Genomic DNA, 55,077 nt, shown 5'->3' on the forward strand with positions numbered 1-55,077 from the left:
CAGGTGGAAGGCGCCCGAGGCGATGAACAGGATGTGGTCGGTCTTGACCATGCCGTACTTGGTGGACACCGTGGTGCCCTCCACCAGCGGCAGCAGGTCGCGCTGCACGCCCTGGCGCGACACGTCGGAGCCGCTCGCCTCCTGGCGGGTGGCGACCTTGTCGATCTCGTCCAGGAAGACGATGCCGTTCTGCTCGGCGTTCTGCAGGGCGCGGGTCTTCACGTCCTCCTCGTTGACGAGCTTGGCGGCTTCCTCGTCGGTCAGCTGCTTGAGCGCCTCGCCGATCTTGAGCTTGCGCGTCTTGCGGCGCTCCTGGCCCATCTGGCTGAACATGCCGCGCAACTGCTCGGCCATCTCTTCCATGCCCTGCGGGCCCATGATCTCCAGCTGCGGGCGGGCGTCGGCCAGCTCGATCTCGATTTCCTTGTCGTTCAGCTGGCCTTCGCGCAGCTTCTTGCGGAAGACCTGGCGGGCGGTGTTGTCGGCCGGGGGCGCATCGCCCGTGCCGCGCGCAGCGGGCACCAGCACGTCGAGGATGCGGTCTTCGGCCGCGTCTTCGGCGCGGGCGCGCAGGCCCTTCATGTCGGCCTCGCGCGTCTGCTTGACGGCCATCTCGACCAGGTCGCGGATGATGGAATCGACGTCCTTGCCCACATAGCCCACCTCGGTGAACTTGGTGGCCTCGACCTTGATGAAGGGCGCATCGGCCAGCCGCGCGAGGCGCCGGGCGATCTCGGTCTTGCCCACGCCGGTCGGGCCGATCATGAGGATGTTCTTGGGCGTGATCTCCTGGCGCAGGCCGCCGTCCACCTGCTGGCGGCGCCAGCGGTTGCGCAGCGCGATGGCCACGGCGCGCTTGGCGCCGTGCTGGCCGACGATGTGGCGGTCGAGTTCGGAGACGATTTCCTGGGGGGTCATGGAGGACATGTGCGGTGCCTGCCTTTGCAGTTCAAAGCCAAAACGGCCGCCTGCGCACGATCTATCTGCGCAGGCAGCTACCAAATCAATAGCGAATCGAGAGGTGGGGCAGCCAGGGGGCTGCGCTCACAGCGTCTCGATGGTGTGGTTCATGTTGGTGTAGATGCAGAGCTCGCCGGCGATCTCCAGCGACTTCTTCACCACCTCCTGGGCCGACAGCTCGGTGTGGTTCAGCAGCGCCTTGGCGGCCGAATGCGCGTAGGCGCCGCCCGATCCGATGGCGACGATGCCCTGCTCGGGCTCCAGCACGTCGCCGTTGCCGGTGATGATGAGCGAGGCGCTCGCATCGGCCACGGCCAGCATGGCCTCCAGGCGGCGCAGCACGCGGTCGGTGCGCCAGTCCTTGGTCAGCTCGATGGCGGCGCGCGTCAGGTGGCCCTGGTGCTTTTCCAGCTTGGCCTCGAAGCGCTCGAAGAGGGTGAACGCATCCGCCGTGGCGCCGGCGAAGCCCGCCAGCACCTTGCCGTGATAGAGCTTGCGCACCTTGCGCGCCGTGCCCTTGACCACGATGTTGCCCAGGGTGACCTGGCCGTCGCCGCCGATGGCGACCTGAATGCCGTCCGCCGTCTGGCGGCGGACGCTGAGGATGGTGGTGCCGTGAAACTGTTCCATAGCGCCAGCAAGTGGGGGCCCGGGCGGATATTGCAAGCGTGCGAAGCCATCCACATGGGCGCCGCCGGCGGCGCCCGGTTCAGTGCATCAGTGCGCGCGCGGCACGACGCGTGCGTGCTCGTTGATGCCGATCACGTTGAAGAACACCGCCACCAGCCGCGAGAGATGCACGAACTGCACGGCATGCCCCTGCGACTGCAGGTCCGCCGCCCAGTTCAGCACCGAGCCCGCCGCGGCGAAATCGATCCGGATCAGCCGATCGCACGCCACCACCAGGGGCGCGCCGGGCGGGGCCTGCTCCTGCAGCGGCGCCAGCAGCGGCATGGCGTCGCCCTCCACCACGCCGGCCAGCGAGGACGGGGGTTCGTTCCCCAGCGGCATGCGGGACGAATCCTGGCTCACGCCGAAGCCGGACGGGTGCTCGCGCTCCAGTTCTTCGAGCGCGGCCCAGTCGGTGCTGCCGCCACCACCGCTGCACGCGCAGCGCGGCGGCACCCAGGACGGGGGCGAGACCTCATAGGTCACGCAGTAATCCATCGCAACCAGATCGAACTCTTCCAGCCGGCCCATCAGGCGCAGGGCCGCGAGGCGCAGGCGCCAGGCCTGCGGCGGCGCGCTGCCGTCGCCCGACGGCGTGGCGACCTGCAGCACTTCGAGCAGGGTGTCCACGCCGTGGAGCACCAGCCGCACGTCGCCCTGGTCCGCCCACTGGGTGAACAGGTCGGCCAGCCCAGGCACGGCCGCACCGTCGATGGCCTGCAGGCGCGACCAGGTGAGATCCCAGGGCGCCGCGGCGCGCTGCGTGGCGGCCTGCAGCGCCGCTACCGACTGCGGCCCGAGCTCCGAGGGCGCGACCCAGCGGAATTCCCTGGCGGGCACGGCGAGTGTCGGCTCGGCGGGCGCTTCCGCCGGCACGCCGGCCAGCTCGGGCAACGAGAACCAGAGCGGCGCGGAGCGGCCGAAGCGGGCGGCGAATTCGATCGCCAGCGCCTCGAAGGGCTCCTGCCGGCCGGTGGCACGGTAGAGGTCGAACAGCGCCATCCACAGCTCGAACTGCCGCTCGGGCGCGTCCTGGGCGCGCTGCGCCAGCAGTTCGCGCAGCGCGGCCTCGGCACCCGCGGTGTCGCCATGGGCGAAGCGGATGGCGGCCTCTTCCAGATCCGGATCGTGCCGGAACGCGGCCGGCGCAGCCGCCGGGGGCGCCGCAGGCGGGGCGGCATCGGCGCGGACCGCCGGGCGCACCGCCCAGGCCTGCGCGAACACGTCGCCCGGCTCTTCCTGGGCCAGCGAAGAGAGGCGGAACGGCACGGTGGGCGCGAACGCGCGGGCCTGGCGCGTGTCGGTCTCGGACGCCAGCAGCAGGGAAGAAGGAATGGTGGTGGCCGTGAGCGAGGCCGTGGACGTCGGGGGCGGCGCGGAGGGCGAAGCGCCGGCCAGCGGCGCATGGCGGCTGCGCCACCATTGCTGGGACATCTGCGCCTCGATCTCGTCGATCTTGCGGATCGTGCCGGCCCGGTCGTCGGAGGAAGAACCGCCCAGGCCGCTGTCCACCTCGAGGAACGAGGGGCGCTGGGCCGCGTCGTCGTCTTCGGTGCGCTGGCCCTGCATAGCGTCGCGCTGGCGCAGGCGGCGCAGCTGGTCGAACTCGCGGCGCCGCACGAAGTCGTTGCGGCGCTTGCGCTCGATCATCTCCTTGAGCATCTGCTTGCTGTACTGGCTGTCGCGGTCGTCCTGCGACGCTTCAGCCTCCGCCCAGGGTGCGGTCGGGTTGCGCACGAAGCGCACCACTCTCGACAGCAGTCCCCGGGAGGGTTCTTCCTTGCTCATGGGCGGGTGGCGCAGCAGCCGGGTTTGCGAAGGGCCTGGCAGCGGTGCGCGCTGGCGTGGGTCAGTCCCCGAACATCTTCTGCTTGAGCTCGCGGCGCTGTTGCGCTTCGAGCGACAGCGTGGCGGTGGGGCGCGCCAGCAGGCGGCCGACGCCGATGGGCTCGCCGGTTTCGTCGCAGTAGCCGTAGTCGCCGGCATCGATGCGGGCGATGGACTGCTCGATCTTCTTGAGCAGCTTGCGCTCGCGGTCACGGGTGCGCAGTTCGAGGGCGTGCTCTTCCTCGATGGTGGCGCGGTCGGCCGGGTCGGGCACGACGACGGTGTCTTCGCGCAGGTGCTCGGTGGTTTCGCCGGCGCTGTTGTGGATGTCCTGCTTGAGCTGAACCAGCTTGTGGCGGAAGAACGCCATCTGCTTTTCGTTCATGTACTCGCTCTCGGGCATGGACAGCACTTCGGAGTCGGTCAGCTCTTCGACCGCCTTGTTCTTCCAGTTGTTGGCCAGCTTGGGATCTTTCTTGGCGGCCGCCACGGGGGATTGGGCTTGCATGGTGGTAGGCATTGTGAGTTATGAGCTGGCTAAGGCGCCGTGAGGGGCCGCCGGGGGTTCCAAGGATGGTACGGTCAATCGCTGCAGACAGATAGCGGACGCCTGCCACATTCCAAAAACCGCCACGCAGCCTGATGGAACCAAGGCTGCGGTGCAGGGATCGGACGGACGCCTTGTCTGCCGCTTTCCTGTCTCTTCGCTCTGGGGCGCTGCCCGGATGGACCGCTCGGGCCTGAAGCCAGGCAGCGGGCCGTCCGGGGTTTTGCCGGGGCGCGATTGTATCGGCCTGTGCCCGAAGTGAAACCCCTTCGCGCAATGCGGCGGAAAAATGCGACCTTCTCCTACGGGACGAGGCCGCATCCAGCGGGCGCCTTCAGCGCCTTCGCCCTCCGGGAGATCGTCAGCGGCCGCTCAGACCAGGCACTGCTCCAGGCCCTGCATGAAGATGTCCTTGGGCAGGTCGATGCCGATGAACACCATCTTGCTCATGCGCTTCTCGCCCTCGGCCCATTGCGGCCCGAGGTCGCTGCCCATGAGCTGGTGCACGCCCTGGAAGATCACCTTGCGCTCGGTGCCCTTCATGTCCAGCACGCCCTTGTAGCGCAGCATGCGCGGGCCATAAATGTTCACGATGGCGCCCAGGAAGTCTTCCAGCTTGGCGGGGTCGAACGGCCGCTCGGCGCGATAGACGAAGCTCTTGACGTCGTCGTCATGGTGATGGTGGTGGCCGTGGCCGCCGTGCTGGTGCGAGGGGTGGTCGCAATGCTCGCCGTGCTCGTGGTCATGGTCGTGGTGCTCATGGCCGTGATCGTGATGGTCGTGGTCATGGTCGTGGCCGCCCTCTTCCTTGAGGAAGTCCGGGTCGATGTCGAGCTTGGCGTTCAGGTTGAAGCCGCGCAGGTCCAGCACCTCGGCGATGGACACCTCGCCGAAATGCACGGCCTTGATCGGGGCGCGCGGGTTCATGTGCTTGAGGCGGTGGATCAGCGCATCGGTCTCCGCGGCCGTGACCAGGTCGGTCTTGGACAGGAAGATCTGGTCGGCGAAGCCCACCTGGCGGCGCGCCTCCTGGCGGTCGTTGAGCTGCTGCGCGGCGTGCTTGGCATCCACCAGGGTGATGATGGAATCGATCAGGTAGGACTCGGCGATCTCCTCGTCCATGAAGAAGGTCTGCGCGACCGGTCCGGGGTCGGCCACGCCGGTGGTCTCGATGACGATGCGGTCGAAGGCCAGCTCGCCCTTGCGGCGCTTGGCGGCCAGGTCCTGCAGCGTCTCGCGCAGGTCTTCGCGGATGGTGCAGCAGATGCAGCCGTTGCTCATCTGGACGATCTGCTCCTTGGAGTCGGTCACGAGGATGTCGTTGTCGATGTTCTCCTCCCCGAATTCGTTCTCGATGACGGCGATCTTCTGGCCGTGGGCTTCGGTCAGCACGCGCTTGAGCAGCGTGGTCTTGCCCGAGCCGAGGAAGCCGGTGAGGATGGTGACGGGAATGAGGGACATGTCGGCAACGCTTTCGATGGGAGGAATTCGGAGGGTGCGCGCTCCCGCAGGAACACGCATTGCAAAAGTCTAGCGAAGCTGTCAAGCCCCAGGAGCGACATGGACGTGTGCTTTCAAACGCCTTCAGGTCCGTGCACTCCGTTACATAGTTGTGCGACATTGATGTCCAGCGACTGATTGATCCTCCTTACCCCACGCCCGGCCATGGATTTCCAATTGACTGCCGACCTGCTGGACTCCCTCGGCATAGCGCTGTGCATCTTCGATGCCCAGGAGTGCACGGTGCTCTGGAATGCCTCGTTCCTGCGCCTGTTTCCCGAACACGACGGCCACGTGTACGCGGGCGAGCCCTATGTCGAGAACCTGCGCCGCTTCTACACGGGCCGGCTGGCCCCGGAAGACCTGCCCTACATCGACCGCTTCATCGCCGACGGCCTGCAGCGCTTCCGATCGCACACCCAGCCCTTCGTCTTCCTGCACCAAGGCCGCTGGCTGCGCGTGGCCGCCGCGCCGCGCCAGGGCGGCGGGCAGGTGCGCATCTGGCTGCAGGTGGCGGCGGCCGATGCGAACGGGCAGCCAGGCCAGGGCGCCCAGGCGGCGGCCTCCACCTGCGACCCGAACGTGCTGCCGCCTTCGGACACCCAGCAGATGCTGGAAGACATGGGCGAAGCCGCCACCGTCATGGACGGCGAAGGCCATGTGCTCTTCGCCAACGACCGGTTCCTCGTGCTCTACGGCCTGTCGTCCAAGGCCGCGCTGCGGGGCTGCACCTATGCGCAGATCGTGCAGCGGCTCTGGGACGCGGCCCCCGACCCGCAGGAGCGCGCCCGGCACCACGAAGACCTGGCGGCGGCCCTGCGCGATGCCGCCCTCTTCGCCGGCGCCCCCTTCGAGCTGCCCCTGCCCGGGGGACGCTGGCTGCGCGTGGCCATGAACCGCAGCGCGGGCGGCCAGAGCTACGCGCTGCACACCGACATCACCGGCATCAAGCGCAACGAGAGCGAGCTGCGCGCCAGCGAGCAGCAGCTGCGCGTGCTGGCCGAGCAACTGCGCAGCGAGACCCAGCGCGACATGCTGACCGGCCTGCTCAACCGCCGCAGCCTGCAGGCGCTGCTGCATGAGCTGTGCCACCAGGCCGGCCCGCATGCCCTGCTGTTCATCGACCTGGACGGCTTCAAGGCCGTGAACGACCAGGCCGGCCATGCGGCGGGCGACCAGGTGCTGCGGCGCGTGGCCACGCGCCTCACGCAGTGCGTGCGGCAGGGCGACACCCTGGTGCGCCTGGGCGGCGACGAATTCGTGCTGGTGCTGCCCCACTGCGGCGAGACGCCCGCGCAGCAGGTGGGCCGGCACATCATCGGCACGCTGAGCGACAAGGACTTCGTGCTGGAAAGCGGCCAGCGCTTCCGCGTCGGCGCCAGCATCGGCGTGCGGCTCTTCGGCGGCATGGCCGAGGCGGCCGATACGCTGCTGGCCGACGCGGACGCGGCCTGCTATGCCGCCAAGCGCGCCGGCCGGGGCCGCGTCGAGATGGCCGGGGCGCCCGGCGCGGGCTTCAGCCCTTGCGCATCACGGCCAGCCCCTTGAGGTATTCGCCCTCGGGAAATTCCAGCGTCATCGGATGGTCGGGCGCGCCGGCCAGGCGCTCCAGGATGTAGCCGTCCACCCCGGCGTCGGCACCGGCCGAAGCCACGATCTTGTGGAACAGGTCGGCGCTGATGCCGCCCGAGCACGAGAAGGTGAACAGCATGCCGCCCGGCTCCAGCAGCTGCAGCGCCAGGCGGTTGATGTCCTTGTAGGCGCGCGCGGCCCGCTCGGCATGCACCGCCGTGGGCGCGAACTTCGGCGGGTCCAGCACGATGGCGTCGAAGGTGCGGCCGTCCTTCAGGAACTGGCGCAGCGAGGCGTTCACGTCGGCATCGAGGAAATCGGCGCGCGCCATGTCGAAGCCGTTGAGCGCCACGTGCGCCCGGGCGCGCTCCAGCGCCGGGCCCGACGAATCGATGGAGGTGACATGCCCCGCGCCGCCGGCCAGCGCCGCCACCGAGAAGCCGCCCGTGTAGCAAAAGCAGTTCAGCACGCGCTGCGAGCCCAGGCGCCGCACGGTCTCGAAGAACCGCTGGCGGCTGTCGCGCTGGTCCAGGTAGAAGCCGGTCTTGTGGCCTTCGGCGATGTTGAGCGTGAGCTGCCAGCCGTGTTCGCGCAGCGAGCGCTCCACCGGCACGGGCGAGCCGTCGTCCCGCTCGCCGCCGCGCAGCCAGCCGGTGGCGGGCTGCAGGCCCTCCAGCTGGCGCACGCTGGCGTCGGAGCGCTCGTAGAGGTGCCGCGCGCCCGTGGCCTGCAGCAGCGCGTCGGCGATCACGCTCTTCCAGCGCTCGGTGCCGGCGCTGGTGAACTGGGCCACCAGCACGGTGGCGTCGCCCTCGCCGTCACCATAGCGGTCCACGATCAGGCCGGGCAGGCCGTCGGATTCGCCATGCACCAGGCGCACGCCGTCGCTTTCTATGGCAAAACGGCTCCGCGCCTTGATGGATGCTTGGCATGTCGCTATGAAAAACGAAGCATCGATGCGCTGCTTCTCGTCGAAGCTCCAGACCCGGGCACGGATGCGCGAGGCCGGGCTGAACGCGGCCCAGGCCAGGAAGCGCCCCTCGGCGGACTCCACGCGCACCGTCTCGCCGCTGTCGCCGCCGCCCTTGGCGATGGCCGACTCGAAGATCCAGGGATGGCGGCGCAGGAGCGAACGTTCCTTGCCAGGTCGCAGGCGAATGGTTTTCATGGGGGCGTATTGTGATGCCGGGGCGCGGCCGCCGGCAGGCAGAGCGCATCAAAAACGATAGCTGGCTGCGCCCGCCGCATCTGCGCTCACCGCCCCTTCGGCATCGGACTTGCGCCCTGCTGGGGTTTACCACCCTGCCCGCGGCCCAGGCGCACGCTACGCTGGCAGGGCCATGCCGCACGCCACAGCCTCCCCTCCTTCAGCCGCATCCCTGCTGCCCGACGGCATCGCCGTGCTCGAACGCGGCTGGCTATCGGCCAACAACATCCTGCTGACCGACCCCGAGGGGCGCGCCGCCGCCGCGCTGGTGGACAGCGGCTACTGCACCCACGCGGCGCAGACCGTGGCGCTGGTGCAGGCGCGGCTGCCGCCGGGCGCCACGCTCGCCCTGCTGGTCAACACCCACCTGCACAGCGACCACTGCGGCGGCAACGCCGCGCTGCAGGCGCACTTCGCCGGCCTGCGCACGCTGATCCCGCCCGGCCAGGCCGAGCTGGTGCGCGACTGGAACCCCGAGGCGCTGAGCTACACCCCCACCGGCCAGGACTGCCCGCGCTTTCGCTTCGACGGCGTGCTGCAGCCCAGCCGCCCGCTGCGCCTGGGCGGGCGCGCCTGGCAGGTGCACGCGGCACCGGGGCACGACACGCATTCGGTCGTGCTGTTCGAGCCCGAATCGCGGGTGCTGATCTCGGCCGACGCGCTGTGGGAGAACGGCTTCGGCGTGGTCTTCCCCGAGCTGGAGGGCGAGCAGGCCTTCGCCGACGTGGCCGCCACGCTGGACCGCATCGAGGCGCTGGCCCCGCGCATCGTCATTCCCGGCCACGGCCCGGTCTTCACCGACGTGGCAGCCGCCCTGGCCACCGCCCGCCGCCGGCTTCAGGGCTTCGTGCAGAGCCCGGAGCGCCACGCCCTCTACGCCGCCAAGGTGCTGCTGAAATACAAGCTGCTGGAATGGCAGCAGGCGCCGGAGGCGCAGGTGCGCGCCTGGGCCGCCGCAACGCCCTATTTCGGGATGCTGCACGCGCGCCATTTCGGCGGCACGCCATTCACCGACTGGACGGGCGAACTGCTGTCGGCGCTGGAGGCCAGCGGCGCCGCCCGGCGGGCGGACGGCTGGCTGCACAACGCCTGACGCAGGCCACGCCCACAATTCATGGCAGATCCTTGGACGGGTCCGGCCGGCTCATGTCGCGCGGGCCCACCGTGCCCAGCCGGCCCTTGATGGACTGCGGCTGGCCGGTGAGCAGGGCTGCGTAGAAGGTGGTGTTGGAGAGCACCTTCTTCACGTAGTCGCGCGTTTCGGGGAAGGGCACGTTCTCTGCCCAGATCGCCGCGTCGAGCACCGGGCCGTTGCGCCAGTTGCGGGGGCGCCCCGGGCCGGCGTTGTAGGCGGCGGCGGCCAGCGCCATGGAGCCGTCGAAATCGTCCAGCGCCAGCTTGAGGTAGGCCGTGCCGATGGCGATGTTGGTGTCGCGGTCGGTGATCTGGTCGGGCGTGAAGCCGGCCATGCCGATCTTGCGCGCCGTCCAGCGGGCCGTGGCGGGCATGACCTGCATCAGGCCCGAGGCGCCGACGCCCGAGCGCGCATCCATGATGAAGCGGCTTTCCTGGCGGATCAGGCCATAGACGTAGGCCGGGTCCAGGCCGATGCCCTGGGCGCGCGCCACCACCGCATCGCGGAACGGCGTGGGAAAGCGCTGGCTGGCGTCGAACGAGGTCTTGGTGCGCTCGCTGGTGTTGATGCAGCGGTCCCAGACCTGCTGGGAGCAGGCGAAATCGGCCGCGGCCAGCAGTTCACGCTCGGCCAGGCCCCCCGGCGTGTGCAGGTTGGTGCCGTAGTTCCATTCGCGCACGCCTTCGCCGCGCAGGCCGAGCTGGATGGCGTAGAGCCCGCGCGCCAGGCTGGGGTTGGCGCGGGCGGCGGCCTTCTCCTCGGCGGTAAGCGGCGCGGGGGCGGGCGGCACCGTCACGCGCTGGCCCAGGTCTTCCAGCGCCAGCTGCTCGTAGAAGCCGCTGGGGCCGGCGATGCGTTCGAGCAGCTTCTTGATCTCGGCGCGGTCGTCGTCGCCCGGGCGCTGGGCCATGAGGGAGCGCGCCTTCCAGTAGATCCAGGTGCTGTCGTTGCGGGCCTCGGGGCTCATGGCGTCGATGGCGCGGCCGGCCACCTTCCACTGGCCGGCGCGCAGGGCGGCGCGCACCTTCCAGGCCAGCATGTCGTCGGTCAGGTCGGCATCGCGGGTGACGTTGCCGTAGTAGCCCAGCGCGTCGTCGGAGAGCGATGCCGCGGCCTGCCGGCCGAGGGCGCCCCAGGTCCAGTTGCGCTCCTCGGGCGACAGCTGCACGCCCCACTTGCTGTCGAGCAGGCGGGCGGCCTGCGCCACGTCGCTGCGCGCCAGCCGGATCAGGGCCAGCACGACCAGCTCGTGGCTGACCTGGGTGCTGGCGCTGGCGCGGCTGGTGAGGTATTTGATGGGGTTGTCCAGCACGTCGCGCAGCTGCGGCAGGGCCTCGGGCGCGACGATGCCGACGGCGTCGCGCACCACGCGCGAGCGGTTCGCGTCGGCGCCCAGGCGGGCCTTGCGCCAGATGTCGAGGGGCTTGAGCTTGCGGCTGGCGAACATCTCGGACGCGGCGTTGGTGCAGCCGTCGTCGCCGTCGCGCTGGGCGTACCAGAGGCGCAGCACCTCGTCGGCCGCGCTGGCCGGGGCCGTGCCCTTGATGTGGTCGATGGTGATGGCATAGCAGCGCACCTCGCGGTCGTCGCCCATGCGGTAGGCGGCGTGCAGGTCGGCGAACTGGCCCCAGTCGCGGCGCTGGCCCAGCAGCAGCAGCCAGTCGTTGCGCAGGCGGTCTTCCTGGTAGGTGCCGGCATAGCGCCGCAGGAAGTCGGCCACCTCGGCGGGCGAGGCGTCCTGCAGGCGGGCCTTCAGCTCCCAGTAGGCGGCCCAGGGTTCCAGCGGGTTGCCGCGGGCGTAGGGCAGCAGGCTGGTGAGCGCCTGGCGGTCGCCCTTGCGGTAGGCCTTCTGCATTTCCAGCACGGCCTCGTCGCCCCGGTTTTGCGCTGCGGCAAGCGGCGCGGTGGCGGCCAGCACGGCGGCGGCCAGAAGCGGTGTCAGAATCTTGTGGATCAGCATGAGGGAATTATGTGATGGACAAAGCAGCCCTGCGCCGCGCCCTGATTGAAGAACGCCTGAACCTGCCCGATCGCCTACAGCGCGCCGACCTGCTGCAGCGCGTGATGCGCATCTGGCTGGTGGACCGGCCCGACACCGTCATCGGTGCCTACTGGCCCATCAAGGGCGAGTTCGACCCGCTACCCGCGCTGCACCGCTGGAAGGAAGACGGCGAGCTGCTCGACGAGCCGCAGCGCCGCCGCATCGGCCTGCCGGTGGTCAACAAGGAAACCAAGACCCTCACCTTCCACGCCTGGCACCCGGGCTGCCCCATGGAAGAGGACGCCTACGGCATCCCCAAGCCCAAGGACACCGAGATCATCGTGCCCACCCTGCTCTTCGTGCCGTGCGTGGGCTACGGCATCGGCGGCTACCGGCTGGGCTATGGCGGCGGCTTCTACGACCGCACGCTGGCCACGCTGCAGCCCGCGCCCGTCACGGTGGGCCTGGGCTTCACGCACGGCTTCATCGAAGACTTCGAGCCCGAGGCGCACGACCGGCCGCTGGATGCCATCCTGAACGACAACGGCGTGGTCTGGCCGATCTAGCGCGGCTGGCTGGCACAAGCCTTCTGGCAGCGCCTGGCCGGGACCGCTTCGCTGGCTCGTGCCGGCCGCGCTGAGGCCTCGCTCTTAGCCGCCGATGCGCGGGCCGCATCAATCGAGCGGCCAAACGGCAACCATGCCGCGCGGCAGGCGCCGTAGAGTGGCCGTCCCACCACCCATCACGATCCCACGAGGCCCCGCCATGCAGCAGATGCAGCTCTATATCGGCAACAAGAACTACTCCTCCTGGTCCATGCGCCCCTGGGTGCTGATGCGCCAGGCCGGCATCGCCTTCGACGAGGTGCTGGTGCGCTTCGACAGCTTCGACGCCGGCTCCGAGTTCAAGCAGCGCCTGGCCGCCGTCTCGCCCACGGGCAAGGTGCCGGCCCTGGTGCACGGCGATCTGGTGGTGTGGGACACGCTGGCCATCGCCGAATACCTGGCCGAGCAGTTCCCCGGCCGCGCCCTCTGGCCCGCCGACGCAGGCGCCCGCGCCATGGCCCGCAGCGCCTGCGCCGAGATGCACAGCGGCTTCGGCGCCCTGCGCAGCGCCTGCCCGATGAACATCGAGGCGCGCCTGCCCGAGGTCGGCGCCCTCATCTGGCGCGACCAGCCCGGCGTGCGCGCCGACGTGGCCCGCCTCGTCGCCCTCTGGACGCAGTTGCTGGAAGCCCACGGCGGCCCGCTGCTCTTCGGCGGCTTCAGCATCGCCGACGCCTACTTCGCGCCCGTGTGCGCCCGCCTCGTCACCTACGGCCTGCCGGTGCCGCCGCACATCGCCGCCTATGTGGAGCAGGTGATGGCGCTGCCCGGCGTGCAGGCCTGGGTGCAGGGCGCGCTGGCCGAGAACGATTTCCGCGAATTCGAGGAGCCCTACCGGCTGCGGCCCGCGCAGGGCTGAGCGCAGCGCCACACGCCCTGCCTACCGGAACTGCTTGCGCAGGAAGGGCTTGTGGCGCGCGATGTGCGCCAGCTGCGCGGCGGCGACGGTGCCGCCCAGGTCCTCGTCCTCCACGTTCAGCACATTGCGCGCATGGGCCAGGGCGCGCTGCACCACGTCCTCCTCGCTCACGCCCAGCTGCGCGGCCAGGTCCATGGCCACGCGGCGCATGGCGCGCTGCGACAGCATCCACATCGCGCCGAAGGCATCCCAGGCCGCAGCGGCCTCCTGGGCGCGCTCGTGCTCGGCCAGGATGGCGCTGAGCGGCTTGTCCAGCACCTCCTGCAGCGAATCCGCGCGGTCCTGCAGCGCCTCGATGCGTTGCAGCATCTCGGCGGCATCGGGCGCCGCGGCTGCAGGGGCGGGGGCAGGCGCTGGAATCGGCAGGCTGCCGTCGGGGTTCATCTGGGCGATGGTGATGATGGGGGGCGTGGTCATGGCGGTGGAGATGATGGTGGAACAGCCGGCGAAGGCCAGGCGCCGACTATAGGCACGCCAGGCCGGCGCCCGGCAGGCACGCGAGCGCCATGGCTACACTGCCCGCATGCAGATCTATTTGGTGGGCGGCGCGGTGCGGGACCGGCTGCTGGGCCGCCCCGTTCATGACCGCGACTGGGTCGTCGTCGGCGCCACGCCGGCGGCGATGGAAGCCGAGGGCTTCCTCCCCGTGGGGCGCGACTTCCCCGTCTTCCTCCACCCCGAGACGCGCGAGGAATACGCCCTCGCCCGCACCGAGCGCAAGAGCGGCCACGGCTACCGGGGCTTTGCCGTGCATGCCGCGCCCGACGTGACGCTGGAAGAAGACCTCTCGCGCCGCGACATTACTATCAATTCCATAGCAGAAGGCCCTCACGGCGCAAGCGCTCCCGGGCTCTGCGACCCCTATGGCGGCGTGCGCGACATCGAGGCGCGCGTGCTGCGCCACGTCACCGACGCCTTCCGCGAAGACCCGGTGCGCATCCTGCGCGTGGCGCGCTTCGCGGCGCGCTTCACCGACTTCCACGTCGCGCCCGAAACCATGCAGCTCATGCGCGAGATGGTGGCGGCGGGCGAAGCCGACCACCTGGTGCCCGAACGCGTCTGGCAGGAACTGGCCCGCGGCCTGATGGAAGCGCGCCCCTCGCGCATGTTCGAGGTGCTGCGCGACTGCGGCGCGCTCGCCGTGCTGCTGCCCGAAGTGGCCCGCCTCTGGGGCGTGCCGCAGCGCGCCGAATACCACCCCGAAGTGGACACCGGCATCCACCTGATGATGGTGCTGGACATGGCCGCGCGCCTGCAGGCGCCGCTCGCCGTGCGCTTCGCCTGCCTCACGCACGACCTGGGCAAGGGCACCACGCCCGCCGACGTGCTGCCCCGCCACATCGGCCACGAAGCGCGCAGCGCCCGGCTGCTGCAGGCCGTGGCCGAGCGCCTGCGCGTGCCGGTGGACTGCCGCGAGACCGCCGACGTGGTGGCCCGCGAGCACGGCAACATCCACCGCAGCGGCGAGCTGAACGCCGCCGCCCTGCTGCGCCTGCTGGAGCGCTGCGACGCGCTGCGCAAGCCCGAGCGCTTCGCCGATGTGCTGCTGGCCTGCGAGTGCGATGCGCGCGGCCGGCTGAAGTTCGAGGAAGCGCCCTACCCCCAGCGCACGCGCCTGGCCGCAGCTCTTGCCGCCGCCCGGGCTGTGGCCACCGGCCCCATCGCCGCCGAAGCCGCCCGCGCCGGCCTGGGCGGCCCGCAGGTGGGCGAGGCCATCCGCCGCGCCCGCATCCAGGCCCTGGAGCAGCACCTGGAAGCCACAGCGCACTGACCCGTCCGCCGACGAATAGCCCATGGCCTACAGCCCGCTGGACCGCCATTTGCTAAGGTACCGGCAATGCAAAAGCTACCGTTGCTGACAGCGCGCCACGCGCTTTTCCTCGACTTCGACGGCACGCTGGCCGACATCGCGCCGCATCCCGATGCGACGCAGGTCCACCCCGGCATCGTTCCCGCGCTGGAGCACCTGCACAAGCAGTTGAACGGCGCGCTGGCCATCGTCACCGGCCGCCGTCAGGCCGACATCGACCACTTCCTCACCCCCCTGAAGCTGCCCCTGGCCGCCGAACACGGCGCCCAGTACCGCCTGGGCAATGGCCTGGAGGGCAGCGTGCCCGTGCCCGACCTGGCGCCGGCCCTGCGCGTGCTCGAACCCATGCTGGAGCGCCACCCCGCGCTGGTGCTGGAACGCAAGAGCGCGGGCGTGGCCCTGCACTACCGCCAGGCGCCCGAGCTGGAGGCCCAATGCCGCGCCGCCGTGGAGCACGCCATGGCCCAGACGCCGGGCCTGGAGCTGCTGCAGGGCAAGTGCGTTCTGGAGATCAAGGCCGCCGGCCCCAACAAGGGCCGCGCCATCGCCGACTTCATGCGCCATGCGCCGTTCGAAGGGCGCATCCCCGTCTTCGCGGGCGACGACGTGACCGACGAGCACGGCTTCTCCGCCGTGCTGGCGCTGGGTGGCATCGGCATCAAGGTGGGGCCGGGCGAGACCCAGGCACAAGTCCGCTGCGACGACACCACCATGCTGCGCGAATGGATCTTCCAGATGGCCTCGCCCGAAGGCCTGCCCGCATCATGAGCACCACCACGCCCCCCACCCCGCCCCAACCGGATGCGCCCGCGGCGGCTCCGGCCCAGCAACCGCCCGCCCCGCCCCAGGCCGCTGGCCGCCGCGTGGCGCGCGAACTGCTGCCCCGGCCCGAGAGCTTCGCGCCGCCGGCCGATGCATCGCTCAAGCTGGGCATGATCGGCAACTGCTCCATCAGCGCACTGGTCGATGCGCAGGGCCACATCGTCTGGTCGTGCATGCCGCGCTTCGACGGCGACCCGGTGTTCAACGCCCTGATCCAGCCCGGCGACGACGGCAGCCGCTTCGCCATCGAGCTGGAGAACCTGGCCGAAAGCCGCCAGTGGTACGAGCCCAATACCGCCGTGCTGCGCACGCGGCTCACCGACCATTCCGGCAACAGCATCGAGATCACCGACTTCGCCCCGCGCTTCCACGCCCGGGCGCGGTTCTTCCGGCCCATGCTGCTGGTGCGCCGCGTGCGGCCGGTCAAGGGCTCGCCGCGCATCCGCGTCACCGCCAACCTGCGCTTCGGCTGGGGCAGCGAGCGGCCCGAGATCACCCAGGGCAGCCACCACGTCCGCTTCGTCGGGCCCGAGCTGACGCTGCGCCTGACCACCGATGCGCCGCTCTCGCACGTGCTCTCCGGCCAGCCCTTCGTGCTCTCGCGCGGCTACGAATTCCTGCTCGGCGCCGACGAGGCCCTGCCCACCGGCATCGCCGACACGGCCCGCTCCTACGAGCAGGACACCATCGCCTACTGGCGCCAGTGGACGCAGCGCCTGGCCCTGCCGCTGGAGTGGCAGGACGCGGTGATCCGCGCGGCCATCACGCTCAAGCTCTCGCTCTACGAAGACACCGGCGCCATCGTGGCGGCCATGACCACCAGCATCCCCGAATCGGCCCACAGCGGCCGCAACTGGGACTACCGCTACTGCTGGCTGCGCGACGCGTTCTTCGTGGTGCGCGCGCTCAACAGCCTCTCGGAAACCGCCACCATGGAGGACTACCTGCGCTGGCTCAGCAGCGTGGTGGCCGAGGCGAGCGAAGGCCATATCCAGCCGCTCTACGGCATCGGCCTGGAACGCGAGCTGCCCGAAGACTTCGTGCCCCAGCTGGCCGGCTACCGCGGCATGGGCCCGGTGCGCGTGGGCAACCAGGCGGCCGAGCATTTCCAGCACGACGTGTACGGCAACATCATCCTGGGCGCTGCGCAGGCCTTCCACGACCGGCGGCTGCTCAACCCGGGCGGAGAGGCCGAATTCACCCGCATGGAACAGATCGGCGAGCTGGCCGTGCGCGTCTATGGCACGCCCGACGCCGGCATGTGGGAGCTGCGCACCCGCGCGCGCATCCACACCTCGTCCGCGCTGATGAGCTGGGCCGCCTGCGACCGGCTGGCCAAGATCGCCGCCAAGCTGCAGCTCGCCGACCGCGCCGCGTACTGGCAGGACCATTCCCGCCGCATGCGCGACGAGATCCTCGCGCGCTCCTGGAGCGACAAGCGCCAGGCCTTCGCCGAGAGCTTCGGCGGGCACGAGCTGGACGCCAGCGTGCTGCTGATGGCCGAAGTCGGCCTGATCGACCCGCGCGATCCGCGCTTCGTGAGCACGGTGGACGCCATGGAAGCCTCGCTCTGCGACGGCCCCTACATGCGCCGCTACGAGGCCGCGGACGACTTCGGCAAGCCCGACACCGCCTTCAACATCTGCACCTTCTGGCGCATCGACGCGCTGGCGCGCATCGGCCGCCGCAGCCAGGCGCGCGAGATCTTCGAGGCCATGCTGGCCGCCCGCAACCCGCTGGGCCTGCTGTCGGAAGACACGCATGCCGAGACCGGCGAGATGTGGGGCAACTTCCCGCAGACCTATTCGATGGTAGGCATCATCAATGCCGCCATGCGCCTGTCCGCGCCCTGGGATTCGGTGATCTGAGCCGGCCCGCGCCGGCCTGCCCGCCCACTCCCTGCGAGCACTTTCCAAGGACCTTTCCATGAGCCGTCTCGTCGTCATCTCCAACCGCATCGCCGACCCCCGCAAGCCCGCCGCCGGCGGCCTGGCCGTGGCCCTGGGCGAGACCCTGAACCAGACCGGCGGCCTGTGGTTCGGCTGGAGCGGCACCGTCACCGAAGACGGCCTGCCCGGCGAAGGCACGCTGCACACGCGCCAGGCCGGCAACGTCACGCTGGCCACCGTCGATCTGTGCCGCGAGGACCACGACAGCTACTACTACGGCTACAGCAACAGCGTGCTCTGGCCGGTATTCCACTACCGGCTGGACCTGGCCGACTTCAACGCCGGCTACATCGCCGGCTACCGGCGCGTGAACCAGATGTACGCCCGCAAGCTCTTGCCGCTGCTCAAGGACGACGACGTCATCTGGGTGCACGACTACCACCTGATCCCGCTGGCAGCCGAACTGCGCGCGCTGGGCTGCCGCCAGAAGATCGGCTTCTTTTTGCACATCCCCGTGCCGCCGCCGCTCATCATGGCCGCCATTCCGCAGCACGAATGGCTGATGCGCTCCTTCTTCGCCTACGACCTGGTGGGCCTGCAGAGCGAGGCCGACGTGGCGCATTTCACGCGCTACCTCGACCAGGAAGCCTCGGCCCAGGCCGTCGGCCCGCAGCGCCTGCGCGCCTTCGGCGCCACCGTGCAGGTGGGGGCCTTTCCCATCGGCATCGACGTGGACGAGTTCGCGCGCCTGGCGGCCGCGCCCGAGGCCATGGACACCTTCCACTCCATGCGCGAGGAGTATTCCCGCCGCCGGCTGCTCCTGGGCATCGACCGGCTGGACTATTCCAAGGGCATCCCGCAGCGCGTGCGCGCCTTCCGCGAACTGCTCTCGCGCTACCCCGAGAACCAGCACAGCGCCACGCTCGTCATGATCGCCTCGCCCTCGCGCGACAGCGTGAACGCCTATGCCGACCTGCGCACCGAGCTCGAAGGCCTGTGCGGCGCCATCAACGGCGACTTCGGCGACCTGGACTGGATGCCGCTGCGCTACATCCACCGCACCGTGGCGCGCAAGCGCGTGCCGGGCCTGTGCCGCGCCGCCGCCGTGGGCCTGGTCACGCCGCTGCGCGACGGCATGAACCTCGTCGCCAAGGAATACGTGGCCGCGCAGGACCCGGAAGACCCCGGCGTGCTCGTGCTCTCGCGCTTCGCGGGTGCGGCCGAGCAGATGAAGGAAGCGCTGCTGGTCAACCCCTACGACACGCAGGGCATGGCCGACACCATCCAGACCGCGCTGCAGATGCCGCTGCCCGAACGCCAGCGCCGCCACCAGCGGCTGATGGAAAACATCCGCGAGCACGACGTGCACTGGTGGCGCAAGAGCTACCTCTCGGCCCTGGAGCAGGCCGGTGAGGACGACGACCGCAGCCATCTGGCGCGCGGCAGCTGAGGCCAGGGCTTCAGCCCGTCGCCCGCCTCTGCGCCAGGCCCGGATGTCCACGGCCTGGCGCGCACCACCCCCTCCTTTGCCCCATCACAGCGACGGCAGCACGCCGCGCACATGGTCCGCGAAGGCCTGCGCCAGCGGCGTCGCCGCCTGCCCCTGGGAGAACGCCAGGCTGATGCCCAGCCAGGGCAGCTCCGGCAGGCCGGCATCGGCGGCCAGCACCTGCAGGTCGGGCGGCACCGCGCAGCGCGTGAGCACCGCCACGGCCGAGCCGGACCGCACCACGGCCGTGAGCCCGGCGAGGCTGCCGCTGGCATAGGCCACGCGGTAGGCCCGGCCCTGGGCCTGCAGTCCCTCGCACGCGGCGCGGTGGTCCAGCACGTCGGGGTCGGACAGGGCCAGGGGCAGCGGGTCCCAGCCCGCCACCGCCGTGCCGGGGCTCGCCACCCAGACCAGCGGCTCGCGCCGCAGCGGCGCCAGCGTGCCGGGCGGCGGCGCGTCGCCCCAGGGCAGCGAGACCAGGGCCACGTCGAGCGCGCGAGTGGCCAGCCGCTCGCGCAGGCGGGGCGTGGGCGCGCACACCACATCCACCCGGGCCAGCGGGTGCAGCAGCGCGAAGCCGCGCAGCAGCTGGGGCAGGAAGGCGGCGGCGTAGTCGTCCGGGCAGCCCACGGCCAGCGCGCCGGCCAGGCCCGTGCCGGTGAGGTCCGCCAGGGCCTCGTCGTGGTGGTGCAGGATGCGCCGCGCATGCACCAGCAGGCGCTCGCCCTGGCTGGTCAGGCGCACGCCCCGCCCCGTGCGGTGCAGCAGCGGCTGGCCGCAGGACTCCTCCAGGCGCTGCATCTGCATGCTCAGCGCGGACTGGGTGCGGCCCACGCGCGCGGCCGCGGCGCCCAGCGTGCCGGTCTGGGCCACGGCGGCGAAGCTGCGCAGCAGGTCGATGTCGAGAGTGGAGGGCAAGGTATCAGCAGCGTTGATTTCAGCCTTGAAAACTATTCGTTTTACTGACATCTGGCAAGTCCCTAGAGTGGCCTGCAACCCCTGTGTCTTCTCTTGTCGCCCCCTCCCCCCGTTTGCCTCTTTCGCCTGTCAGGAGCCCCGCATGTCCCGCAACGACGACCCCGATTTCTGGAACCGCGCCCGCCAGCACCTGGTGCGCTACGGCGGCAGCTTCGCCCCCATGGTGATCGAGCGCGCGGCCGGCAGCTTCGTCTATGACGCGGACGGCCGGCCCATCCTGGACTTCACCTCAGGCCAGATGAGCGCCGTGCTCGGCCACTGCCATCCCGAGATCAGCGCCGTGATCGCCGATTCCGCCCACCGGCTGGAGCACCTCTTCAGCGGCATGCTGTCGCGCCCCGTGGTGGACCTGGCCACGGCGCTGGCCGGCGTGGCGCCGGGCGCGCTGGAGCGCAGCCTGCTCCTCACCACCGGCGCGGAATCGAACGAGGCCGCCATCCGCATGGCCAAGCTGGTCACGGGCCGCTTCGAGATCGTGGGCTTCGCCCAGTCCTGGCACGGGATGACGGGCGGCGCGGCATCCGCTACCTACAGCGCCGGGCGGCGCGGCGTGGGCCCGGCGGCGGCTGGTTCGCTGGCGATCAACGCGCCCTTCGGCTTCCGGCCGCGCTTCTTCGATGCCAGCGGCGCCTACGACTGGCAGGCCGAGCTGGACTACGGCTTCGACTTGGTGGACCGCCAGTCCTGCGGCAGCCTGGCCGCCTTCATCGCCGAACCCATCCTCAGTTCGGGCGGCATCATCGACCTGCCGCCGGGCTACCTGGCCGCGCTCAAGAAGAAGTGCGAGGAGCGCGGCATGCTGCTGATCCTGGACGAGGCGCAGACCGGCGTGGGCCGCACCGGCACGATGTTCGCGTGCGAGCGCGACGGCGTGGTGCCCGACATCCTGACCCTCTCCAAGACCCTGGGCGCCGGCCTGCCGCTGGCGGCCATCGTCACCACGGCCGAGATCGAGGAACGCGCCCACGAGCGCGGCTATCTGTTCTACACCACCCATGTGAGCGACCCGCTGCCTGCGGCCATCGGCCTGAAGGTGCTGGAGATCGTGCAGCGCGACCGCCTGGCCGACCGCGCCCGGGTGGCGGGCACCCGGCTGGAGGCCGGCCTGCGCGCGCTGCAGGAACGCTACGACTGCATCGGCGATGTGCGCGGCCGCGGCCTGCTGCTGGGCCTGGAGATCGTCAAGGACCGCGCCACCAAGGAGCCCGCCGACGGCCTGGGCGCGGCCATCACCCGCGAATGCATGCAGCTGGGCCTGTCGATGAACGTGGTGCAGCTGCCCGGCATGGGCGGCGTGTTCCGCATCGCGCCGCCGCTGACGGTGAGCGATGCGGAGATCGACCAGGGACTGGATCTGCTGGGCCGGGCCATCGAGCGCTGCGTCTGAAGCGTGCGGCGGTGGCGCCGGGGGCCAGATGCTGGCCTCACCTCATTTCAATGCACCAGCGCCAGCGCCGCGTAATCGCCCACCTTGTCGCCCAGCCCGGCCGGCACCAGCTGCACGCCTTCGGTCAGCGCGGGCAGGCGGCTCGACACCTCGTGCTGCAGGCGCGGCAGGAGCAGGGCCTGGTTGTTCCAGAACACGCTGCCGCCCAGGCTGATGCGCTGCAGATCCATCAGCGCCACCAGGTTGTAGAGCATGCGGCCGAGCACCCGGCAGAGTTCGTTCACCACGTCCAGCGCGGCGGCATCGCCCGCGGAGGCCGACTGCATCAGCGCCGCCGCATCGGCCCAGCCGCCTTCGGCGAAGCGGCGCTGCACCGCATTGCCCGCCACCAGCGCCTCCACGTCGCCCCGGTTGCCGCAGCCGCACAGCAGGCCGATCGGGTCGTCCGACGCATAGGTGTGGCCCGCATGGCCGGCATTGCCGTTCTTGCCGCGCAGCACCCGGCCATCCACGCACAGGCCCGCGCCCACGCCGGTGCTCCAGGTCACGTAGGCGCAATGGTCCAGGCCCTGGAGCGCGCCCCAGATGCGCTCGGCCTCCAGCGCGGCGACGGCATCGTTTTCCACCCGCACCTGGGCGAAGCGCTCGCGCAGCGGCGCCTCCAGCGGCACGGCGACCCAGTCGTTGCCCAGGCCGCGCGCCGGCCCGGCGAGGCCGCCGCAGATGTTGGGGTTGCTGACCTCGGCCTGCCCATCGACGAAGAGAAACGGCCCGCATGACGACACGCCCGCCTGCGTCACGCTGGCCGGGTCGATCTCCTGCTCCGCGCAGACCTCGTCCACCAGCCGCAGGATCTGCCGCGCCAGCGCCCCCCGGTCGCCCGTGGTGGCCGTGGACTCGGCCCGCCGGCCCACCGGCGGTGCGCCCGTGCCATCGCTCAGGCTGACGGCCACCTTGGTGCCGCCCACATCGATACAAGCCTTCATCGTTGTCGTCGTCATCTGCCCCCGAAGCCTTTCAGAAAAGAACCGCACGCTGCCCATTGCCGCGCCGAGCGCACATGCCGGGCCTGCCCCATCACACCCACTTGGCGATCAGGCTGGCGACGAAGCTCAGCAGCAGGGTGGACGCCAGCGGCACATCCCAATCGCGCCCGCCCAGGCGGAACCGGAAATCCCCCGGCAGCCGCCCGAACCCCATGCGCCGCAGCAGCGGCGAAAGCCAGCTGATGCACATGAGGGCGAGGAAGACGACGATAAACCAGCGCAGCATGCGGGGAGTGTAGGTGGGGCGCGGGTCCGCCGCGGGCAGGCGCATGCCGCGTCATGAGGCCGCGATCGACACAAGCCCGACGAAGGCCAGGCAGGATCGCGGGCCATGCCCACCCCCGCACGAGCGCCGCGGCCGCCGGTGTGGGCAAATAAGACACCACACCAGCAATGAACGCCATCTGCGGCCTAGAATTGCCGCTCCGGCCCGCCTGCGCGATATCGCTTCGCGTTGTGGGGCCGGAAAAAAGCGTTCTCAGGGCGGGGCGAAATTCCCCACCGGCGGTGATGGTGCATGGGGTTCCTCCATGCGCACGAGCCCGCGAGCGCCCGCTGGCACACCTGCCGGCGGGGTCAGCAGACCCGGTGTGATTCCGGGGCCGACGGTCACAGTCCGGATGCAAGAGAGCGCGAACCTGTCAGGTGCCCATTGCGTCCGCACGCCCTCGGGGATGGTTGCGGCGTTGCCGGCGCGCTGCGGGCTCGTGCGCCCTGATTCTGGTCCACCAGCCGCAGTCGCGGCATCCATAGGCAACCATGAGTCAGCTCCAAGACCTTCCTTTATCCGCTCTTTCCTCCAGCAGCGATGCGAGCCATCCCCGCGATGGTGCGGGCACCCGCTACGCGTTCATCGCAGCCTCCTGGCATGCCGAAATCGTCGGCGAAGCCCAGGCGGGCTTTCTGGCCGAACTGGCCACCCTGGGGGTTCCCTCCGATCAAGTGGACGTTTTCAAGGTGCCCGGCGCCTTCGAGATTCCGCTGCATGCCAAGCGCCTGGCACGCTCGGGCCGCTATGCCGCCATTGCGGGCTGCGCGCTGGTCGTCGATGGCGGCATCTACCGCCATGATTTCGTCGCCCAGGCCGTGGTGAGCGCCCTGATGGATGTACAGCTCCAGACCGAGGTGCCCATGCTGTCGGTCGTGCTCACGCCGCACCATTTCCACGAGCATTCCGAGCACCGCGACTATTTCCGGCGCCACTTCGTCCAGAAGGGTGCCGAAGCAGCACGCGCAGCGGTGCAGACCGTCCAGAGCCTGAAGCAACTGGACGCGGCCCTCGTCGTGTAGTGCCGCGGAAGACCACGCCACAGCGCGGCCTCTGCCTGCCGCCTGCGGGCTGGGGCTCACGCGCAATACTCCCCAAGACGGGGCGGCCAGCTTGCGCTGGGCCGCCCCGTGTTCCATCAGCGCCGCAGCCTGATCCCCAGGACTCGGCGGCGCAGGCCGCGCACCGCACCACGCCGCACCACACCGCACCACACCGCACCACGCCGCCCATTGCCTCCGGGCGTTTGCCTGTGGGCGACTGCGAGACAGCGCTCGCCACAACGGCCAGCGCCGCCGCCCTGAATCCCCCCATGAGCCAGGGCTGATCCCTCCCTGCCTGTAGCGCTCAATCCCAAGCCTCTCCCATGCCTCGCCCCAGAGCGCAGGCTCGGGTGCCCACACCTGGGCAACAGTCCGGCCCGATGGGCTGCGCAGCTTGGCTCAGTGTTAACCCGATGGAAAAAAAGCGGATCCAGGCTTAAATTTGACTACTAATTCAATTATGAATAAATATGCAAAGCCACATTTCTTCCCCGATTGATGCCGCACTTCTGCCGGACCAACCCGCCATCGAGCGCTGGCGCAGCCGGCGAGAGGAATTTGCCCAGGCGCTGCCGGCACGCCGGTCGGAACTGCTGGCGGCAGCTTCGCGCCGGCTGCGGCGCGATGTGATCCGCACCATCGACCACGCGGGCATTGGCCACATCGGTGGCGACTACTCGGTGGCCGACATCATGGTCACGCTGTTCGAGGGAGTGCTGGACATCGATCCCGCCAACCCGCGCCGCGCGGACCGCGACCGTTTCATCCTGAGCAAGGGCCACTGCGCGGCGGCCCTCTACTCCACGCTGGCGGAGTGCGGTTTCTTCCCGCGCGAACGACTGTCGCATTTCGCCGGCCCGCTGTCGCCGCTGAACGGCCATCCGAACCGCCGCAAGATCCCCGGCGTCGAGACCAACACCGGCCCGCTCGGGCACGGGCTGCCGGTCGGCGTGGGCTGCGCCACTGCGGCACAGCTGGCCGACCAGGCATGGCGGACCTTCGTGGTGCTCGGCGACGGCGAACTGCAGGAGGGCAGCAACTGGGAGGCCGCGATGTACGCAGCCCACCGCAAGCTCGGCCACCTGACGGCCATCGTCGACCGCAACCGGCTGCAGCAGGGAGCGACCACTGCAGACACCAACGATCTGGAACCGCTGGCGGACAAGTGGCGCGCCTTCGGCTGGGAAGTTATTGAACTGGACGGGCACGACCATGCGCAGCTGCTGAAGGCCTTCGAGGCACCCGCAGGCGAGCGGCCGCGCTGCGTCATCGCCCACACGGTCAAGGGCAAGGGGGTGTCGTTCATGGAGAACGGCGTCGAGTGGCACCACAAGGTGCCGAGCGCAGAACAGGTGGAAGCCGCATTGAAGGAGCTGGCCGAATGAGTCGAGAACAAGCAAGCGCAGCAGGCACGTTCGATTGCCGGCAGGCATTCGCGGAAGAACTGGCCACTCTCGCACGGCAGGATGCGCGCATCGTGGCCGTGTGCAACGACTCGGTCGGCTCCAGCAACCTGGGCGCCTTCCGCAAGGAATTCCCGAGCCGGGTGGTCAACGTCGGCATCGCCGAACAGAACATGGTCGGCGTCGCCGCGGGCCTGGCCAACGGCGGCTACCTGCCCTTCGTCTGTGCCGCGTCACCCTTCCTGACCGGCCGCTCGCTGGAGCAGGTCAAGGCCGACATCGCCTACTCCGGCTTTCCGGCGGTGCTGTGTGGCATGAGCCCCGGCGTGGCCTATGGCGAGCTCGGCCCGACGCACCACTCCATCGAGGACCTGGCCTGGACGCGCGCCATCAACAACCTGACGGTGCTGGTGCCTGCCGACCCGGCCGAGACCCGCGCAGCCATGCGCTGGGCCGTCGCGTCCGGCCAGCCGGTCTTCATGCGCATCGGCCGCCACAAGGTGCCAGCGGTGATGCCCGAGGGCACCCGCTTCGAGGCCGGCAAATCCGCCACGCTGCGGCCCGGCCGCGACGTCACTATCGTCGCCATCGGCACGATGGTGTCGCGGGCCCTGGACGCGGCCCGGCAGCTGGAGGCGCAGGGGATCGACGCGCGCGTCGTGAACGCCGCGTCGGTCAAGCCGCTGGACGAAGCGACCCTCCTGGCCGCGGCCCGCGAAACGCGCGGCATCGTGACCGTGGAGGAAGCGACCGTGCAGGGCGGTCTCGGCTCCGCCGTCGCCGAGCTCGTTTCGCAACGGCACCCGGTACGCATGCGCATCCTGGGCCTGACCGACTTCGCGCCCACCGGCAACACCGACTTCCTGCTGGAGCACTTCGGCCTGACGGCCGCCAACATCGCCACCCAGGCCGCCGAACTGGCGCGCGGGCAGTGACCGCAGGCAACCCATGAAGAACTGCCTGCTCGCCATCGATCAAGGCACCAGCGCGACCAAATGCGTGCTGGTCGATGACCATGGCCACATCGTCGCCAAGTCGGCCGTGCCGCTGGGTGAACGCTATCCGCAGCCGGGCTGGGTCGAGCAGGACGCCGAGGAGATCTGGACCAGCGTGCAGACCGCCGTGCGCGACTGCCTGGCCCGGAATGACGGCGTGCGCGTGATCGGCGTCGGGCTCAGTACGCAGCGGGAATCCGCCGTGATCTGGGACCGCCGTACCGGCCAGGCCCTGACGCCCGTGCTGAGCTGGCAGGACCGCCGCACGGTGGCCCTGAGCGACCGCATCGGCCACGGTGCGGGAGTGGAGGCCTACGTGCGCGAGCGCTCCGGCCTGCCGCTCGATCCGATGTTCTCGGCGCTGAAGATCTGCTGGCTGCTCGACGGCATCGACCCTGACCGCCGGCGCAGCCGCGCGGGCCAGCTGGTCGCCGGCACGATCGACGCCTATCTGCTGCATCGCCTCGGCGCCGAGGCGGCGATCGAAGTCGGCAACGCCTCTCGCACGCAGTTGCTCGACGTGCACACGTTCCAGTGGGACGACGGCCTGCTCGAACTCTTCAACATCCCGCGCGCCGCGCTCCCCCGCATCGCCGCCTCGGTCGGCCGGCTTGCAGATGCCGGGCGGCTGCACCCGTCGCTGGCTGCCGTGCCGGTGGCCGGCGTGATGGCCGACTCGCATGCAGCTCTGTTCGCGCACGGGGCCTTCCAGCCCGGCGAGGTCAAAGCCACCATGGGCACGGGCTCTTCCGTCATGGGGCTGGCGCCGCGCAACGCGCCGATGCACCAGGGCCTGTGCCTGACCGTGGCCTGGGATGCGGGACAAGGCCCCGCGCAGGCGCTTGAGGGCAACATCCGCTCCGCGGGTGCCACCCTGCGCTGGATCGGCGAGCTCTTCGGCATCGGCAGCGACGAGGCCGCGCAGATCGCTGCGCACACCTCCAGCGACGGCATCATGCTGGTACCGGGCTTCTCCGGACTCGGCGCGCCCTGGTGGGACGCGCACGCCGTCGGCCTGCTGGCCGGACTCACGCTCAAGACCACGCGCAACGAGCTCTTCGCCGCAGCGCTGGAGTCGATCGCCCATCAGGTGGCCGACGTGCTCGCCGCGATGGATGCCAGCGGCGTGCGGGTCTCGCGCCTGCTGGTCGATGGCGGCCCGTCCCGCAACGCCCACCTGCGCCAGCTGCTGTCGGGCTTCATCGGCCGGCCGGTGGTGCATTGCACCGACCCCGAACTGTCGGCCCTGGGCGTGGCGCACCTAGCAGGGCTGGGCACCGGCCTCTGGTCGTGGGACGACCTGCACAGCCTGCCCCGAGCCCAGCAGGCGAGCGACGTCCCCCCCGCCTCCGAAGACGTCGCCAGCCAGCGCCGGCGGTGGCTGCATGCCGTGGAACGCGCGCGGCTGCGCGACCCACGCTGACGCAATCTATTCGCATACAGGAGTCACTCGTGGCTATTACCTCCCCTTCTCCGGCCAAGGCCGCATCGCCGGCCACTGCGTGGACGGACCGGCTGATGGCGCATGTCCCCGCGCTCAGCCTGATCGTGCTGTGCATCGTGTTCTCGCTGAGCTCCGATGTGTTCCTGAGCACGCGCAACCTGCTCAATGTGATCGACCAGCTGACCGTGCTGGGCATCCTGGCCCTGGGCATGACGGCCGTCATCGTGATCGGCGGCATCGATCTGTCGGTAGGCTCGGTGCTCGCCGTGTCCATGATGGTGATGGGCTGGGCCTGCAACGTGCAGGGCGTGCCGATGCCGCTGGCCATCGTGGCCGCACTGGTGGTGGGCGCGCTGTGCGGCACGTTCTCGGGCCTGCTGATCACGCGCAGCAACCTGCCTCCCTTCATCGCCACGCTGGCGACCATGTCGATCGCCCGGGGCCTGGCCAATCTGATCACCGACGGCAGCCAGATCGTGGGCTATCCGGAATGGTTCTCCGGGCTCTCCATCACGCGCTACTTCGGCTTTCTGTCCGCCACCGTGGCCCTCTTCCTGGTGCTGTTCGTCATCGGCCAGATCTACATGAAGTACCGCGCAGGCGGCCGCGCGCTCTACGCCATCGGCGGCAACCCCGAGGTGGCCCGGCTCGCCGGCCTGCCGGTCAAGCGGATCACCCTGGGGGTCTATGCGATGTGCGGGCTGCTGGCGGGACTCGCGGGTGTGGTCATGTCCACCCGCCTGGATTCGTCACAGCCCAGCGGCGGCCTCGGCTACGAACTCGACACCATCGCCGCGGTGGTGATCGGCGGCGCCAGCCTGGCCGGCGGCGCCGGAAGCATCTTCGGCACCCTCATGGGCGTGCTGACGATCGGTGTGCTGCGCAACGGCCTGAACCTCGTGGGCACCTCGCCGTTCGTCCAGCAGATCGTGATCGGCGTCGTCATCGTGCTGGCCGTGATGGTCGATGCCAACAAGCGCAAGCTCCGATAAGAACCAACAAACCCAACCATCCAACCAGGAGACAGACATGTTCAAAATCCGCCGCCTCGCCCTCGCCGCCGCCGCCGGCCTGGCCCTCTGCAGCGCTGCCGCTCAGGCGCAGGCCCCGGGCCAGGGCAAGACCATCGGCCTGGCCGTGGCCAACCTGCAGGCCGACTTCTTCAACATGATCAAGCAGGGCGTCGAAGCCCACGGCAAGGAACAGGGCTACAAGGTGGTCACCGTGGACGCCAAGGGCGACGCGACCACCCAGGTCAACCAGATCCAGGACCTGATCGCGCAGAAGATCGACGCGCTGATCTACATCCCCGCCGGCGCAACGGCAGCGGCCGTTCCGGTGCGGGCCGCGCGAGCCGCCAATATTCCGGTCGTCAACGTGGACCGCAACGTGCCGACCAACCCGGGCGATGCCTTCATCTACGGCCAGTCGGTGGCGGCGACCACCGAGCTCGGCAAGTGGATCTGCGAACAGACCAAGGGCCAGGGCAAGGCGGTAATGATCCACGGCCAACGCGGCACCACGCCCGAAGTCGATCGCACCAAGGGCTTCACCGACGGCCTCGCCACCTGCGGCATGAAGATCTCCCAGCATCAGTGGACCGAGCGCTGGTCGGCCGACGAAGGCAACCGCATCGCCCAGGACATGCTCCAGCGCGATCCGTCGATCAACGTCGTCATCGGCCAGGCCGATGGCATCGCCATGGGCGCCGCGCAGGCGGTCAAGCTCGCCAAGCTGCCGCAGCGCGTGTGGGTGGTCGGCTTCGACGGCGATCCAGGCGCCCTGGTCGCGGTCAAGAACGGCACGCTGGACGCCACCGCCACCCAGCAGACCTGGACCATGGGCAAGATGGCCGTCGATGCCGTGACCAGCATCCTGGCGGGCAAGCCGGTGGTCAAGGACCAGCCGACGGACGCGAAGCTGACGCTGAAGTCCAACGTGGACCAGTTCATCAAACAGCACCCCTGATCCACGGCACGCCGGGTGCCGGCCCTCTTGGGGGCGGCACCCGGCGTGGCCTGCCGCCCCCGGGCGTCATCCGACCTTTCTTTTCAGCCCGAACATGCAATCCACAGACATTCATGCGGACCACGGCGGACTGTGCGTGCGCCGCATCGCCAAGACCTACGGCATGGTCACCGTGCTCAAAGGCGTGGACCTGGACGTGCGCCCCGGCGAATGCGTGGCGCTGCTCGGCGAGAACGGCGCCGGCAAATCGACCCTGTCCGCGCTGATCGCGGGGCTGCTGCGCCCCGACCCGGGTGGCCGCATGACCTGGCAGGGCAAGCCCTATGCTCCGCAATCGCCTGCCGATGCGTTGCGTGCCGGCATCGGCCTGATCCATCAGGAAATGCGCCTGCTGCCCGAACTGACCATCGCCGAGAACATCTTCGTCGGCCGCCTGCTCATGAAGAACGGCCGCATCGACATGGACACCATGGTGCAGCGCGCCCAGGCGCAGCTGCAGCGGCTGGGGCTGGACGTCCCCGCCACCCGCAAGGTGGGCACGCTGCGGGTGGCGGCGCAGCAGCAGGTGGAGATCGCCAAGGCGCTGACGCTCGAAGCCCGGCTGCTGATCCTCGACGAGCCGACTGCGGCGCTGGGCGACGAGGAGACCGACCGGCTCTTCGAGCAGGTGCACCGCCTCAAGCGCGAGGGCGTCTCCTTCATCTACGTGAGCCACCGCCTCGCGGAAATCGCTCGGATCTGCGACCGGGTCGTGGTGCTGCGCGACGGCGAGCACGTGGCCTCGCACGCGACCGCGCAGGTCCCGCCCGCGATGCTGGTGCGCGACATGGTGGGCCGCAGCGTGGACCGCCTGTTCCCCGAGATTCCGGTTCCGCCCGAGACCGCGCCGGTGGCGCTGGCGGTCGAGTCCCTGAGCGCACCGGACGGCAGCTTCAGCGACCTGAGCTTTGCCGTGCGCGCGGGCGAGGTGCTCGGCTTCGCCGGCATCGCTGGCGCAGGCCGGACGGAGGCGATGCGCGCCATCGCCGGCGTCGATCCGATCGCCAGCGGCACGCTGCGCGTCTTCGGAGAAGCAGTCCGGCCCGAGGCGCCCAAGGACATGATCCGGCAGGGCGTGGTCATGGTGCCGGACGATCGCAAGGCCCTGGGCGTCGTGCTGGACCATTCGATCTGGGAAAACCTCGCCTACAGCAATTTCGACAACGTGGCGCCCTCCGGCTGGCTCTGGCCCAAGGCGGGCATGGCCTATGCCCAGGCCCTGATCGAGCGCCTGCACATCAAGGGCGGTCCGCAGCAGAGAGCGGGTGCACTGTCCGGCGGCAACCAGCAGAAGGTGGTGATCGCCAAATGGGTGGCGCGCGGGCCGCGCGTCATCATCCTCGACGAGCCGACACGCGGCGTGGACGTCGGCGCCCGGGCGCAGATCTACGAGGTCATCGCCCAACTGGCACGCGAGGGCATGGCCGTCATCGTCGTCAGCTCGGACCTGGACGAAGTCCTGGGGCTGGCGCACCGCGTCGTGGTGCTGGCGCGGGGCAAGGTGCAGGGCGTGCTGCCACGCTCCGAGGCCAGCAGCCAGCGGGTGATGGAGCTCGCCGTGGCCTGAGTCGCCTCGCGCGACCAGGCCAGGCGGCCAGGCGGCGGGAAGGCATCGCATGGCAGCGCCATCGTTTTCACAGCTTTCACAACCCACATACACAACAGGAGTCCGAAGAATGGATCTTTTCGATTTGAGCGGCGAAGTAGCGCTGGTGACCGGCGCCGGCAGCGGCATCGGCCAGCGCCTGGCCATTGGGCTGGCACAGGCCGGGGCAGATATCGCCTGCTTCGACCTGCCGCAGCAGGAAGCCGGCATGGAAGAAACCGTTGCGAAGATCCGCGCCCTGGGCCGCCGCGCGATCACCCAGGCGGGCGACGTTACCCAGGCGGACGACCTGCACCGCGCCGTCGCACGCACCGAGCAGGAAGTGGGCGCGCTCACCATCGGCGTGAATGCCGCCGGCATCGCCAACGCCGCACCGGCCGAGGACATGGAGTTCGCGCAGTGGCGCAAGGTGCATGCGGTCAACGTCGATGGCGTCTTCCTGAGCTGCCAGGCCCAGGCCCGGGTCATGCTGCCGCGCCGCAAGGGCGCGATCATCAACATCGCGTCGATGTCCGGCAGCATCGTCAACCGCGGACTGCTGCAGGCGCACTACAACAGCTCGAAAGCGGCGGTCATGCACCTGTCCAAGAGCCTCGCCATGGAATGGTCGGACCGCGGCATCCGTGTGAACAGCATCAGCCCCGGCTACACCGCCACGCCGATGAACCTGCGCCCGGAAGTGGCCGAGCAGGTCAAGATCTTCGAGCGCGACACGCCCCTGGGCCGCATGGCGACCGTCGATGAGCTGGTGGGCCCGGCCGTCTTCCTGTCGAGCCGCGCCGCCTCGTTCTGCACCGGCGTCGATCTGATCGTCGACGGTGGATTCGTCTGCTGGTGAAGGCAGCAGCGCTTCCGTGAGGAGGGCCGCGGCGGCAGCACGCTCCGCCTGGCGAGAGGCTGCCAGGGCGCCTGCGATAATGAAATCCATGGTCACCGCCCGCTCCGCTTCGCCCGGCCTCCTGCGGCTGACAACGCGCATCGCGCGGATGTATCACGAGCGCGGCATCGGCCAGGCCAGCATCGCCGAGCAACTCGGGCTTTCGCAGGCCCGGGTATCCCGCCTGCTCAAGCAGGCCGAGCAGCTCGGCATCGTCAAGATCACGGTCCATGTACCCGAAGGCATCCATGCGGATGACGAGCTCCGCCTAGAAGACCGCTACGGCCTGGACGAGGTGGTTCTCGTCGGCGTCGAGGAATCCGCACAGCAGAACGACGACGCCATGGCGCGCGCCCTGGGCTCCACCGTAGCCAGCTACCTGGAGCTGACCCTGCCGGCCATGGAGTCGGTGGGCGTTTCTTCCTGGAGCTCCACGCTGCTGGCCGCCGTCAATGCGATGCGGCCGACGGGCCCGGGCGCCACGCGGCACATCGTGCAGGCGCTGGGGGGCGTGGGCGTTCCGGTCGCCCAGCGCTTCGCGACCCGGCTCACGGAACATCTGGCCGAGCTCACGCGCGCGGACCCGGTCTTCATGCTGGCGCCGGGCGTGGTGCAGAGCCTCGAAGCCAAGCAAGCGCTGCTGGCCGACCCGACCTGCCGCCAGGCGATCGAGCATTTCGACCATCTGTCCGCCGTGCTGATGGGCATCGGCGCCATCCCGCCGTCGCGCATGCTGCGCGAGAGCGGCAACGTGTTCAGCGAGCAGGATCTCCACGACCTCAAGCAGGCCGGTGCGGTCGGCGACGTCTGCATGCGCTTCTTCGATGCAGACGGCAAGCCGATCCGGACCTCGTTCGACGAACGGGTCATCGGCATTTCCGCGGCGCAGATTCTGCAGACGCGGCGCCGCATCGGCGTGGCGGGCGGCCCGAGGAAGTTCGAGGCGATCCGGGCGGCCGTGCGCGGCGGTTGGATCAGCACGCTCATCACGGACCACGACACGGGGCAACGGCTGCTGGCGCAGCCCTGAGCCGTCCAAGGCCGCTGCCGGCATGCGTAAGGGCAGGCGGACAGTAGCGGATCCGAGGGCCGATCAGCGCTGCACGCCCCAGCGCCGCACCGTCAGCCGTTCCAGCGTGTGAAAGCCCAGGCTTTCCACCAGCAGGCCGATCAGGATGACCAGCACCAGGCCGGCGAAGACCTTGTCGGTATAGAGCTCATTGCGGTTCTGGAAGATGTACCAGCCCAGCCCGCCCTGGCCCGAGGAGGCGCCGAAGACCAGTTCGGCCGCGATCAGCGTGCGCCAGGCGAAGGCCCAGCCGATCTTCAGGCCCGAGAGGATGGCGGGCAGCGCGGCCGGCACCAGGATCTGCAGCACGTAGCGGATGCCCGTGAGGCCGTAGTTGCGCCCGGCCATGCGCAGCGTCTCGGGCACGGCCTGGAAGCCTGCGTAGGTGTTGAGCGCCAGCGGCCACAGCACCGAATGCACCAGCACGAACACCAGGCTGCCCTGCCCCAGGCCGAACCACAGCAGCGCCAGCGGCAGCAGCGCGATGGCCGGCAGCGGATTGAACATGGAGGTGAGCGTGGAGAGCAGGTCGCGCCCGAACTGCGTGGACACGGCCAGCGTGGTCAGCACGAAGGCGCCCGCGATGCCGGCGAAGTAGCCCTTGAGCAGCACCGACAGCGAGATGGCGGTCTTGGCGACCAGCTCGCCGCTGGCCAGGCCCTCCCACAGCGCCCGCGCGGTCTGCAGGAAGGTGGGCAGCAGCAGGTCGTTGTTCTGCCAGCGCGCGGCCACCTCCCAGAGCACGGCCAGCACCGCCAGGATGACCAGGCGCCGCACCCCGCCCTGCTGCCAGATGCGGGCGGCCAGTGGCAGCGGCTGCACCGGGGCGATGCCGGTGAGCGGGGGCAGCACATGTTCGGCCTCGGGCCGCACGGGCGGAACGCGGGGGATGGCTGCGGCGGAGGAAGACAGGGCCTGGTTCATACGGAGATCCGGAAAGGCAGGTGGCCCGGCCCGTCGGCGGGGCGTTGCGACAGCTGCGCGGCATCGGCCGCGACCGACCCCGGCGCGGCGGCGGGCTCGTCGAAGAGCAGCTGGTGGATGCGCCGGGCCGTGGCCTGGAAGTCGCGCCCGCCCAGGCTGTGCAGGCCGAACTGGTGGCTGTTGATCTCGGCGCGCAGGCGGCCCGGATGCGGCGACAGGATGGCGATGCGGTTGCCCACCACCAGCGCTTCTTCGATGGAGTGGGTGACGAAGATCAGCGTGAAGCGGAACTCCTCCCACAGCGCGATCAGCTCCTCCTGCATGCGCCGGCGCGTGAGCGCGTCGAGCGCGGCGAAGGGCTCGTCCATCAGCAGCACGCGCGGCTGCATGGCGAGCGCCCGGGCGATGGCCACGCGCTGCTTCATGCCGCCCGAAAGCTGGTGCGGATGCACGTCGGCAAACCGGGTCAGCCCCACCTTGTCCAGATAGAGCGCGGCGCGCTCGGCGGCCTCGGCGCGGCCCACGCGGCGCGCGGCCAGCAGCGGGAACATCACGTTCTCGCGCACGGTCTTCCAGGGCGGCAGCTGGTCGAATTCCTGGAACACCACCACGCGGTCGGGGCCAGGCCGGGTGACGGCCTGGCCGCCCAGCAGGATGCGCCCTTCGCTCGGCGGGATGAATCCGGCGATCGACTTGAGCAGCGTGGACTTGCCGCAGCCCGAAGCGCCCAGCAGCACGAAGCGGTCGGCCGCATGCACCTCGAAGCCCACGCGGTGCGTGGCGCGCACCACGCGCTCGTGCGTGCGGTAGTCTATGCTCACGCCCTCCACCTGCAGCAAGGGCTGGCCCACGGCGGGCGCGGTGCCGTCACCGTTCGCGGCCTGCCGCCCGGCGGCGACCGGGGCGGGCTCGCCGGACCAGAGGGCCGGGCCGCCCAGTTCTTCTTCCACGCGCTCCAGCAGGGCGCGATGCCACGGGCGCTGCCGCTGGGCGGGCACCTCGGACAGGGTGTGAACGTCAGCTGCCTGCATCGCCATGCGCCTCCGTGAAGAAGTAGTCCTGCACGTTCTGGGGCGCATTCCGGATCGCGCCCACGCGGTGCAGGAACTGGCCCAGGCCCAGCGTGTTCTCGGGCCGGGTCTTGAACTGCACCTCGGGGTTCTTGATGATCTTGAGCAGCAGGGCGCGGTCGGTCTTGGCGCCGGTCACCTTCAGGTAGATGTCGGCCGCCTTCTCGGGCTGGGCGGCGATGAAGCGCGCGGCCTCGTCGAGCGCATCGACGAAGGCCTTGTAGGTCCTGGGGCTCTCCTTGCGGAATTTCTCGGTGGCGTAGAGCACCGTGGCGGATGCGGGCCCGCCCAGCACGTCGTAGGAATTGAGCACGATGTGGGCCTTCGGGTTGCCGGCCAGTTCCTGCTCCTGGAACGGCGGGTTGCCGAAGTGGGCGGAGATCTCGGTGCCGCCCTTGATGATGGCCGCCGCCGCATCGGGGTGCGGCACGGCGACCTGGAGCCTGTCGAGCCGGTTGAACGCCGCCTCGCCCCAGAGCTTGGCGGAGGCGAACTGCAGCACGCGCGACTGCACCGACACGCCCACCGCGGGCAGCGCGATGCGGTCCTTGTCGGTGAAGTCGGCGATGGTCTTCACGGACGGGTTGTTGCTGACGAGGTAGTACGGGAAGTTGCCGAGCGACGCCACGCCCTTGACGTTCTGGCGGCCCCGCGTGCGGTCCCACAGCGTGAAGAGCGGGCCCACGCCAGCGCCTGCGATGTCGATGCTGCCCGAGAGCAGCGCGTCGTTCACGGCGGAGCCGCCCGAGAGCTGCAGGAACTCGACCTGGATGTCCAGGCCCGCGGCCTTGCCGTGCTTTTCGATCAGCTTCTGCTCCTGCGCCACGTTGAGCATCAGATAGACGATGCCGAACTGCTGGGCGATGCGCAGGCGGCCCTCTTCGGCCCGGGCCATGCCGGGAGCGATCAGGCCTGCGGCCAGCAGGCCGGCCGCCGTGGCGAGGGTGGCGGCGCGGCGGGTGAGGCCCTGCCAGGCGGGGGTGGAGGAGCGATGGCGCATGGACGACGACCTTTTTCGTTTATTCAAGGACAACACAGCCCCGGCGCCCGGAAGACGGGCGCCAGCAGCTATCGAAAAGTGAGTGGACTGCGCGGCCGCCGGGGCCGCTCAGCCGGCGGGGTCACAAGGGCAGATCGCCTTCGACCGTGGTGCGGTAGAGCTTGCGGCGCTCGCTGTCGGGCGTGCCGGCGGCCAGGTGCTGCACCGAGCGGTTGTCCCAGAACACCAGGTCGTGCGGCTGCCACTGGTGGCGATAGACGAACGCCGGCTGGACGGCGGCGGCGAAGAGCTCGGCCAGCAGGTCGCGGCTCTCGTTCTCGGGCAGGCCGACGATGCGCGTGGTGAAGTGCTCGTTGACGAAGAGCGCGCGGCGCCCGGTCTCGGGGTGGGTGCGCACCACCGGATGCACGGCGGGCGCCACCTCGGCGATCTGCTCGGCCGTGAGTTGGGGCCGCCAGGGGTTGCGGGCACGCAGCTCCTCGTACTTGGCGAGGTAGCTGTGCTCGGCCTGCAGCGGGGCGATGGCCTTCTTCAGCGCCGCAGGCAGCGCGTCGTAGGCCGCGTGCTGGTCGGCGAAGAGCGTGTCGCCGCCTTCGCCGGGCAGCTCCTGCGCATGCAGCAGCGAACCCAGGCTCGGGCGCTCCTTGTACGACAGGTCCGAATGCCAGTAGTGGCCCGCGTCGCCCAGGCCGATGGGCTGGCCGGCCTCGTCCTTGACGTTGGAGACGATCAGGATCTCCGGGTGGTCCGCGAGCTGGAAGTTCTTCAGCACATGGATCTGCAGGGGCCCGAAACGGCGGCTGAACGTGACGTGCTGGGCCGGCGTGATGCGCTGGTCGCGGAACACCACCACATGGTGGTCCAGGTGGGCGCGGTGCAGCCGGGCGAAGTCGGCCTCGCCCAAGGGGCGCGAAAGGTCGAGCCCCAGCACCTCGGCGCCCAGAGGCCCCGGCAGCGGGCGGATGTCGAAGCCCTGGGACGGAGCCGAGGCATGCGGGAAGGTTTCGACGGAAGACGACAGGACTGCGGACATGGAAGGCGCCTTTGCGGGGAGGTGGTCGGGCCGGCCTCGCCAGCACCCATGCCCCGCACTCTAGGCAGCCTGCCTTCTGCAGGGAACCAATGTTTCGTCAGTTGTTAACTACCAAAACAACTATGGATTCCCGGCAGGCTCGCCGCGCACCGGCCCGGCCCTACAGCCGGTGCGTGCGGTCGCCCTGCGCGAAGCCCATCGGCTGCCAGGGCTCGGGCCCCGCGCCCACGGCCAGCACCTTGAAGAGCTCGCCCATCTCGTGTTCCATCATCAATTTGGCCGCCTGCGCGCGCTCCGCCTGGGGTAGCTGCTCCAATTGCGATAGCAGACCGCAGTTGATGAGGAAATGCGCCTGGGTGGTGTAGCCCAGCACGTGCAGGCCCGCGTCCTGCGCGGCCAGGGCCATGGCGGTGAAGTTGACGTGGGCCGTGATGTCCTTGGCGCCCACATCGGCCAGCGGATCGGAATCGACCTGGTGCGCCTGGTGGCAGACCAGCGTGCCCATGTGGCGCTGGGGGTGGTAGTACTCGGCCTCGGGAAAGCCGTAGTCGATGAGGAAGGCCGCGCCGCGCGCCAGGCGCTGGGCCAGCATGCGCATGAAGCCTTCGCCCTGGGCGTGGATCTCGGTGAGGTAATCCTGCGGGCCCTCGGGCTCGACGGGCGGGCGCAGCGCGGTGGGGCGGTCGGCCCAGGCGAAAGTGGCCTCTGCGTCCTGGCCGGCTTCGCCCAGGGACACGCCGCGCTCGTGCCACACGCCGGTGCCGGCGCCGCCGTGGCGCGCCAGCAGCTGCACGGGCATGGCGTCCAGCACCTCGTTGCCGACGACGATGCCCTCGAAGCGCTCGGGCAGGCGGTCGGCCCAGGCGACACGCCCTTCCCAGGCGGCGAGCGCCGCCTGCTGGCGCCGGCGCAGGCTGCCGGACAGATCCACGATGGTGTAGCGCCGCACGCGGTCGCCCAGCGTCTGCAAGAGCTGCGCGGCCAGCGCGCCGGAGCCGGCGCCGAATTCCCAGACCTCGTCGGTGCCGGTGGCGTCCATCGCCTCGCGCACCTGCGCGGCCAGCGCCCGGCCGAAGACGGGCGAGAGTTCGGGCGCGGTGACGAAGTCGCTGCCCGATTCCGGCAGCGTGCCGAACTTGGGCGATTCATTGGCGTAGTAGCCCAGGCCGGGCGTGTAGAGCGCCATCTCCATGAAGCGGTCGAAACCGATCCAGCCGCCGGCCTCGGCGATGGCATCGCGCACGCGGCCGGCCAGGGCGTTCGTCATTACACTCGCCTGTTCTTTCTGAGGGTTCACCGTCATCTCGTTCGTTCCTTCCGGCGCTGCGCCGGGCCTTCTGCCTTGTTCTGACCAGCCTTCCATCTTATGAGCGATACCGCCCGCCTGCCCGATTCCGCCCCAGGTTCCGCGCGCGGCCGCTCCGCCGCCGCAGCCGCCCGCTGGGTGCTGGTGACGGGCGGCGCCAAGCGCCTGGGCCGCGAGCTGTGCCTGGCCTTCGCCCGCCAGGGCTGGCAGGTGGCCTGCCACTACCACCAGTCGGCGGATGACGCCGAGGCGGTGGTGGCGCAGATCGCATCGGCGGGCGGGCATGCGGTGGCCGTCGCCGGCCCGCTGCATTCCGAGGCCGACGCGCGCGAACTCTTCGCCCGCGCGCTGGCGCAGACCGGCGGGCGGCTGGACTGCGTGGTCAACAACGCCTCGCTGTTCGAACCCGACACCGCCGCCGACTTCGCCGAGGAAACGCTCTGGGCGCAGATGCGCACCAACCTCGTCGTGCCCGTCACGCTGGCACGGCTGCTGCACGGCCTGCATGCCGGCGGCCCTGCGGGCGCGCCGGCCGCCTCCGTCGTGCATGTGCTCGACCAGAAGGTCTTCAATTTGAATCCCGACTACTACTCCTACACCTTGTCCAAGCTGGCGCTGGAGCGCTCGGTCGCGCAGCAGGCGCAGGCCCTGGCGCCCCAGGTGCGCGTGAACGCGGTGGCACCCGGCCTGCTCTTCCAGAGCGGCCCGCAGACGGCCGAGAACTTCGCAGCCGCCAGCCATGCCAACCTGCTGCGCCAACCCATCGACCCGGCCCAGGTGGCGCAGGCGGCGGCCTTCCTCGCCGGCAACTCCTGCATCACCGGCATGAGCCTGTGCGTGGACAACGGCCAGCACCTGGTGCCCACCGAGCGCGACATCATGTTCGTGGCCGAGCGGGTGCTGGAAGGCGCCGCATCGGCCACCCAAGGAGGCCGCCCATGAGCCGCATGGACTGGCTGCAGGCCCACTGCCGGCGCCTGATGCTGCGCGGCCTCACGGTGCAGGCCTGGATCGGCATCCACGACTTCGAGAAGGCCGCGCCCCAGCGCCTCACGCTGGACGTGGACATCTACGTGCGCCTGGCCGACACCACGCCCCAGGCCGACGCCATCGCCGAAGTGCTGGACTACGACTTCGTGCGCGACGCCGTCCACGAACGCATCGCCCGCGGCCCCATCGGCCTGCAGGAAACGCTGGGCGACGAGCTGCTCGCCACGCTGATGGCCCAGCCCGGCGTGGTGGCGGTGCGCGTGCGCACGGCCAAGCCGGACGTCTATCCCGACTGCGAATTCGTGGGCGTGGAGACCTTCCGATTCAACGAATCGATTCTCAGGAACGAAGCCCCATGACCCCCGACGGCGGCCAGCAGATCCTCACGCTCACCGGTTTGCGCTTCGACGCGAACCTGGGCATCCTCGAACACGAAAAGACCGCGCCCCAGCCCATCCAGGTGGACGCGGAACTCAACCAGGGCCGCCAGCCGCTGCTGCCGCACGACGACGACATCAACCACGTGCTGGACTACCGCAAGGTGCGCCAGATCATCATCGACGAGTGCACGGCCGAGCACGTCAACCTGCTGGAGAGCCTGATCGGCAAGCTCACGCGGCGCCTGATGCAGCTGCCCGGCGTGATCGGCGTGCGCGTGAAGATCGCCAAGCTGGAGATCTTCGACGACTGCGAAGTGGCGATACGGATGGAATCGGGCGAGTGGTGAACGGCCGTCGGGCAGTTGGCCGTCAGCGGGGGGCCTTGTCCGCGAGTACCGACGCCAGCCGGTCCACCTCGGCCTCGGCCCGCAGCAGAGACTCCGCCAAGCGCTGATCGGCGAACTCGTCGTATTCGACCGCCACGCCGTGGACATCGGTCACGCCGATGTAGGCGAAGGCGGTGCTGGCCGAGGCCTCCACATGGTTGCGCCCGGCGGTGCGCCCGCCCGGCCCGTAGCCGTGGTCGCCGCGCGACGACAGGATGACCAGTCGCTTGCCGCTGCCGGCCAGCAGGGGCCAGTAGGGATCGCCGCTGCGGCTGCGGTCGAAACCGAAGGTGCTCCCCACGCGCACGATGTTGTCGATATAGGCCTTGAACTGCGCAGGCGGCCCGAAGTTGTACATGGGCACTCCGGCGACGATCAGGTCGGCCTGCAGCAATTCGTCGATCAGCTCGTCGCTGGTGCGAAGGGTTTCGTGCATCCACGGCTCGCGCGCCGACAAGGGCGTGAAGGCGGCATGGATCCACCGGCCCGACACGGGCGGCGGAGGTTGCTGGCCCACGTCGCGGTGAATGACCCGGGCCGTGGGCTCCGCCTCCAGCCATCGCCGGACGAATCGCGCTGTCAGCCGGCGCGTATGGGAGCCATGTGGCGTTTCGCCGGAGAGACCCTGGCGGGCACTGGCGTCGATGTGCAGGAGCGTGGTCACGATGGAAAATCCTCCAGGTAGATGAAAAACAGTCATTGACCCAAAGAAGTTTCCGACGCGCATGACTGTGCGACAAACGATCTTTCCTCTGCCTACGGATGACATGAGATCATGTGTTCATGCTGACCCGGCTCCCACCATTGAGCGCCCTGCGCGCCTTCGAGGCCGCCGCGCGCCTGCGCAGCTTCAAGCAGGCCGCCGATGAACTGGCGGTCACGCCCACCGCAGTCAGCCACCGCATTCGGGTGCTGGAAGCCTTCCTGGCATGCCCCCTGTTCGTGCGCAAGGTGCGCGCCGTCGAGCTGACGGCGCAAGGCCAGACCCTGCTGGCGGGCGTGCGCGCCGGCTTCGACGCCATCGCCCTGGCGACGGAGCAGATCCGCCAGCCCCGCCGAGCCTCGGTCACCTTGTCAACGACCCCCGCCTTCGCCACCCAGTGGCTGGTGCCGAAGGTGGCACAGTTGCAGGCCGCCCGTCCGGACATCGACCTGCACATCCACGCCTCCAACACGCCCGCCGATCTGCATGCGGGCAGCGTGGACCTCGCCATCCGGTACGGCTGCGGCGCTTACCCCGACATGCACGTCCACCTGCTGCTGCAGGACCGCTTCGCGCCGGTCGCCAGTCCGGCACTGGCGACCGTGCTCGACAAAGGCTGGCCGCACTGGCCCTTGATCCATTTCGACTGGCACCATCGATTGCCGCCGGACCTGACCTGGAACGCCTGGGCGCATGCGTCAGGCCTTCCCCGTGCCGACCTGCAGGCAGGGCTGCGCTATTCGGAGGAAAGCCACGCCATCCAGGCCGCCGTCGCGGGCCAGGGCGTGGCCTTGCTGAGCCTGCTGCTGGTGGAGCGGGAACTGCGCATGGGGCTGCTGCGCGTGGCCGATGGGCCCATGCTGCCGGGCATGGCCTACCACCTGATCCGCTCCCGCCGCCGCGCCATGCCGGACGCGGTGGCGGCCGTGCAGGACTGGCTGATCCAGGCGGCGCACGAAAGCACGCAGGCCGAAGGCGTGGACATGCCACCGCCTGCAGCCTGATCGCGGGCGGGATGGGATGCAAGGCGCGGTGCGCAGTGGATAGCACGGCTATCCACAAGCGCCGCAACGCCGCAGACCGCCCGCCCACACCGCTGCCCTGCGGGTTGGTGCGAAATCGGGCCATGGCAACGAGTTTTGACGCCCCGGCTGCTTGCATGGGCTGAGAACCCATGCGGCGCATCCGAGGCATCCACTCATCCCGATTGCGCTCCAACGCGATCCCCTGCGAGATCGTGAACACGTTCTCACATCCGCACCACCACCTTGCCGAAGGCACCCCGGGCCAGATGCTCGAAGGCCTGCGGCACCTCGCCGAAGCCGTATTCAGCAGCGACCACCGGCTGCAGCCGGTTCACGTCGATGGCCCGCACCATACGCTCCAGCGCCGCGCGGTGGCCCACGCTGATGCCCTGGATGGTGGCCCGGCGGCCGATGGCGTCGAAGGTGAAGTCGTCCATCGCACCGCCTTCGAGCACGCCGATGACCGAGATGCGCCCACCGCGCGCCAGCGCCTTCAGCGAACGGCCGATGTTCGGGCCGCCCACCGTTTCCAGCACATGGTCGGCGCCGCGCCCTTCGGTCAGGCGCATGACCTCGGCCGGCCAGTCGGCATCGCGGGCCAGCACATCCTGAGCGCCCAGGGCCAGCGCCTGGGCGCGCTTGTCCTCGCTGCCCGACACCACGATCGCCTGCGCGCCATGCAGCCGCGCGAACTGCAGCCCGAACAGGGCCACGCCGCCCGTGCCGTGGATCAGCACCGTCTGCCCGGCGTGCAGGCCGCCTTGCTCGACCAGCGCGAACCACGCCGTGAGCGCGGCGCAGGGCAAGGTGCTGGCCTGCGCGGCATCCAGCGTGGCGGGCGCTGGCGTGGCCCAGTCGGCATCGAGCAGCACATGGGTGGCGAGCACGCCGGGGCCCGGCACGCCGAGCGTGAAGCTGGCAGCCGGCGCGGCGCCGTCCAGCCAGCCCGCGATGAAGGTGCTGATGACACGCTCGCCACCCTGCCAGCGCTGCACGCCCTCGCCCACCGCCAGCACCGTGCCCGCCATGTCGGAAGCCGGCACGAAGGGCAGCGGTGCGGCCCAGCGGTAGGTGTTGCGGGCGACGAGCAGGTCGCGGTAATTGAGCGAGGCCGCTTCCACGCGCACCAGGATCTGGCCCGGGCCGGGCGCAGGCAGGGGCGCGGTGGAGCGGACGAGGTGTTCCAGGCCGTAGCCGGTGAGCTGCCAGCGTTGCAGGGTGGTGTCTTGCATGGGATCTCCATCGAGGAAGGAATTGACGATGCAGCCATGCTATTGGCGCGCTACATTCGCTAGTGGAGCATCTCAATCAACGCACTGGAGATAGGAATTCTTCAATGAGCGAGCGCCTGGCGGGCATCGAAGCCTTCGTCGCGGCCGTGGAGGCCGGCAACTTCGCGCTGGCCGCCGTGCGGCTGCAGCGCACGCGCTCGGCCGTGGCCAAGAGCGTGGCACGGCTGGAGGCGCGGCTGGGCACGCGCCTCTTCCAGCGCAGCACCCGCAGCCAGAGCCTCACCGAAGACGGCCAGGCCTACTACGAGCGCTGTCGGCGGGCGCTGTCGGAACTGGACGCGGCCGATGCCGCCGTGGAGGCCGGCCGCAGCACGCCGCGCGGCCGCCTGCGCGTGACGGCGCCGGTGCTGATCGGCCGGGAGATGGTGGCGCCGCTGCTGCTGGAGCTGGCCGCCGCGCACCCGGAGCTGTCGCTGGAGATGGTGTTCAGCGACAGCGTGGTCGATCTGGTGGACGAGCGCATCGACCTGGCCATCCGCAGCGGGCCGCTCGCCGACAGCAGCATGCTGGCGGCGCGGACGCTCGGGCGGCAGTGGATGGGCGTCTATGCCTCGCCGGGCTACCTGGCCCGGCACCCGGCGCCGGGCGATCTGGAGGCCATGATCGCCACGGCGGGCAGCGACCACCGCTTCGTCGGCTACTCGCGCGACACCGGCCCCCATCCCTGGCAGTTCCACGGCGCCGATGGGCAGGTGAAGAGCTTCCACCCACCGGCCCGGGTCACGTTCAGCGGCAACAGCCTGGAAGCCAACAAGCTCGCGGCGCTGGCCGGCATGGGCCTCGCGCGGCTGCCGGCCTGGCTGGTGGCCGATGCGGTGCGGCAGGGCACGCTGGTGCGGGTGTCCGAGGAACCCGTGCCCTATGGCTATGCGCTGCAGGCCGTGTGGCCGCAGGCGCGCGCGCTGCCGCTCAAGACGCGCGCGGCCATCGACCTGCTGGCGAGCCGGCTGCCGCCGCTGCTGGCGCAGGGCGGGCCGGGCACGGCAACGGGTCCAGGTGAACGGACCGTTATCTAAGAACGTGTTTACGATCTCCCAGGGGTCGCGCAGCTACGTCGGCGGGATGGGATGCAAGGCGCGGTGCGCAGTGGATAGCGCGGCTATCCACAAGCGCCGCAACGCCGCAGACCGCCCGCCGACGTAGCAGCCCTTCGGGTTGGAGCGAAATCGGGCGATTGGACGCCCCGGCTGCTTGCATGGGCACCAGCCCATGCGGCGCATCCGAGGCATCCACTCATCCCGATTGCGTTCCAACGCGATCCCCTGCGAGATCGTAAACACGTTCTAAGCCCTTCAGCGGTTCACACGGTCCAGCGAAGCGGTTCTGGCTAGGCGCCGCATCGCAGGCAGTAGCAGCGCTACGACCAGATGCGGCAACGACGCCAGAAGGGGCGTGTGAGCCGCGCTCTCAGCAGCAGCGGCTGATGCGGCCCTTGCCGCCATAGCGCGCATCCTGCCTGTCGCGGAAGAACTCGGCATAGCTCATCACCGGCTCGCCGGGGTGGGTGCGCTCCTGGTGGCTCAGGTAGGCGTCGTAGTCGGGCAGGCCCACCATCAGGCGCAGCGACTGCGCCAGGTAGCGCCCGCCGGTGGCGACGGCCTGCACCGCATCGCGCGCGGCCTGCAGGGGTCGGCCGGCTGGCGAGGAACCGGCGGGGTCGCCGCTCATCGCGCGGCCTCGGGCAGGGCCTCGAACGGCGTTTCGTGCGCCGTGGGGCGGTTCGCGGCGCGGGCCTGCAGGCAGGCGCGCACGCTGTAGAACAGCACGCTCAGCACCACGAAGATGAAGAGCGCGCACAGCCCCGCGTTGATGCGGTCGTTGAGCACGATGCGCGACATGGCCTCGGCCGTCTTGGCCGGCGCGATCACCTTGCCCTGGGCGATGCCGTCCGCGTACTTGGCGGCGTGCGAGAGGAAGCCGATCTTCGGGTCGGCCGAGAAGATCTTCTGCCAGCCGGCCGTGAGCGTGCAGGCCAGCAGCCAGGCGGCCGGCGCGATGGTCACCCAGGCAAAGGCCTCGCGCTTCATGCGGAACAACACCACGGTGCCCAGCATCAGCGCCACGGCGGCCAGCATCTGGTTGGAGATGCCGAACAGCGGCCAGAGCGTGTTGATGCCGCCCAGCGGATCGACCACGCCCTGGTAGAGGAAGTAGCCCCAGGCGCCCACGCAGAGCGCGGTGGCGATCAGGTTGGCGGGCAGCGAATCGGTGCGCTTGAGCGCGGGCACGAAGCTGCCCAGCAGGTCCTGCAGCATGAAGCGGCCGGCGCGCGTGCCGGCGTCCACCGCGGTGAGGATGAAGAGCGCCTCGAACAGGATGGCGAAGTGGTACCAGAAGGCCATCATGGCCGGGCCGCCCGCGACCTGGTGGAGGATGTGGGCCATGCCCACGGCCAGCGTGGGCGCGCCGCCGGCGCGGCCCAGGATGGTGTGCTCGCCCACGTCCTTGGCGGTCTGCACCAGCATCTCGGGCGTGACGACGAAGCCCCAGGTCGAGAGCGTGGCCGCCACCGCGTCGGGCGTGCTGCCCACCAGCGCGGCGGGGCTGTTCATGGCGAAGTAGATACCGGGGTTGATGCACGAGGCGGCCACCAGCGCCATCACGGCGACGAAGGATTCGGCCAGCATGCCGCCGTAGCCGATGTAGCGGGCGTGGGTCTCGTTCTCCAGCATCTTGGGCGTGGTGCCCGAGGAGATCAGCGCATGGAAGCCCGACACCGCGCCGCAGGCGATGGTGATGAAGAGGAAGGGGAACAGGCTGCCCGACCAGACCGGGCCGTTGCCCTGCGCGAACTGCGTGATGGGCGGCATCTCCAGCGTGGGCGCCACCACCACGATGCCGATGGCCAGCGCCACGATGGTGCCGATCTTCAGGAAGGTGGAGAGGTAGTCGCGCGGCGCCAGCAGCAGCCACACGGGCAGCGAGGCGGCGATGAAGCCGTAGCCGATCAGCATCCAGGTCAGCGTCTTGCCGTCGAAGGTGAAGGCCGGGCCCCAGACGGGGTCGGCCGCCACGGCCTGGCCGCCGAAGATGGCGGCCATCAGCAGCACGAAGCCGATCACCGACACCTCGGCGATGCGGCCGGGGCGGATGTAGCGCAGATAGACGCCCATGAAGAGCGCCACGGGGATGGTCGCCGCCACGGTGAATGCGCCCCAGGGCGATTCGGCCAGCGCCTTGACGACGATCAGCGCCAGCACGGCCAGGATGATGATCATGATCATGAAGGTGCCGAAGAGCGCGATCAGCCCCGGCACGGTGCCCATCTCCTGCTTGACCAGGTCGCCCAGCGAGCGGCCGTCGCGCCGCGTGGAGATGAAGAGCACGATGAAGTCCTGCACCGCCCCGGCGAACACCACGCCGGCCAGCAGCCACAAGAGGCCCGGCACGTAGCCCATCTGCGCGGCCAGCACCGGCCCCACCAGCGGCCCGGCGCCGGCGATGGCGGCGAAGTGGTGGCCGAACAGCACGTGCTTGTTGGTGGGCACGTAGTCCAGCCCGTCGTTGTGGCGCCAGGCGGGCGTGGAGCGGGTGGCGTCCAGCCCCAGCACGCGCTGGGCGATGAACAGGCTGTAGTAGCGGTAGGCGATCAGATAGACGCAGACCGCCGCGACGACGATCCAGAGCGCGCTGATGGTCTCGCCGCGCGTGAGCGCGACGGTGCCGAGCGCCCAGGCGCCGAGCAGCGCGATGGCGAGCCACACGATATGGCGGCGGATGTGGGACATGGGGACTTGTCTCCTGAAACGTTGGATGGGGAGCGGGCCGCCCTGCCCCTCGGGCGGGTTCTCTCGGCAGGCGGCTGGGCCGCCAAGTATCCCGATGCGCGCCCCGCCGCGCATCCGCCTTGCCGCGTAGGCCAGCCGAGTGGGATTGCCTAAGGTTCAACCCGAAAAGGGTTAACCCTGAGCGCGCGCCGGCACCCCGGTGCCGGCCGGCGCAATCGCCCGTTCAGACGCCCGCTCAGCCGCCCGCCGGACTGCCCAGATCGGCCGCATGCTCGACCGCGTAGCGGATCAGCTCGGCCAGGCTGCCCAGCTCCAGCCGGCGCCGGATGTTCTGGCGGTGCGCCTCCACCGTGCGCACGCTCAGGCCCAGGTCGGCCGCGATCTGCTTGCTGGAAGCGCCCCGGCCCAGGGCCGAGAGGATCTCGCATTCGCGCGGCGTGAGCAGCGGCTTGGGCGCCTGGTTGCGAAAGAGCCGCTGCGACACGGCCGGGCTCAGGAAGGTGCCGCCGGCGGCCACGGCCTCCAGCGCGGCCACCACCTCGGCGGCGGGCGCGTCTTTCAGCACGTAGCCGCGCGCGCCGGCCTGCAGGGCGCGCTGCACGTACTCCGGGTTGTCGTACATGCTGAGCATCAGCACGCGCAGGCCGGGCTGGCGCGCCAGCAGCTGGGCGGCGAAGTCCAGGCCGTTCATGTCCTTCATGCCCACGTCCATCAGCACCAGGTCGGGCGCCAGCGCGGCGATGGGGCCGGCGGCCTCGGCCGCGCCGCCCGCCTCGCCCACGATGTCGATCCAGGGCAGCGGCGCCAGCCGCGCGCGCAGGCCGTCGCGCACCAGGGCGTGGTCATCGACGAGGAAGAGGCGGATGCGGGCGGGCGTGTTCATGGGTTCGGGGTCATGCGGGGCGGATGGTATCCGGCACCTCGGCCACCACGCGCGTTCCGCCGGGGCCGGAGCGCAGTTCCAGCCGTCCGCCCAGCGCCTCCATGCGCTCGTGCATGTTGCGCAGGCCGATGCCGGCGTGAGGGTCGTGCCGCAGCGCATCGGCGTCGAAGCCCCGGCCGTCGTCGCGCACTTCCAGCTGCACGCCGCCGCCCACGAAGTCCAGGGTGACATGCACCTGCCGCGCCTGGGCGTGCTTGAGCACGTTGGTCAGCGCCTCCTGCGCCACGCGGAAGAGCGCCGTCGCCACATCGTGCGGCAGCGGGCCGGGCGGCTGCGCCACATGGGCCTGCACGGCGAGCGGGCCGTGTTCGCCGAAGCTGCGCGCCAGGTGTCCGATGGCGGCGGGCAGGCCCAGGGTGTCGAGCAGCGCCGGGCGCAGTTCGTGCGAGAGGCGGCGCACTTCGGTGAGCGCATCGTTGAGCCGCTCCAGCGCCGTCGCCAGCGTGGCCGGCACCGGGCGCTGCGGGCCCAGTTCCTCGACGGCCGATTCGATCAGCAGCTTGGCCGACACCAGCGTCTGGCTGGTGCCGTCGTGCAGCTCGCGCGCCAGGTGGGCGCGCTCCTCTTCCTGCGACTGCACCACGCGGCGCGCCAGCACGCGCAGCCGCGCCTCGCTGGCGCGGTGCTCGCTCAGGTTCAGCAGCAGCCCCGTGGCGCTGATGGCCGCGAAGCCCAGCGCCGCCACGGCGGCGATCCACCACATGGTGACGGCCACGTTCGATTCGACCTGCCGCTCCAGCCCGGCCAGCGTGGCGTCGATGTCGTCCAGGTAGAGGCCCGTGCCCACCATCCAGTTCCAGCGCGGCAGCGTGGTCACGTAGCCCAGCTTGGGCAGCACCTGCCCGGCGCTGGACGGCTTGGGCCAGGCGTATTCGACATAGCCGCCGCCGTCGGCCCGGGCGCCCGCGATCAGCTGCTGGATGGTGGGCCGGCCCTGCGGATCGCGCAGTTCCCAGAGATTGCGGCCCACCAGCTCGGGCTGGCGCGAATGCATCAGCGCCCGGCCCTGCAGGTCATAGACGAAGAAATAGCCGTCGCTGCCGAAGTCCAGCGCGGCCAGGCGGCGCAGCGCCTCGGCCCGCGTGGCCTCGTCGTCGCGGCCGCTGTCATAGAGCGGCTGCACGGTGCCCAGGGCCAGCTGCACGTAGTTGCGCAGCTCGTTGCGGCGCTGCTCCAGGTAGCTGCGCTCGACCAGCGTGCGCTCGCGCTGCGCCAGGTCCAGCGACTGGTGGCGCACCACGGCCGCCACCACCGCCAGCGTGGCCAGGAGCGGCACCACCGCCAGCACCAGCACCTTGGTGCGCAGGCGCGCCGCATCGCTGCCCGGCCGGCCGGCGGCGGGCCAGAGGCGTTGCAGCCAGGAATGGAGCCAGTGGGGCAGCGAGAGGGCCATGAGGAGTCGAGAGGGCAGCGAAGGGAGCGGCGGACGGAATGGCGAAGGCGGGCGGGGCCGGCGGCCTTTTCGGGGCCGCCTTAAAATCATGGCCTCTTCTCGGGCGCCCATCCGGACCGCCCCGCGCCCAGCGCCACCCCCCGTCCGGCCCCGATTGTCCCCCCGCCTGCCCTGCCGCCGCCCATGACCGCCTTGCCCCACGCCGCCGCCCCTGCCGTCGCCGCGTCCACCGACTGGATGGCCGACGCCGCCGCGTCCACCACCACCACCGATTCCCCCACCGCCACGCCCCAGGCCGCCTCCGTGCGCATCGAGCGCGAGAACCACAAGCTCGAAAAGCGCCTGTGCCGCGAAACGGGCCGCGCGATCGTGGACTTCAACATGATCGAGGAAGGCGACAAGGTCATGGTGTGCATGTCCGGCGGCAAGGACAGCTACACCCTGCTGGACATCCTCATCAAGCTGCAAAAGCGCGCGCCCATCCACTTCGACCTGGTGGCGGTGAACCTCGACCAGAAGCAGCCCGGCTTTCCCGAGCACGTGCTGCCCGAATACCTGGCGACCACGGGCGTGCCCTTCCACATCGAGAACCAGGACACCTACAGCATCGTCAAGCGCGTGGTGCCCGAGGGCAAGACCACCTGCGGCCTGTGCAGCCGCCTGCGCCGGGGCATCCTCTACCGCGTGGCCGACGAGCTGGGCTGCACCAAGATCGCCCTGGGCCACCACCGCGACGACATCCTGCAGACCATGCTGCTCAACATGTTCTTCGGCGGCAAGCTGAAAAGCATGCCCCCGAAGCTGGTGAGCGACGACGGCCGGCACGTGGTGATCCGCCCGCTGGCCTACGTGCCCGAGAAGGACACCGCGCGCTGGGCCCAGCACCGGCAGTTCCCCATCATCCCGTGCAACCTCTGCGGCAGCCAGGAGAACCTGCAGCGCCAGGTGGTGGGCGACATGCTGCGCGACTGGGACAAGCGCTTTCCCGGCCGCGTCGAGAACATGTTCAACGCGCTGCAGAACATCGTGCCTTCGCACCTGCTCGATGGAACGCTGCACGATTTCAAGAATCTCAAGGCCACGGGCGTGGCGAGCGAAGACGGCGACAAGGCCTTCGACCCCGAAAGCTTCCCCTCCGCGGCGCCGGGCCTGCCCGGCCTGCAGGTGGTGCAGCTGACCTGAGAGCGGCCCCAGCCGGCCGGCCAGCACGCAAGCACGCACCGCTCAACCTCATCACCTTTTCATCCTGCTCCGAGGACAACACCATGACGATCGTGCGCTGGCTCTGCTCCCTGATGCTCTGTGCCGCAGCCGCCGTGCTCGCCGGCTGCGCCACCACCCACGTGGTGGACAGCGACGTGCGCAGCTACTCCACCCTGACCGCGCTGCCGCAGCCCCCCACCTACCGTCTGGAACGCCTGCCCTCGCAGGCCGCCCATGCCGCATCGTTCAACACCATCGAGGCGCTGGCCCAGCAGTCGCTCGCCCGCGTGGGCCTGCAGCGTGACGACACCAACGCCCGGCTGGTGCTGCAGATCTCCGCCCAGGGCAGCTACGTGCGCCCGGCCTGGCCCTACTACAACGACCCGTTCTACGGCCCGTTCGGCTGGGGCTGGGGCGTGGGCTACGGCCGCCGCATGGGCTGGGGCTTCGGCGGCAGCTGGATGGACCGCCCGCCCACGCTGCACCGCCGCGAGGTGAGCCTGGTGCTGCGCGACGCCGCCACGCAGAAGATCGTCTATGAGACCTCGGCCGTCTATGAAGACGTGTGGACGGACGACCCCGCCATCTTCGGCATCCTCTTCGACGCGGCGCTCACCGGCTTCCCGCAGCCGCCCGCCGGCCCGCGCCAGGTGCGCACCACCATCAGCCCCGGCGGCGCCCCCGCCACCATCACCGTGGCACCCAGCGCCGCCCCCGCGGCCGGCGTCGTGGTGCAGCCGGCGCCGCAGGCACGGCCCCAGGTGCTGCAGCCCCAGCCGCAACCCAAGCCCTGACGCCGCCGCATGCAACAGCAAGCCACCCGCATCATCGCCATCCGCCACGGCGAAACCGCCTGGAACGTTGATACACGCATCCAGGGCCACCTCGACATCCCGCTCAACGACACCGGCCTCTGGCAGGCCGCGCGCGTGGGCGAGGCCCTGGCGGACGAGCCCATCGCCGCCATCTACGCCAGCGACCTGCAGCGCGCCCACACCACCGCCCAGGCCGTGGCCCGCACCACGGGCGCGCCGCTCGCCACCGACCAGGGCCTGCGCGAGCGCAGCTTCGGCCACTTCCAGGGCCGCACCTTCGCCGAGATCGAAGCCGAACTGCCCGAGCAGGCCCGCCGCTGGCGCCAGCGCGACCCCGACTACGCCCCCGAAGGCGGCGAATCGCTGACCATGGTGCGCGCCCGCATCGCCGGCACCGTCGAGCGCCTGGCCTCGCGCCACGCCGGCGAACAGGTGGTGCTGGTAGCCCACGGCGGCGTGCTCGACGCGCTCTACCGCCTGGCCACCGGCCAGGACATCCAGGCCCCCCGCACCTGGCACCTGGGCAACGCCGCCATCAACCGCCTGCTCTGGACGCCCGACGGCCTGACGCTGGTCGGCTGGGGCGATGTGGGGCACCTGGAAGCCGCGGCAGCGGCGCGGGACGAGCTGCATTCCTGAAGGCATTCGCCCTCGGTACTTGCGGCCCTGCTGCCCACCCGCTGAGGCGCTCGCCGCGCCACAGGCCAAATCTCAAAGATTGAACAGATCCGTCCCGCTCCCTTTGGGTGGCGTCACCCCCAGGTGCCGGAACGCCGCCAGCGTCGCCACGCGTCCGCGCGGGGTGCGCTGCAGGTAGCCCTGCTGGATGAGATAGGGCTCGATCACGTCTTCGATGGTGCCGGACTCTTCGCCGATGCTGGCGGCGATGTTGTCCAGCCCCACGGGGCCGCCGTCGAAGCGGTGGATGACGGCTTCGAGCAGCTTGCGGTCCATCACGTCGAAGCCCTGGGGGTCCACGTCGAGCATGGTCAGGGCGCGCTGGGCGATGTCCAGCGTGATGCGCCCGTCGCCCTTCACGTCGGCATAGTCGCGCACGCGGCGCAGCAGGCGGTTGGCGATGCGGGGCGTGCCGCGCGAGCGGCGGGCGATCTCGAAGCCGCCTTCGGGATCGATGGGGGTGTTCAGCAGCCCGGCGCTGCGCATGACGATGCGGGCCAGCTCCTCGGGCGTGTAGAACTCCAGCCGCGCGACGATGCCGAAGCGGTCGCGCAGCGGGTTGGTGAGCATGCCGGCGCGGGTGGTGGCGCCCACCAGGGTGAAGGGCTGCAGGTCGAGCTTGATGCTGCGCGCGGCCGGCCCCTCGCCGATCATGATGTCGATCTGGTAGTCCTCCAGCGCGGGGTAGAGGATTTCCTCGACCACGGGCGAGAGGCGGTGGATCTCGTCGATGAAGAGAACGTCGTTCTTTTCCAGGTTGGTCAGCAGCGCGGCCAGATCCTTGGGTTTTTCGAGCACCGGGCCGCTGGTCTGGCGCAGGTTCACCCCCAGCTCGGCCGCGATGATGTGGCTGAGCGTGGTCTTGCCCAGCCCGGGCGGCCCGAAGAGCAGGACATGGTCCAGCGCCTCGGACCGCTTGCGGGCGGCGCCGATGAAGATCTCCAGCTGCTCCCGCGCCTTGGCCTGCCCCACGTATTCCTGCAGCAGCTTGGGGCGCAGGGCGCGCTCCAGCGCTTCTTCCTGCGGGGAAACAGGGGCTGCGGACACCACCCGCTTGGGTGGAGGAACGGGGGCGAAGTCGTCGGTCTGGATGCTCATGGAGTGGATTTCATGCAGCTCAAGGGTTGAGCCACTGGCGCAGGGTCGAGCGATAGGGCTGGTCGAAGCGGCCGTACTGGTCGAGGCCGCCGGGGTTGGTGCAGCTGGTCGATCCGCCCAGCAACTGGCCGGAGACGTAGCGGCGGCTGCCGATGCCCACGAACAGCGCGCTGCCGCTGCTGCCGCCTTCGGTGGTGCCCTGCTGCCAGTTGGTGGAGATGAAGGTGCCGCTGTCGGCGTTGCTGGACTGGCAGGTATCGGAAGAGCAGGTGCTGTAGAACTGCACCGTGCCCACGCTGACCTTCTGCAGGTCGCCCTTGGGATGGTGGACGCCGGCCACCGGCATCTGCACGGGCACCCCGCCGAAGAAGGAGCCCGCATACACCACGCCGGCCGGCGGCATGGCGTTGAGCCGCATGAAGGACGTGTCGGTGTTGGCCGTGGCGTAGAGCATCGTGGCGCCGCCCGTGAGCCGCACGGCGCCGGGGTTCGCCGTGCCGGAATTGCAGGCGGTGGAGCGGTAGAACCAGTCGGTGGTCAGGGTGGAGGCCACGGATTGCGTGGAGATGCAGTGGTTGGCGCTCAGGAAATACGGCGTGCGCGAGGAGCGCATGTCGTTCAGCAGGGTGCCGGTGCAGAGGAAGGCGTTGCCGTCGTCGTGCACGAAGATCATGCGCGCCACGGAGCGGCTTTCGCTGCTGTATTCGGGCTTGCACATCACATCGACGTTGCAGGAGCCGGATTCGCCCACCTTGGTGGTGAAGGCGCCGTCGGCCGCATCGGGGGCGACGGTGAAGTGCGACAGGCGCGGCACGGCGATCTGCACGGCGGACACGGGCGCGGCGGCCGGGATCTCCACTTCCAGCGTGGTCGATGCGCCGCCGAAGTCGGGGCTCCAGTAGGTGCGGGCGGTGGTGGCGTCGGCACCGCCCTGGGCGTTGCGCGCGGCGATGGCGGCCAGGTCCTGCGCGGACACCTGCACGGCGGCAGCAGGATCGGCGCCATAGAAGCGCAGCACGGCGCCGGCCGGCAGGCTGCGCACCAGCACGCCCAGGCGCACGCCGTAAGCGCCGGCAGCGTCGAAGGCGATGGCCGCCACCTGGGTGCCGCGGTCGGTGGGGCTCCACTGCAGCAGGGACTGGGTGGAGGCCACGGTGGCCGTGTCGGCCACGTTGCGCACCGAGCCGATCTGGCGAGCGATGCCCTGCGCCGGATTGGCGGCGGTAGCCTTGGCGGTGGAAGCTGCGGGCAGCGCGCCCAGCTGCACATGGCGCACGGTGACCGTGGGGGCGATGCCCTGGGCGGCGGCCGCATCCTTGGTAGTGGCCGTTGCGGGCGTGGCCGAGGCGGACACCGCGCTGGTATCCAGGGGTTCGATGCGGTTCACGGCGGCATCGGGCGGGACCGTGACGGCGGAGCCACCACCGTTGACGCTGCCGCCATTGCCCGAGGAGTTGTCGCCTCCGCCACCGCCGCCGCAGGCGGCCAGCACGAGCGACACGGCAGCCGCCGCAGCCAAGGGTTTGAATGCATTCTTTTTCATGTGCAGCCCTTCACGTTCCGTTCAAAAGAGAAATAAGACACCCGCTGTATATAGATTCCATGTGACGCCATCAGCGGGCGCTGCGGCCAACCCACGGCCAAGCAGTCACGGGGTCATGCCAATCCTGCCATCACCTCGCCAGCGCCTTCAGCGCCAGCTTGATGCCATCGCTCACTCCCACGTCGGCCGGCAGGGCCTTGAGGGCGGTGGCGGCTTCCTTGTCGTTGTAGCCCAGCGCCAGCAGAGCCTGCAGGATATCGGCCTGCGCATCGCTCTGGGCATGGGCCACGCTGCCGATGTCGGCGCCCAGCTTGCCCTTGAGTTCCAGCAGCAGCCGCTCGGCCGTCTTCTTGCCGATGCCGGGCACCTTCACCAGACGGCCGGCCTCCTGCAGCGTCACGGCCTGGGCCAAGTCGGTGACGCCCAGGCCCGAGAGGATGGCCAGCGCCGTGCGCGGCCCGACGCCGGCGATCTTGATGAGTTCTCTGAAAGCCTGGCGCTCAGGGTGAGTG

At 70.2% G+C, this 55,077-nt stretch carries 51 protein-coding genes and 1 riboswitch (2 of these 52 only partly in view); of the genes, 26 read left to right on the forward strand and 25 right to left on the reverse strand.

Features of this window, described 5'->3' with window-relative positions:
* The 5 genes from hslU to BM070_RS17565 all read right to left on the reverse strand — a co-directional run.
* Positions 1-927, reverse strand: partial view of an ATP-dependent protease ATPase subunit HslU gene (hslU, locus tag BM070_RS17545; RefSeq protein ID WP_092940641.1) — the 5' portion only. It extends 396 nt beyond the left edge of the window; the window shows 927 of its 1,323 coding nt (coding positions 1-927); it begins with the start codon at positions 925-927; its stop codon lies beyond the left edge, outside the window.
* A gap of 117 nt (positions 928-1,044) precedes the next feature.
* Entirely contained in the window at positions 1,045-1,590 is a 546-nt protein-coding gene (gene hslV / locus BM070_RS17550; RefSeq protein WP_092940642.1) for an ATP-dependent protease subunit HslV, read from the reverse strand.
* Positions 1,591-1,677: 87 nt separating this feature from the next.
* On the reverse strand, positions 1,678-3,417 hold the full coding sequence (locus BM070_RS17555) for an STAS domain-containing protein (protein WP_092940643.1): 1,740 nt from the start codon (positions 3,415-3,417) through the stop codon (positions 1,678-1,680).
* 61 nt (positions 3,418-3,478) lie between these two features.
* A complete protein-coding gene (gene dksA, locus BM070_RS17560) occupies positions 3,479-3,976 on the reverse strand; it encodes an RNA polymerase-binding protein DksA (protein ID WP_092940644.1) in 498 nt (165 codons plus the stop codon).
* Positions 3,977-4,375: 399 nt separating this feature from the next.
* Positions 4,376-5,464, reverse strand: coding sequence for a CobW family GTP-binding protein (locus BM070_RS17565; RefSeq protein ID WP_092940645.1), 1,089 nt, complete (start codon positions 5,462-5,464; stop codon positions 4,376-4,378).
* Positions 5,465-5,668: 204 nt separating this feature from the next.
* Here BM070_RS17565 and BM070_RS17570 point away from each other — a divergent pair, with 204 nt between their 5' ends.
* Positions 5,669-7,051 (forward strand): GGDEF domain-containing protein, encoded by a 1,383-nt coding sequence (locus tag BM070_RS17570; RefSeq protein WP_092940646.1) that lies wholly within the window; start codon positions 5,669-5,671, stop codon positions 7,049-7,051.
* Here BM070_RS17570 and BM070_RS17575 read toward each other — a convergent pair.
* Positions 7,020-8,243 carry a class I SAM-dependent rRNA methyltransferase gene (locus BM070_RS17575; RefSeq protein WP_092940647.1) on the reverse strand — a complete coding sequence of 408 codons (1,224 nt, stop codon included), beginning with the start codon at positions 8,241-8,243 and terminating at the stop codon, positions 7,020-7,022. The genes BM070_RS17570 and BM070_RS17575 overlap by 32 nt on opposite strands.
* 172 nt (positions 8,244-8,415) lie before the next feature.
* Between BM070_RS17575 and BM070_RS17580 the strand changes: the two genes are divergently transcribed.
* On the forward strand, positions 8,416-9,375 hold the full coding sequence (locus BM070_RS17580) for an MBL fold metallo-hydrolase (RefSeq protein ID WP_092940648.1): 960 nt from the start codon (positions 8,416-8,418) through the stop codon (positions 9,373-9,375).
* A gap of 19 nt (positions 9,376-9,394) precedes the next feature.
* Here BM070_RS17580 and BM070_RS17585 read toward each other — a convergent pair whose 3' ends face one another.
* A complete protein-coding gene (locus tag BM070_RS17585; RefSeq protein ID WP_092940649.1) occupies positions 9,395-11,377 on the reverse strand; it encodes a lytic transglycosylase domain-containing protein in 1,983 nt (660 codons plus the stop codon).
* 14 nt (positions 11,378-11,391) lie between these two features.
* Between BM070_RS17585 and BM070_RS17590 the strand changes: the two genes are divergently transcribed.
* Together BM070_RS17590 and BM070_RS17595 are read left to right on the forward strand one after the other, a co-directional pair.
* The gene (locus BM070_RS17590; protein ID WP_092940650.1) at positions 11,392-11,964 is read left to right on the forward strand and encodes a 5-formyltetrahydrofolate cyclo-ligase; all 573 of its coding nucleotides are present in this window, start codon (positions 11,392-11,394) and stop codon (positions 11,962-11,964) included.
* A gap of 199 nt (positions 11,965-12,163) precedes the next feature.
* On the forward strand, positions 12,164-12,862 hold the full coding sequence (locus BM070_RS17595) for a glutathione S-transferase family protein (protein ID WP_245785279.1): 699 nt from the start codon (positions 12,164-12,166) through the stop codon (positions 12,860-12,862).
* Positions 12,863-12,883: 21 nt separating this feature from the next.
* On the opposite strand, the gene BM070_RS17600 is transcribed toward BM070_RS17595, so the two are convergent.
* A complete protein-coding gene (locus tag BM070_RS17600) occupies positions 12,884-13,339 on the reverse strand; it encodes a hypothetical protein (protein WP_092940651.1) in 456 nt (151 codons plus the stop codon).
* A 106-nt stretch (positions 13,340-13,445) separates the two neighbouring features.
* Here BM070_RS17600 and BM070_RS17605 point away from each other — a divergent pair, with 106 nt between their 5' ends.
* The 4 genes from BM070_RS17605 (at position 13,446) to otsA (ending at position 18,893) form a co-directional block, all read left to right on the forward strand.
* Positions 13,446-14,693, forward strand: a complete 1,248-nt coding sequence (locus tag BM070_RS17605) for a multifunctional CCA addition/repair protein (RefSeq protein WP_092940652.1) — start codon at positions 13,446-13,448, stop codon at positions 14,691-14,693.
* 66 nt (positions 14,694-14,759) lie between these two features.
* A complete protein-coding gene (otsB, locus tag BM070_RS17610) occupies positions 14,760-15,500 on the forward strand; it encodes a trehalose-phosphatase (protein ID WP_092940653.1) in 741 nt (246 codons plus the stop codon).
* The gene (locus tag BM070_RS17615) at positions 15,497-17,422 is read left to right on the forward strand and encodes a glycoside hydrolase family 15 protein (RefSeq protein ID WP_092940654.1); all 1,926 of its coding nucleotides are present in this window, start codon (positions 15,497-15,499) and stop codon (positions 17,420-17,422) included. The genes otsB and BM070_RS17615 overlap by 4 nt, the downstream gene beginning before the upstream one ends.
* Before the next feature lie 58 nt (positions 17,423-17,480).
* A complete protein-coding gene (gene otsA / locus BM070_RS17620; protein ID WP_092940655.1) occupies positions 17,481-18,893 on the forward strand; it encodes an alpha,alpha-trehalose-phosphate synthase (UDP-forming) in 1,413 nt (470 codons plus the stop codon).
* An 84-nt stretch (positions 18,894-18,977) separates the two neighbouring features.
* Here otsA and BM070_RS17625 read toward each other — a convergent pair whose 3' ends face one another.
* Positions 18,978-19,850: a LysR family transcriptional regulator gene (locus tag BM070_RS17625; RefSeq protein ID WP_092940656.1), complete on the reverse strand. Its 873-nt coding sequence runs from the start codon at positions 19,848-19,850 to the stop codon at positions 18,978-18,980.
* Between the two features lie 142 nt (positions 19,851-19,992).
* On the opposite strand from BM070_RS17625, the gene BM070_RS17630 reads away from it, so the two are divergent.
* A complete protein-coding gene (locus BM070_RS17630) occupies positions 19,993-21,297 on the forward strand; it encodes an aspartate aminotransferase family protein (RefSeq protein WP_092940657.1) in 1,305 nt (434 codons plus the stop codon).
* A gap of 47 nt (positions 21,298-21,344) precedes the next feature.
* On the opposite strand, the gene BM070_RS17635 is transcribed toward BM070_RS17630, so the two are convergent.
* Together BM070_RS17635 and BM070_RS17640 are read right to left on the reverse strand one after the other, a co-directional pair.
* Positions 21,345-22,283, reverse strand: coding sequence for an ROK family protein (locus BM070_RS17635; RefSeq protein ID WP_092940658.1), 939 nt, complete (start codon positions 22,281-22,283; stop codon positions 21,345-21,347).
* 91 nt (positions 22,284-22,374) lie between these two features.
* Complete coding sequence (locus tag BM070_RS17640) at positions 22,375-22,569, reverse strand: DUF2905 domain-containing protein (protein ID WP_092940710.1); 195 nt, start codon at positions 22,567-22,569, stop codon at positions 22,375-22,377.
* Positions 22,570-22,813: 244 nt separating this feature from the next.
* A riboswitch (FMN riboswitch) is annotated at positions 22,814-22,979 on the forward strand.
* Positions 22,980-23,102: 123 nt separating this feature from the next.
* Here BM070_RS17640 and BM070_RS17645 point away from each other — a divergent pair.
* From BM070_RS17645 to BM070_RS17685, 9 genes are all read left to right on the forward strand, one after another.
* Complete coding sequence (locus tag BM070_RS17645) at positions 23,103-23,633, forward strand: 6,7-dimethyl-8-ribityllumazine synthase (protein ID WP_092940659.1); 531 nt, start codon at positions 23,103-23,105, stop codon at positions 23,631-23,633.
* A gap of 491 nt (positions 23,634-24,124) precedes the next feature.
* Positions 24,125-25,039, forward strand: a complete 915-nt coding sequence (locus BM070_RS17650; RefSeq protein WP_092940660.1) for a transketolase — start codon at positions 24,125-24,127, stop codon at positions 25,037-25,039.
* Positions 25,036-25,992, forward strand: coding sequence for a transketolase family protein (locus tag BM070_RS17655; protein ID WP_092940661.1), 957 nt, complete (start codon positions 25,036-25,038; stop codon positions 25,990-25,992). The genes BM070_RS17650 and BM070_RS17655 overlap by 4 nt, the downstream gene beginning before the upstream one ends.
* Positions 25,993-26,005: 13 nt before the next feature.
* Positions 26,006-27,475 carry an FGGY family carbohydrate kinase gene (locus tag BM070_RS17660; RefSeq protein WP_092940662.1) on the forward strand — a complete coding sequence of 490 codons (1,470 nt, stop codon included), beginning with the start codon at positions 26,006-26,008 and terminating at the stop codon, positions 27,473-27,475.
* A 29-nt stretch (positions 27,476-27,504) separates the two neighbouring features.
* Positions 27,505-28,488: an ABC transporter permease gene (locus tag BM070_RS17665; RefSeq protein WP_245785280.1), complete on the forward strand. Its 984-nt coding sequence runs from the start codon at positions 27,505-27,507 to the stop codon at positions 28,486-28,488.
* A 37-nt stretch (positions 28,489-28,525) separates the two neighbouring features.
* The gene (locus tag BM070_RS17670) at positions 28,526-29,464 is read left to right on the forward strand and encodes a substrate-binding domain-containing protein (RefSeq protein WP_092940664.1); all 939 of its coding nucleotides are present in this window, start codon (positions 28,526-28,528) and stop codon (positions 29,462-29,464) included.
* Between the two features lie 94 nt (positions 29,465-29,558).
* Complete coding sequence (locus tag BM070_RS17675) at positions 29,559-31,070, forward strand: sugar ABC transporter ATP-binding protein (protein WP_092940665.1); 1,512 nt, start codon at positions 29,559-29,561, stop codon at positions 31,068-31,070.
* Between the two features lie 109 nt (positions 31,071-31,179).
* Positions 31,180-31,947: an SDR family oxidoreductase gene (locus BM070_RS17680; RefSeq protein ID WP_092940666.1), complete on the forward strand. Its 768-nt coding sequence runs from the start codon at positions 31,180-31,182 to the stop codon at positions 31,945-31,947.
* Between the two features lie 88 nt (positions 31,948-32,035).
* A complete protein-coding gene (locus tag BM070_RS17685) occupies positions 32,036-33,016 on the forward strand; it encodes a sugar-binding transcriptional regulator (protein WP_092940711.1) in 981 nt (326 codons plus the stop codon).
* Positions 33,017-33,079: 63 nt separating this feature from the next.
* On the opposite strand, the gene BM070_RS17690 is transcribed toward BM070_RS17685, so the two are convergent.
* The 5 genes from BM070_RS17690 to BM070_RS17710 form a co-directional block, all read right to left on the reverse strand.
* Complete coding sequence (locus tag BM070_RS17690) at positions 33,080-33,979, reverse strand: ABC transporter permease (protein WP_092940667.1); 900 nt, start codon at positions 33,977-33,979, stop codon at positions 33,080-33,082.
* Positions 33,976-35,010, reverse strand: a complete 1,035-nt coding sequence (locus BM070_RS17695) for an ABC transporter ATP-binding protein (RefSeq protein WP_245785281.1) — start codon at positions 35,008-35,010, stop codon at positions 33,976-33,978. The genes BM070_RS17690 and BM070_RS17695 overlap by 4 nt, the downstream gene beginning before the upstream one ends.
* Entirely contained in the window at positions 34,997-36,049 is a 1,053-nt protein-coding gene (locus BM070_RS17700) for an ABC transporter substrate-binding protein (protein WP_092940668.1), read from the reverse strand. Before BM070_RS17700 ends, BM070_RS17695 begins: the two co-directional genes overlap by 14 nt.
* A gap of 121 nt (positions 36,050-36,170) precedes the next feature.
* The gene (locus BM070_RS17705; protein ID WP_092940669.1) at positions 36,171-37,082 is read right to left on the reverse strand and encodes a TauD/TfdA dioxygenase family protein; all 912 of its coding nucleotides are present in this window, start codon (positions 37,080-37,082) and stop codon (positions 36,171-36,173) included.
* Between the two features lie 160 nt (positions 37,083-37,242).
* Entirely contained in the window at positions 37,243-38,349 is a 1,107-nt protein-coding gene (locus BM070_RS17710) for a class I SAM-dependent methyltransferase (protein ID WP_092940670.1), read from the reverse strand.
* 99 nt (positions 38,350-38,448) lie between these two features.
* Between BM070_RS17710 and BM070_RS17715 the strand changes: the two genes are divergently transcribed.
* The 3 genes from BM070_RS17715 to BM070_RS17725 are packed head-to-tail and all read left to right on the forward strand — an operon-like array spanning position 38,449 to position 40,105.
* On the forward strand, positions 38,449-39,330 hold the full coding sequence (locus BM070_RS17715) for an SDR family oxidoreductase (protein ID WP_092940671.1): 882 nt from the start codon (positions 38,449-38,451) through the stop codon (positions 39,328-39,330).
* Positions 39,327-39,737 (forward strand): dihydroneopterin aldolase, encoded by a 411-nt coding sequence (locus BM070_RS17720; protein ID WP_092940672.1) that lies wholly within the window; start codon positions 39,327-39,329, stop codon positions 39,735-39,737. The genes BM070_RS17715 and BM070_RS17720 overlap by 4 nt, the downstream gene beginning before the upstream one ends.
* A complete protein-coding gene (locus BM070_RS17725) occupies positions 39,734-40,105 on the forward strand; it encodes a dihydroneopterin aldolase (protein WP_092940673.1) in 372 nt (123 codons plus the stop codon). The genes BM070_RS17720 and BM070_RS17725 overlap by 4 nt, the downstream gene beginning before the upstream one ends.
* 22 nt (positions 40,106-40,127) lie before the next feature.
* Here the strand turns inward: BM070_RS17725 and BM070_RS17730 are convergent, their stop codons facing one another.
* The gene (locus tag BM070_RS17730; RefSeq protein WP_092940674.1) at positions 40,128-40,808 is read right to left on the reverse strand and encodes an FMN-dependent NADH-azoreductase; all 681 of its coding nucleotides are present in this window, start codon (positions 40,806-40,808) and stop codon (positions 40,128-40,130) included.
* Positions 40,809-40,927: 119 nt separating this feature from the next.
* Here BM070_RS17730 and BM070_RS17735 point away from each other — a divergent pair, with 119 nt between their 5' ends.
* Positions 40,928-41,851 carry a LysR substrate-binding domain-containing protein gene (locus tag BM070_RS17735; protein ID WP_092940713.1) on the forward strand — a complete coding sequence of 308 codons (924 nt, stop codon included), beginning with the start codon at positions 40,928-40,930 and terminating at the stop codon, positions 41,849-41,851.
* Between the two features lie 245 nt (positions 41,852-42,096).
* Here the strand turns inward: BM070_RS17735 and BM070_RS17740 are convergent, their stop codons facing one another.
* Positions 42,097-43,104, reverse strand: coding sequence for a zinc-dependent alcohol dehydrogenase family protein (locus tag BM070_RS17740; RefSeq protein ID WP_092940675.1), 1,008 nt, complete (start codon positions 43,102-43,104; stop codon positions 42,097-42,099).
* Positions 43,105-43,208: 104 nt separating this feature from the next.
* Between BM070_RS17740 and BM070_RS17745 the strand changes: the two genes are divergently transcribed.
* Positions 43,209-44,180, forward strand: coding sequence for a LysR family transcriptional regulator (locus BM070_RS17745; protein ID WP_092940676.1), 972 nt, complete (start codon positions 43,209-43,211; stop codon positions 44,178-44,180).
* A 391-nt stretch (positions 44,181-44,571) separates the two neighbouring features.
* On the opposite strand, the gene BM070_RS17750 is transcribed toward BM070_RS17745, so the two are convergent.
* The 4 genes from BM070_RS17750 to BM070_RS17765 form a co-directional block, all read right to left on the reverse strand.
* Positions 44,572-44,769 (reverse strand): YbdD/YjiX family protein, encoded by a 198-nt coding sequence (locus BM070_RS17750; protein WP_434803199.1) that lies wholly within the window; start codon positions 44,767-44,769, stop codon positions 44,572-44,574.
* A 59-nt stretch (positions 44,770-44,828) separates the two neighbouring features.
* Complete coding sequence (locus tag BM070_RS17755; RefSeq protein WP_092940678.1) at positions 44,829-46,892, reverse strand: carbon starvation CstA family protein; 2,064 nt, start codon at positions 46,890-46,892, stop codon at positions 44,829-44,831.
* Positions 46,893-47,127: 235 nt separating this feature from the next.
* Positions 47,128-47,775, reverse strand: a complete 648-nt coding sequence (locus tag BM070_RS17760) for a response regulator (RefSeq protein WP_092940679.1) — start codon at positions 47,773-47,775, stop codon at positions 47,128-47,130.
* Positions 47,776-47,785: 10 nt separating this feature from the next.
* On the reverse strand, positions 47,786-49,228 hold the full coding sequence (locus tag BM070_RS17765) for a cache domain-containing protein (RefSeq protein ID WP_092940680.1): 1,443 nt from the start codon (positions 49,226-49,228) through the stop codon (positions 47,786-47,788).
* Positions 49,229-49,411: 183 nt separating this feature from the next.
* Here BM070_RS17765 and ttcA point away from each other — a divergent pair, with 183 nt between their 5' ends.
* From ttcA to BM070_RS17780, 3 genes are all read left to right on the forward strand, one after another.
* A complete protein-coding gene (ttcA, locus tag BM070_RS17770) occupies positions 49,412-50,410 on the forward strand; it encodes a tRNA 2-thiocytidine(32) synthetase TtcA (RefSeq protein ID WP_434803198.1) in 999 nt (332 codons plus the stop codon).
* A gap of 83 nt (positions 50,411-50,493) precedes the next feature.
* Positions 50,494-51,225 (forward strand): DUF4136 domain-containing protein, encoded by a 732-nt coding sequence (locus tag BM070_RS17775; RefSeq protein WP_092940681.1) that lies wholly within the window; start codon positions 50,494-50,496, stop codon positions 51,223-51,225.
* A gap of 9 nt (positions 51,226-51,234) precedes the next feature.
* On the forward strand, positions 51,235-51,885 hold the full coding sequence (locus tag BM070_RS17780) for a histidine phosphatase family protein (protein WP_092940682.1): 651 nt from the start codon (positions 51,235-51,237) through the stop codon (positions 51,883-51,885).
* A gap of 72 nt (positions 51,886-51,957) precedes the next feature.
* Here the strand turns inward: BM070_RS17780 and ruvB are convergent, their stop codons facing one another.
* From ruvB to ruvA, 3 genes are all read right to left on the reverse strand, one after another.
* A complete protein-coding gene (gene ruvB / locus BM070_RS17785) occupies positions 51,958-53,022 on the reverse strand; it encodes a Holliday junction branch migration DNA helicase RuvB (RefSeq protein ID WP_092940683.1) in 1,065 nt (354 codons plus the stop codon).
* A gap of 19 nt (positions 53,023-53,041) precedes the next feature.
* Positions 53,042-54,565 (reverse strand): trypsin-like serine peptidase, encoded by a 1,524-nt coding sequence (locus BM070_RS17790; RefSeq protein ID WP_092940684.1) that lies wholly within the window; start codon positions 54,563-54,565, stop codon positions 53,042-53,044.
* A 130-nt stretch (positions 54,566-54,695) separates the two neighbouring features.
* On the reverse strand, positions 54,696-55,077 hold the 3' portion of the coding sequence (gene ruvA / locus BM070_RS17795) for a Holliday junction branch migration protein RuvA (RefSeq protein ID WP_092940685.1). The gene runs 191 nt beyond the window's last position; 382 of the gene's 573 nt are visible here — the last part of the coding sequence; its start codon lies off the right edge, out of view — the gene reads right to left on this strand; its stop codon occupies positions 54,696-54,698.

Origin of the sequence: Paracidovorax wautersii (genome assembly GCF_900113035.1) — a bacterium.
GTDB lineage: Bacteria > Pseudomonadota > Gammaproteobacteria > Burkholderiales > Burkholderiaceae_C > Paracidovorax > Paracidovorax wautersii.

What these genes read in the sequence shown, in the direction of transcription:
- dksA (WP_092940644.1), bottom strand. Translation starts at nt 3,976, where the DNA reads ATGCCTACCACCATGCAAGCCCAATCCCCCGTGGCGGCCGCCAAGAAA.
- BM070_RS17635 (WP_092940658.1), bottom strand. Translation starts at nt 22,283, where the DNA reads ATGAAGGCTTGTATCGATGTGGGCGGCACCAAGGTGGCCGTCAGCCTG.
- BM070_RS17720 (WP_092940672.1), top strand. Translation starts at nt 39,327, where the DNA reads ATGAGCCGCATGGACTGGCTGCAGGCCCACTGCCGGCGCCTGATGCTG.
- BM070_RS17555 (WP_092940643.1), bottom strand. Translation starts at nt 3,417, where the DNA reads ATGAGCAAGGAAGAACCCTCCCGGGGACTGCTGTCGAGAGTGGTGCGC.
- BM070_RS17600 (WP_092940651.1), bottom strand. Translation starts at nt 13,339, where the DNA reads ATGACCACGCCCCCCATCATCACCATCGCCCAGATGAACCCCGACGGC.
- otsA (WP_092940655.1), top strand. Translation starts at nt 17,481, where the DNA reads ATGAGCCGTCTCGTCGTCATCTCCAACCGCATCGCCGACCCCCGCAAG.
- BM070_RS17700 (WP_092940668.1), bottom strand. Translation starts at nt 36,049, where the DNA reads ATGCGCCATCGCTCCTCCACCCCCGCCTGGCAGGGCCTCACCCGCCGC.
- hslV (WP_092940642.1), bottom strand. Translation starts at nt 1,590, where the DNA reads ATGGAACAGTTTCACGGCACCACCATCCTCAGCGTCCGCCGCCAGACG.
- BM070_RS17755 (WP_092940678.1), bottom strand. Translation starts at nt 46,892, where the DNA reads ATGTCCCACATCCGCCGCCATATCGTGTGGCTCGCCATCGCGCTGCTC.
- BM070_RS17575 (WP_092940647.1), bottom strand. Translation starts at nt 8,243, where the DNA reads ATGAAAACCATTCGCCTGCGACCTGGCAAGGAACGTTCGCTCCTGCGC.
- BM070_RS17595 (WP_245785279.1), top strand. Translation starts at nt 12,164, where the DNA reads ATGCAGCAGATGCAGCTCTATATCGGCAACAAGAACTACTCCTCCTGG.
- BM070_RS17570 (WP_092940646.1), top strand. Translation starts at nt 5,669, where the DNA reads ATGGATTTCCAATTGACTGCCGACCTGCTGGACTCCCTCGGCATAGCG.
- BM070_RS17580 (WP_092940648.1), top strand. Translation starts at nt 8,416, where the DNA reads ATGCCGCACGCCACAGCCTCCCCTCCTTCAGCCGCATCCCTGCTGCCC.
- BM070_RS17775 (WP_092940681.1), top strand. Translation starts at nt 50,494, where the DNA reads ATGACGATCGTGCGCTGGCTCTGCTCCCTGATGCTCTGTGCCGCAGCC.
- BM070_RS17695 (WP_245785281.1), bottom strand. Translation starts at nt 35,010, where the DNA reads ATGCAGGCAGCTGACGTTCACACCCTGTCCGAGGTGCCCGCCCAGCGG.
- ruvB (WP_092940683.1), bottom strand. Translation starts at nt 53,022, where the DNA reads ATGAGCATCCAGACCGACGACTTCGCCCCCGTTCCTCCACCCAAGCGG.
- BM070_RS17710 (WP_092940670.1), bottom strand. Translation starts at nt 38,349, where the DNA reads ATGACGAACGCCCTGGCCGGCCGCGTGCGCGATGCCATCGCCGAGGCC.
- BM070_RS17615 (WP_092940654.1), top strand. Translation starts at nt 15,497, where the DNA reads ATGAGCACCACCACGCCCCCCACCCCGCCCCAACCGGATGCGCCCGCG.
- BM070_RS17715 (WP_092940671.1), top strand. Translation starts at nt 38,449, where the DNA reads ATGAGCGATACCGCCCGCCTGCCCGATTCCGCCCCAGGTTCCGCGCGC.
- BM070_RS17675 (WP_092940665.1), top strand. Translation starts at nt 29,559, where the DNA reads ATGCAATCCACAGACATTCATGCGGACCACGGCGGACTGTGCGTGCGC.
- BM070_RS17680 (WP_092940666.1), top strand. Translation starts at nt 31,180, where the DNA reads ATGGATCTTTTCGATTTGAGCGGCGAAGTAGCGCTGGTGACCGGCGCC.
- BM070_RS17740 (WP_092940675.1), bottom strand. Translation starts at nt 43,104, where the DNA reads ATGCAAGACACCACCCTGCAACGCTGGCAGCTCACCGGCTACGGCCTG.
- ttcA (WP_434803198.1), top strand. Translation starts at nt 49,412, where the DNA reads ATGACCGCCTTGCCCCACGCCGCCGCCCCTGCCGTCGCCGCGTCCACC.
- BM070_RS17765 (WP_092940680.1), bottom strand. Translation starts at nt 49,228, where the DNA reads ATGGCCCTCTCGCTGCCCCACTGGCTCCATTCCTGGCTGCAACGCCTC.
- otsB (WP_092940653.1), top strand. Translation starts at nt 14,760, where the DNA reads ATGCAAAAGCTACCGTTGCTGACAGCGCGCCACGCGCTTTTCCTCGAC.
- BM070_RS17585 (WP_092940649.1), bottom strand. Translation starts at nt 11,377, where the DNA reads ATGCTGATCCACAAGATTCTGACACCGCTTCTGGCCGCCGCCGTGCTG.
- BM070_RS17565 (WP_092940645.1), bottom strand. Translation starts at nt 5,464, where the DNA reads ATGTCCCTCATTCCCGTCACCATCCTCACCGGCTTCCTCGGCTCGGGC.
- BM070_RS17630 (WP_092940657.1), top strand. Translation starts at nt 19,993, where the DNA reads ATGTCCCGCAACGACGACCCCGATTTCTGGAACCGCGCCCGCCAGCAC.
- BM070_RS17745 (WP_092940676.1), top strand. Translation starts at nt 43,209, where the DNA reads ATGAGCGAGCGCCTGGCGGGCATCGAAGCCTTCGTCGCGGCCGTGGAG.
- BM070_RS17780 (WP_092940682.1), top strand. Translation starts at nt 51,235, where the DNA reads ATGCAACAGCAAGCCACCCGCATCATCGCCATCCGCCACGGCGAAACC.
- BM070_RS17640 (WP_092940710.1), bottom strand. Translation starts at nt 22,569, where the DNA reads ATGCTGCGCTGGTTTATCGTCGTCTTCCTCGCCCTCATGTGCATCAGC.
- BM070_RS17590 (WP_092940650.1), top strand. Translation starts at nt 11,392, where the DNA reads ATGGACAAAGCAGCCCTGCGCCGCGCCCTGATTGAAGAACGCCTGAAC.
- BM070_RS17735 (WP_092940713.1), top strand. Translation starts at nt 40,928, where the DNA reads ATGCTGACCCGGCTCCCACCATTGAGCGCCCTGCGCGCCTTCGAGGCC.
- BM070_RS17690 (WP_092940667.1), bottom strand. Translation starts at nt 33,979, where the DNA reads ATGAACCAGGCCCTGTCTTCCTCCGCCGCAGCCATCCCCCGCGTTCCG.
- BM070_RS17790 (WP_092940684.1), bottom strand. Translation starts at nt 54,565, where the DNA reads ATGAAAAAGAATGCATTCAAACCCTTGGCTGCGGCGGCTGCCGTGTCG.
- BM070_RS17705 (WP_092940669.1), bottom strand. Translation starts at nt 37,082, where the DNA reads ATGTCCGCAGTCCTGTCGTCTTCCGTCGAAACCTTCCCGCATGCCTCG.
- BM070_RS17685 (WP_092940711.1), top strand. Translation starts at nt 32,036, where the DNA reads ATGGTCACCGCCCGCTCCGCTTCGCCCGGCCTCCTGCGGCTGACAACG.
- BM070_RS17670 (WP_092940664.1), top strand. Translation starts at nt 28,526, where the DNA reads ATGTTCAAAATCCGCCGCCTCGCCCTCGCCGCCGCCGCCGGCCTGGCC.
- BM070_RS17605 (WP_092940652.1), top strand. Translation starts at nt 13,446, where the DNA reads ATGCAGATCTATTTGGTGGGCGGCGCGGTGCGGGACCGGCTGCTGGGC.
- BM070_RS17645 (WP_092940659.1), top strand. Translation starts at nt 23,103, where the DNA reads ATGAGTCAGCTCCAAGACCTTCCTTTATCCGCTCTTTCCTCCAGCAGC.
- BM070_RS17660 (WP_092940662.1), top strand. Translation starts at nt 26,006, where the DNA reads ATGAAGAACTGCCTGCTCGCCATCGATCAAGGCACCAGCGCGACCAAA.
- BM070_RS17760 (WP_092940679.1), bottom strand. Translation starts at nt 47,775, where the DNA reads ATGAACACGCCCGCCCGCATCCGCCTCTTCCTCGTCGATGACCACGCC.
- BM070_RS17650 (WP_092940660.1), top strand. Translation starts at nt 24,125, where the DNA reads ATGCAAAGCCACATTTCTTCCCCGATTGATGCCGCACTTCTGCCGGAC.
- BM070_RS17655 (WP_092940661.1), top strand. Translation starts at nt 25,036, where the DNA reads ATGAGTCGAGAACAAGCAAGCGCAGCAGGCACGTTCGATTGCCGGCAG.
- BM070_RS17725 (WP_092940673.1), top strand. Translation starts at nt 39,734, where the DNA reads ATGACCCCCGACGGCGGCCAGCAGATCCTCACGCTCACCGGTTTGCGC.